This window comes from Bacillus sp. TSO22, assembly GCF_020223595.1.
GTDB lineage: Bacteria > Bacillota > Bacilli > Bacillales > Bacillaceae > Bacillus > Bacillus inaquosorum.
Window position 1 is genome coordinate 288,357 of record NZ_JAHAWO010000013.1, and the last position, 50,859, is coordinate 339,215.

Here is a 50,859-nt window from a genome sequence, read left to right on the forward strand (position 1 = left end):
TATCACCGATATCAACGATTCCGGCGCCTTCCCCCGGACCTTGCAGCACGCGCTCTCCGCTTGTCGGGAATTTACGCAGAATCGGCTTTGAGTTTTTGTAGCTGCAATGCTCTGACCACATGACAGAAAAAATCCCGATTTCTGTGTAGTTCGGCAATCTTCCAAGAATGGATTCAATCAATGCAAACTCATCATCACTGACACCCATTTGCTGATACAGTTTCTCTTCTTTTATTTGTTCTTTACTTGGTTCAAGCAGTAGTGACATGAGTTTCCCTCCAATTTTTCACGATAGACTGAAACAATTTAAGACCGTCGGCGCTTCCAAGCAGTTCATCGACCGCGCGCTCAGGGTGAGGCATCATGCCTAATACGTTGCCTTTCTCATTCACGACACCGGCAATGTCGCTGACGCTTCCGTTAATATTGGAGCCGTATGTGAAAGCAATTTGATTGTTTTCTTTCAATGAAGCAAGCGTTTCGTCATCACAGTAGAAATTTCCTTCACCATGGGCAACCGGGATGGTAATCGATTGTCCCTTTTCATAGGAAGATGTGAATAATGTTTTGTCGTTCTGCACAATTAATTCAACCGGACGGCAAATGAACTTCAAATCTTTGTTGCGTCTCATTGCGCCTGGCAGAAGGCCAAGCTCCTGTAAAATCTGGAATCCGTTGCAGACGCCAAGAACAGGTTTTCCTTCAGCCGCCGCCTGTTTGACAGCTGGCATAATATTCGCAAATCGGGCGATAGCGCCGCATCTCAAGTAGTCGCCGTAAGAAAATCCTCCCGGGATTAACACGCCGTCGAAGCCGTCAAGGCTTGTTTCCTCATGCCAGACGTATTCCACTTCATGGCCGAGCTCATCCTTTACAGCATGATACATATCGATATCACAGTTGGAGCCGGGTAACACAATCACCGCAAATTTCACTGTGCGACTACCTCCTCAACCTCGTATCTGTAATCTTCAATCACTGTATTCGCAAGAAGTTTTTCGCACATTTCTTTTACGAGCGCGTCAAGATCACGGTCTGATTTTTCAATGGTAAGCTCCATGTATTTCCCGATGCGCACATCTTGAACCTCGTTGTAAGTCATACTGTGCAAGGCATGCTGGACAGCGCTCCCTTGTGGATCTAGTACACTTTCTTTTAAGCTGACATAAATTTTTACTTTATACATGATGAATGCCTCCCAGTCTTTTGAAAATCTCTTCGTATGCGTCGGTTAAGCTTCCCAGATTGCGTCTGAATAAATCTTTGTCCAGCTTTTCGTTCGTGTCTTTATCCCACAAGCGGCATGTGTCAGGTGAAATTTCATCCGCCAAAAGCACTTTCCCGTCTGCATCTAAACCGAATTCAAGCTTGAAATCTATTAATCTGACATGACAATCGTCAAAAATGCTTTGAAGCTCTTCATTTACTGTTTTTGTAATGGACTTAATGGTTTCTACCTGTTCAGGAGTCGCCGCTTTTAAGAGCCAAATATGATCTTCTGTGATGAGCGGATCACCCAGCGCGTCATCCTTGTAGTAAAACTCGATAATCGGCTGTTCAAGCTCCGTGCCTTCTGGAATGCCGAGACGTTTGGACATGCTTCCTGCCACAACATTTCTGACGACGACTTCAAGCGGCACAATCGTTACCTTTTTAATGAGCTGCTCTGTTTCTGAAATGCGCTCGATAAAATGGTTGTTAATGCCTTTAGCATGAAGGTGTTTGAAAATTAAGCTTGAAATCTCGTTATTTAAGCGCCCTTTCCCGCTGATTTCTGCTTTTTTCTCGCCGTTAAAGGCAGTGGCGGAGTCTTTATACACGACATACAGCGTGTTTTCGTCATCGGTTTTGTAGATCTTTTTTGCTTTTCCTTCGTATAAAAGTTCTTTTTTCACAATATTCACGGAAGGCCTCCTAACCCGAATGTTGGGAATTTTCAAACTGCGGCGGCATAGAAGAAGCCGCCTAACAGCTTCTTCTATGCTAAACCTAAACGTTCAAAGATCAGATCAACATTTTTCAGATGGTAGTTGTAATCAAAGCAGTCAGCAATTTTTTCCGGAGAAAGACGGGAAGTGATTTTCTCTTCCGCTTCCACAAGCTCACGGAACGGCACTTGTTTTTCCCACGCTTCCATTGCCTTCGGCTGCACTGTATCATAGGCTTCTTCACGAGTCAGGCCTGTGTCAATCAAAGCAAGCAGCACGCGCTGAGAGTAGATAAGGCCGAGTGTGCGGTCCATGTTGCGTTTCATGTTTTCCGGGAAGACCGTTAAGTTCTTCACGATGTTAGAGAAGCGGTTCAGCATGTAGTTCAGCGCGATTGTCGCATCCGGAAGAATAATCCGTTCTGCTGAAGAATGAGAAATATCGCGTTCATGCCATAATGGAACATTTTCGTAAGCCGTCATCATGTAGCCACGAATGACGCGCGCCATGCCTGTCATGTTTTCAGAGCCGATCGGATTGCGTTTGTGCGGCATTGCAGATGAACCCTTTTGCCCTTTCGCGAAAAATTCCTCAACTTCGCGTGTCTCACTTTTTTGCAGTCCGCGAATTTCCACTGCGAATTTCTCGATGCTTGTCGCGATCAAAGCAAGTGTCGCCATATAGTCAGCATGGCGGTCACGCTGAAGGGTTTGAGTCGAAATCGGTGCTGCTTTCAATCCGAGCTTCTCACAGACATATTGCTCAACAAATGGATCAATGTTCGCATATGTGCCGACAGCGCCGGAAATCTTCCCAACCTCGATGCCTTCTTTCGCTTGTTTGAAACGCTCAAGATTACGTTTCATTTCTTCATGCCAAAGCGCAAGTTTTAAGCCGAATGTTGTAGGCTCAGCATGTACGCCGTGTGTGCGCCCCATCATGACTGTGTATTTATGTTCTTTCGCTTTTTCTTTTATAATGTCAACAAATCTCTCAAGGTCCTTGAGCAGAATATCGTTTGCCTGTTTTAATAAGTAAGAAAGAGCAGTATCAACAACGTCAGTTGACGTTAAGCCGTAGTGCACCCATTTTCTTTCCTCGCCCAGTGATTCGGAAACGGCGCGTGTAAAAGCGACAACGTCATGGCGCGTGTCCTGTTCGATTTCTAAAATGCGGTTAATGTCAAATGACGCGTTCTCGCGCATGAGCTTTACGTCTTCTTTCGGGATGACGCCAAGTTCCGCCCATGCTTCACAGGCAAGAATCTCCACCTCTAGCCACGCTTGAAATCTGTTTTCATCCGTCCAAATCGCGGACATTTCAGGTCTTGAATAACGTTCGATCATTCTGCTTGTCCTCCGTCTCTATTCATCCATTTATTTGTGATCTCCTGAATCCAGTGGTCTTCAGGTTGCTTCATAAATGTAATATGCCCCATTTTGCGGCCTTTTTTGATTTCGTGTTTTCCGTATATATATAGCTTTGCTTCTTTTAAAAGCTCCGGCTCCTCCTCAACAAGCTTCACTTCATCGCCGAGAAGATTCACCATCATGCCTGGCTTCAGCAAATCTGTTTTCCCAAGCGGAAGGCCGCATATCGCTCTGATATGCTGTTCAAACTGGCTCGTTTCGCAAAGGTCCAGCGTATAATGCCCTGAATTGTGCGGCCTTGGCGCCAGTTCATTGACCAAAAGCTCTCCGTCTTCTGTCAGGAACATTTCAACAGCAAGCGGTCCGACAAGGTTAAGCTCTTCTGCAAGCTTAACGGCCAGCTCAGCAGCCTTCTTCTGAATTCCTTCCTCCACCCGTGCAGGCACGATGCTTTGAAAAAGAATATTGTTGTGGTGAATGTTTTCAGCTGCCGGAAATGTTGAAATTTCGCCGTTTACCGATCTGATGACGATAACCGACAGTTCCATTTCAAAAGAAACCCAGCTTTCAAGAATGCAAGTTCCATGCTCTAAAAGAGCGGCAGCCTGCTCAATTTGCGCCTCTTCCTTGATGACAAATTGTCCTTTGCCGTCGTATCCGCCGCGGCATGTTTTGAGCACTGCGGGAAGCCCAAGCTCCTGTACAGCCTGTTTCAGTTCATCCTTTGTTTTGACGATGCTGTACGGCGCGACTTCACAGCCCGCGGCTTGTATTGCTTTTTTCTCTGTTTCACGGTTTTGGGTAATGAGCAGCAGCTCACTTCCTTGCGGGAGATACGCATGATCTTTTAGCCAATGCAGCGCATCATAGTCGATGTTTTCAAACTCATACGTGATGATGTCGCTGATTTCCGCCAATTTTCGAATCGCTTCACGGTCATTATAATGAGCGGTAATTTCGACATCCGCAACCTGCCCGCACGGCGAATCTTTCACCGGATCAACGACTGCGACTTTATACCCCATTTGTTTGGCGGACACAGCCATCATTTTTCCAAGCTGGCCGCCGCCGATAATGCCGATTACAGCTCCCGGATAGATGATTTGATTAGACAAGCTGATCACTGCTTTCTAACACCGTCTGTTTTGTATTTTCTCTTCTCTCATCCAGCTTACGGGCAAGATCTTCGTCAAAAGCTGACAAAATTTGCGCCGCTAACAGGCCTGCGTTCACAGCGCCCGCTTTGCCGATGGCTGTTGTCGCAACAGGCACGCCTCCAGGCATTTGGACGATGGAAAGAAGTGAATCCATTCCGTTTAGCGCCTTGGACTGAACCGGAACTCCGATGACCGGCAGTGTTGTTTTCGCAGCCGTCATCCCCGGCAGATGCGCTGCTCCTCCGGCACCAGCGATAATCACCTTGATGCCTCTCTCTCTGGCAGTTTCAGCGTATTCAAACATCAAATCAGGCGTCCGGTGAGCGGAAACGACCTTTTTTTCGTACGGAACATTGAGTTCGTCAAGAATATCGCATGCGTTTTTCATTGTCTCCCAATCGGAAGTGCTTCCCATGATGATTCCTACTAGCGGCTGCATTCTGTTCCCACCTTCTAATGCTTTAGTTTTCAGAAAATAAAAAATACCCGCTCTGCATTGCACTTATGAGGAAGCAATACAAACCGGGCATGGTACATGTATCGTCAGTCGTTCGCTTCTGCGATATATCCATGTCAGTTTTATCGATCACTTTCCTGCATAGTCCGGCAATTTACGGTTGCCGGGTAGAAACTTATGGGCCATATTCCCAAGATTATATGAGGTCGTGTTTTGATTTCATGTTTATCTTAACAACGGACATGGATAATGTCAACGATATTATCGAACGATACAAAAATTCATTCTACTAATGTTCGTGTTTAGATCAATTTCCCTTCAAATACGATTTTTTTCCCGCACGGAACGATCTGAATTGACCCATTTTCCTTTTTTTCCATAAAAATAGGCTCTTCCATTCGCCGTACAGGCAGATATCCTTCTTCTTTCATTTGCTGAAGCACCGCATCAATGGTTTGCTGCTCTGTCACTTCAAACTTCTTCTTCTTCGGCTTTGCCATTATTCTTTAATTCTCCTCTTCTTCACCGCTTTAACCCAGAAGCCGCCGTGAATTGTTTTGGGTTCATATGCAATAATAAATGCTTTTGAATCAAGTGTTTTAATCGTATCATACAGCTGGAGTTCATATCTTCTCGGTGTCAGAATCTGAAGAGCTGTGCGGTCGCCTTCAAGCCCGCCTGCCACCCAGTTCGTCACGCCGTAGCCTTTTTCACGAAGCTGCTTCGGAAGATCAAGATCAAGCTCCTTCGTAATCACGTTGACCATAATATAGCCAAGTGCCAATTTTTCTTCTATTTTCATGCCGGCAATCACGCCAAGACCGTAACCGAGCGCGTACGCGATTACATTTTGAATCTGGTCTAAGTTATCGAGCACCAGACTCAGTCCTGTCACATAAACCAGTATTTCAATCGTACTGATGCCGGCCGCTAAATACCGCTGGCCTTTCAGCGTTAAAATCATTCTTATCGTAAAAAATGACACATAGACAATATTAATAATGAGAATTATGAGAACCATGGCTATCCCATTTGATAAGATGGTTTGCATCATTTTATTTCATCCCCCTACTCTTCAGCTTGCATAAAGCATTCATATTCTACTAGAGAAACGAGTCATTTACAATCCGTTGCGGCCGTAAGCCTAAGGAAAATATTTCGACACACTTTATCAGGTTGAACAGTAGTAGTTTACCCTCTTTCTCACCTTTTCAAAATCAAAACAAAAAAGCCCGCTTTTCAGCAGACTCACCTCTTCTCATATATTGTCAGATCTCTTTTTTCATTTTCAGAAGGGACTTGTATTCTTTTTCAAGCTCACTCAGCGTATAATCAGCCAGCTGTTCCCCTCTTCCCTGATAAAATTCCGAGAGCAGTAATTTGGTTTTTAAAAATTGTTTCTTCCGATTAATCGCTCGGCGAAGTAAATCGGCCATGTCCATCATCCTCCTTAAACATAAAGGTTTGTGCGCTGGACGTTTACAGCATTTTCCCTATCATACATGGATTAATCCTACAAATCAACTGTGTTTTTTAGATATATTTGTAAAAAGTGTGACATAAAAAAACCGGCTATAAACAGCCGGTTTTTTTCATTAAAGCGGAATCAGCGACGCCGTGAAATACTCAGAAATCAACGGCCAAGTCACCGCCGTAAACAGCAGCGCTACCGCAACCACAGCAAGTACACAATAGATATAGTCAATCGGTGCATCGTGTGCCGCCTGATACAGACGCTGCACATACAGCGCCATCATAAAAAAGATCGAAAACAAGATAAGCACTGTAAACAGAACTGTCAGCATCGGGATATTCACGATCGCAAAGATCAGCCAAAGGATTGAAACAGCAATCACCGGTACAAGCAATGAACCCAAACCGGCAGCCGCTTCTCTGAACGTCACCTTCTGCTTCATCATATAGCGGGAGACGGCCCATACCGCTAAGACCATTACCGCGAAAAAGAGGAGCAAATACACAAGAACGACTAAAAATCCGTCATAGAAAGCGTGATGGCGTTCTCCAAACCCGAGCGGCCGATTCCAGCTCGCCTTTAACTGAAACCAGTTCCCGATTGAAAAGATCACACTGAATATAAGCATTGAAATCAGCCCATACTTATAATGAGAAAAACCATCCGCCACGACGGTTTTCGCCGGTGATTTTAAAATCGAGAACGCAAAACCGCAATATCTGTTGATGGCTGCCCATACAGACGCAAGCTTGTCTTTAGCAGTTGATTCACCGCGTTCCTGGTGCGGTTTCTGCTTTTGTTTTTGCTTCTGCTTGCTTTGTCGGCTCGCCTTTCTGGACATTCTCGATAGCGGTTCTTCATCTGCATCTATTCTTTCACTCTGGTTAACTTCTTCTTCAAACGTTTCTTTTCTTTCTTCCGTCATGTCAGCAACTCCTATCAAAAAAATACGGCGGAATACCATTCAGTAAGAAAATAAAACACTTATATAAGGTACCGAAGCCTTCCTGAACAGTCAAGTCATTTCCATTTAAGTAAAGCATGGCGGCACATCTACATGACGGTATATCGTATGAAATGGTTTTACCTTTTGCAACAAAAAAACCAGCTGCACCGGCAGCTGGTTTCCATTCCTTATTTTAAGAAGATAAAGTACAGGATAAATACGGCAAACAGTCCGTACATGATCGGATGAACCTCTTTGGCTTTTCCTTTGCACACCATCGTAATTGGGTAGAAAATAAATCCGATGGCAATCCCAGTCGCAATGCTGTACGTTAACGGCATCATGATCATGGTAAGGAAAGCAGGAACGGCCACTTCGAACTTATCCCAAGCGATTTTGCCAAGCGGCGCCACCATCAATGCACCGACAATAATCAGCGCCGGAGCTGTTACATTTGATGTAACGACTGACAGAAGCGGTGAGAAAAACGTAGCCAGTAAAAAGAGAATACCTGTTACAATAGCCGCAAATCCTGAACGGGCACCCGCAGCGACACCTGAGCTTGATTCAACGTAAGAAGTTGTAGTAGACGTACCAAGCACGGCACCGATTACAATGGAAGATGAATCAGCTAAAAGCGCACGGCCCGCACGCGGCAATTTGTTTTCCTTCATTAAACCAGCTTGAGTCGCCACAGCAACAAGTGTACCCGCTGTATCAAAAAAACCGACAAACAAGAAAGTTAAAATGACGATCAGCATTTGGACGGAGAAAATATCCGGCAGGTGAATCCATGCTTGTCCGAACGTCGGCGCAAGGCTCGGCACACTGCCGATGATTTGAGACGGAACCGGAACCAATCCGAAAATCATGCCGGCAACCGCTGTTAACAGCATCCCGATAAACACGCCTGCGTTAACGCGAAGCACCATTAAAATAACAGTTACAATCACACCGAAAATCGTTAACAGTACAGGACCGCTGTGAATGTTTCCGATGGTGACGAGTGTAGAAGGATTCGCTGTAATGATTCCTGAACCTTGTAATCCAACAAATGTAATAAACAGGCCGATCCCCGCGCCGACTGCCAATTTCAGCTCAGGCGGAATGGCGTTGATGATTTTTTCACGAAAACCTGTTAAAGAAAGAGCAACGAAAATAAGACCTGAAATAAAAACACCAGACAAAGCTGCCTGCCATGAAATGCCCATACCGAGGACGACAGAAAACGCAAAAAACGCGTTCAGCCCCATACCGGGCGCGATGGCAATCGGATATCTCGCTATCAATCCCATTAAGATACAGCCTGCTGCTGACGCCAGCGCTGTCGCTGTAAAGACCGCACCTTGGTCAATTCTCAGCGCCTCCGGAAAATCTTTCACGCTCTCCAAAGCAAGCGTAATCGGATTGACGAACAAAATATATGCCATAGATAAAAAAGTCGTTAATCCGCCAATGATTTCATTGCGATAGCTGGTGCCCAGCTCATCAAACTGAAAAAACTTTTTCAAGCTATTTGACTCCCTTCACTCTTTGCTATTTATCCTGCCCTGAAAACGCCAAATAAAAAACGCCCCAATACATTTTGGGACGCTTGACTACAGACGGGTTTCAGTTTGAATAAATAAACGTGTTTTATTTATATCAAACGAAAGAAATGTTTACGTAGTCAAGCCATTTACGGTAGCTTGGTAGAGACTTGCGAGCCATATCCCCGCGATTATACGAATTCATCTTATTTGATTTCTGTGTCTATTGTACCAACTTCATTTTGAATTGACAATATAAACAACGAACATTACTTATTAAAAAAATTGGTTTATTCGTCTATTGACTAAATTGGTAACAATGATAAAAACCGTATGTATGACTTCATACGGTTTTTCAACTAAAAATGATTTTATCTTGTAGGCTGACTCACCTGATGCACTGGTACAGTAAACGAGAATGGCTTTAGTTGAATCAGGTCATTTAAAACGCCTTTATCAATATACAGACCGTATTCATTAAACTCAAAATGCTTTAAAGACAGCTTATCAAGATATGCGTCATCCAGTTCAAAAGTAGATAGCATTTCGGCTGTGTCCATATTTTGCACTTCAGCTTTATTCCATTTCAAATAATAACCTTCTTCATAATAAGCCATTGGATCAGACCATGATTGCATTTTTTTCATATCACCAAGGCCAATCATTTCACCTATATTCACTAAGTCATCTTTTGACATACTTGAAGTATCAACTCCTGTGAAGCGGTAATGAACCAATACTTTCCTCCCTTCTTGTTTAATGTTCTTGATTTCAATCCCTATGTTTTGATGTTTTGTTTCAGAAAGACGATACGGCATCCCTGCATTTAGCGGGACTATTTCACTTCCCTCAGCCTCAGATCTAATATCTACTATTAATGTTAGCTTTTTCGCTTTTGGATTGATTGGTGATTTTAACTGTGTTTGGCCTTTTGCTCTTATCGTTCTCTCGTTGATTTTTTTGCGATCTCCAAGTTCGATGTTTGACGCTGACATCTCATATGTGTTTCCTAAATCATCTTTGACTTCGTTAATTTCAACCGTATCATGCTTTGCTATGCCTTGATAATCTATTGTAAATTGAAGGACAGATCCAAGTTTCCCGTTTTCCACTTGAATATTGGAAAATTGATAACGATTATGATAAGCCGATACAACTTTTGAGCTTTCTAAATAGTTCGCATTCTTTTTGGTAATAGGCAGTTTAAATCTCCAATTTCCCTGTATTTCATTGATATGAGTAATAACAAAAGGCACGGTATCCCCATTTTTTATTTCAGTACCATTTGTATAAATCCTTAATTGTCCTGCGTATTGTTTGTTATTTAATTTTTTGAGCATTAAGGAATCATAGTTGATTGAAACATTGTCGTTAAAATTCGCTTCGTCCACATTATAGCTGATCTCTTTTTCATCAGACTGGAAGTTATCAACAGTGAAATTATAGACAAGCTGTCCGGCATCGTAATAGGAGCTGTTTACAGACACAGTGATTCCCCTTGACTCAGCTTTTTGATTCAGAGCTGTGACCAAATTGCTTTTAAACAATGATAGGCCAACTTTATCTTGAAACTCCTTATAAATTTGGCCGACAATGGGTATGCTTCCCATCGCTTTGTTTACAGATGGCAGAAAAAGACCGGACGTTAAATACAGTATACATACCACAGCAGCAACAGCGATTCCATTTGTAATTGTTCGTGCCCATTTAAAACGGCGCCTTGTGTTATTTTCATTTTCAGCACGGACGACAGCTTGATGTATTGCTTTTTTTAGCTCTTTCTTTGGCACTTCTATGTCATCAAATATCTGCTTCACTTGGTGTTTGTCCATATGTTTTGATCCTCCTTTTCCAGCTCCTGTTTCAATGCTTTTCTCGCTCTATGTAAATGTGTTTTAATCGTGCCTTCTGCCATTCCTGTTTGTTCAGCTATCATTGAAATCGAATAATCTTGAAAATAATATAGCTGAATCGTGAGCTGAACATGTTCATCAAGTGAATCAATCGCATTTCGCAAATCTATGTATTCCTCAATATTTGCTTGATCGGTTCCAGTATCATGATGTTTCTCAAATGGGACCAATTCTCCTTTCTTTTTATTCATGGCAAAAATGGAATGAATCAGTATTCGAGTAAGCCACGTTAAAAAGTACTTTGGCTCTTTTAATTTTTCTATACTGATAAAAGCTTTATAAGCCGTTTCCTGTACAGCATCAAGTGCATCTTCTTTATTCCTTAAATAGAGATAGGCTGTTTTGTATAAAGTCTCCTGATGTGCCATCATAAGCTTTTCAAAGGCCCGAGCATTTCCTTTTCTCGCCTTTGTAATCAATCTTTCTTCCTTCACCTTATCCACCTCCTATGTTGTTAGATATGAAAACTGCCGAAACGGTTTCAAAAAGTTAACAAAAAAACGCCCCTTTTATAAAAGGGACGTTTTTCTATTAGCTATTTACTTATTCCCACTCAATCGTCGCAGGCGGCTTACTTGTAATATCATACACCACGCGGTTAATATGCTTCACTTCATTCACGATACGTGTAGAAATGACTTCAAGCACATCCCACGGGATACGTGCCCAGTCAGATGTCATGCCGTCAATTGAAGTAACGGCGCGGATTCCGATTGTGTAATCATATGTTCTCGCGTCACCCATAACACCAACGCTGCGGATGTCAGGAAGAACAGTGAAGTATTGCCAGATATCACGCTCTAACCCGTGATTTGCAACTTCTTCACGCAAAATCGCATCTGATTCACGAACGATTTCCAGTTTTTCTTCTGTTACTTCGCCGAGAACGCGGATTCCGAGTCCCGGTCCTGGGAAAGGCTGGCGCCATACGATTTCATCAGGAATGCCGAGCTCTGTGCCAAGCGCGCGCACTTCGTCTTTGAAGAGCGTGTTTAACGGCTCGATCAGTTCAAACTGCATGTCTTCAGGAAGCCCGCCGACATTGTGGTGAGATTTGATCGTTTGCGCCGTTGCAGTACCGCTCTCGATGATATCTGTGTAAAGCGTTCCTTGTGCAAGGTAGTCGATGCCTTTGAGCTTGTCCGCTTCATCATCGAACACGTAAATGAATTCATTACCGATGATTTTGCGTTTTTGCTCAGGATCAGAAACGCCTTTTAGTTTATTTAAGAACCTGTCTTTTGCGTCTACTTTAATCACGTTCATGTTAAAGCCTTCGCTGAATGTTTTCATAACACCTTCGGCCTCGCCTTTACGGAGAAGACCATGGTCTACAAAGATACAAGTCAGCTGGTCGCCGATCGCTTTATGAATCAAAACAGCAACAACAGAGGAATCAACGCCGCCGCTTAGCGCGCAAAGAACCTGCTTGTCTCCGACCGTTTCACGGATTTTTTGCATTTCAATTTCAATAAAGTTCTCCATTGACCATTTGCCTTCACAATCACAAACGCCGAATACAAAGTTTTTCAGAAGATCATTGCCGTATTCAGAGTGGCGCACTTCCGGGTGGAACTGAACGCCGTACCATTTTTTGTCCGCTTTGCTCATCGCTGAGTTCGGGCAGTGATGGCTTGTCGCGTCAACAGTGAAGCCTTCAGGAACTTCTACAACCAAATCGCCGTGGCTCATCCAAACCACTTGTTCGTTCGGAAGATCTTTGAACAAATCAGGTGTGCCTTCGATACGGATGTTTGCTTTTCCGTATTCACGCTGGCTTGCCGCTTCAACTTTACCGCCAAGGTAATGGGTCATCAGCTGCATGCCGTAGCAAATTCCTAAAACAGGAATATCAAGCTCGAAGATTTTCTCATCACAGCGGAAAGAGTTTTCATCATACACACTGTTTGGACCGCCGGATAAAATAATTCCTTTTGGATTCATTTCTTTAATTTCTTCAGCCGTCAATGTATGGGGATGCAGCTCGCTGTATACCCCGAATTCACGGATACGGCGTGTAATCAGCTGGTTATACTGACTGCCGAAATCAAGGACAAGAATCATTTCATTCACTAACTTTGTCATGGTTGTCACCTAATCTCCTCTAAGTTTTTTGACACAGAAAAAAACGAGGACAGATATGAAGCCGCTCCGCCCTCTTTGGCAAGGCCGTTTGCCGGAGTCCGGCAACTCGCTCCCAGACTCCGATAATATTCACTAATTCTAACAACACGTTGATAAGCGGTCAAGACCATCTTCTTTTAATTAAATTTTCCCATAACTCTCTGGATTCATTCCAAAGCTTCGCCGAATCTTCATTTCTGTATAGCGCCCGTTCATAGCTTGATGTCAGCTTTGACATGTCTTCTGAGCCATGTTTTCCATCGATTCGTTTCGCATAATCACGCAGCGTTTCACTGCCTTGTTTCGGCAGTCCTCTTCTCTTCATCTGTTTCAGGAGAGCGCCATATGCTTCAAAAAACACGTGCTGATCGCTGCGCCGCTTCAATTTTCTCACCACGAAAACAGGCATCCATAACGAACGGAAAACATACAGCAATACCGCTGCCAACAGGAGGACTGCAAGAAGTGCAAGCGCTACATACCATCCTGCACCGGCATTTGCATGTGAAGCGGACGACTTTTCAGAACCAACTGGCTCCCGTTTATCCTTTTGTTTTTCCTCTTTTTTCGGCTGTTTTTTCTCTTCTTTCTGCTCCTCTTTTGTTTTCTCCGTCGAGCTGCTGCTTTCGCTGCCGGAATCCTTTGTGTCAGTAGAAGTAAACTCAGCCGGATTTGTAAACCCTTTAGTCGGCTCAAATGTGACCCAGCCCTGTTCCGGGAAATACACCTCTACCCAGGAATGGGCGTTGTTATTTGTCACTTCGTAGATGCTGCCGTTTTTGTTTCCTGCTTCTTTATATTCGCCGGACGTATACCCCTTTACCCAGCGGGCCGGAATGCCGGCCGAACGCAGGAGCACCACCATAGCGGAAGAAAAGTTGTCACAGTAGCCCATCTTTGTTTCAAACAGAAATTGATCGACATAATCCTCATCATTCTTAGGGATGGTCACGTTTTCTGTTTCATATGTGAACTCATTTGATCCTAAGTATTCCTCAACCGCTTTCACCTTATCAAACATATTATTGTGATCCTGGGTCAGCTCGATCGCAAGGGTTCTCACCCGCTCAGGCAGTGAATCCGGCAGCTGCATATAGCGGTCGCTGAATGTGTATTCCTCACTGTTGTTTCTCACTTTTACCTTTCTCAGCTCATCCAGCTTGTAGACCGGAGAATTGTACGTTACTGTATAGCTTCCCATATTTCTGATCTCACCGGCTTGTTCACTGATCGGAGAAATTTGTTCAGTGTTCCCGTTCATTTCAAGTGAGACAGCCTGCTTTGGCTGAATGGTTACCGCACCGATCGGATACATCACATGGTTATACCCGTAGTGATCATCGACTTTTACTCGGACGGTGCTGCGCTCTGTCGAAACCTTGTGGTCGAACCACAGATTTTCAACTTTTCCTCCGCTTAGCTGATATGACATGCCTGTGTCTGTTTCAATCCAGCCTTTTCCTGTATACGTATCCTTCGTTTCCACGCGGAAATACGTTCGCTCTTTTCCTTGCCATGTAAAAACAGGGGTATCATCCTGCTGAAACGGGCCGCCGAGTGATTCATCATGGTTCCCGTATCCGATTTTGCTTTCTCCAGCCGACACACGGTCTTGATTGGTGATTTTTTTGAGAAAAGGCACCGGATCAGGCCAAGCCGGATCTGATTTCGGAGCGGAAAGTCCGAATCCCACCGCAGCCAAAATCAATACAGATAAAGGAAGAAACCATTTCAAGACAGATGTTTTTGACAGCTTGATTCTTTCCATCAGCTTGATGCGTTCTAAGTATAAAAGGCCCAGCATAAAGAAGCCGATCAGCACGATACGGATGACGGCAAAAGTAGCGTCATATGGTGTAAAGGTATCAAGAATCGTAATATACGCTACTGTCATCATAAAGAAAAACAAGATTCTTCTCTGGTAAATCACCCAATAATGAAGGAGATAGACCAGCAGCCACAGCAGCACAAAAAACAGCAGGGTCCGAAACGAAGGAATCATGTCATTCCATTGCCCTGATTGAATCAGCGTGATATTCAAATAGACATCCTTTAAAAAAGAGCTGACCCAGCTCAAGTCAAATATAGATCCTTGATAAAACAGGATGTGTATCGAGATCAACGTAAATATGACACAAAAAGGAACGGTGACAAACCACCTCATCCTGAAAAAGGTCAGCAGAAACGTCAAGCCGATAAACACAATAAAAAAGCCCGTATGTTTCGTATCTGTAAAACTGTCAAGCGGCCTGAGCCACTCCCACAGCAATAAAAACGCCAGAAAATAAAATAACAGCAAGCTCAAACGGCTTCCCTTCTGGTCATCGTGCGGCATGTGCACCCGTCACCTCTCTTTCTAAACAACACGCGAAACTTGTCCGCCCCTCATGACCTGAACTCTGATTTGACGTTTCATCATGCGTTCGATCATGACGTTTTCAGCTTGAGAAAGCTCAGCAGCTTTCTCTTTTGCCAGTATCACTGTCACCCGGCCGCCCCCGATTTCTGCTATGTTCAGCAAATCTTCCGTGAACTGTCCCGTGACGATCACTTTGTCAGCTTGGCGAACAGACTGCTTCCCCAGCTCCTCCCGTACATATCGGCTTACCGGGTCAGCCGCATCACAATGAGCGACGGCTAAATGACGAAGCATGTGCTTAAAATGCTGCTCCCCCTCCTGAATAGGAAAAATATTTTTTTCCTTTCCAACTGAGGCTAAGCCTGCCCCCGCGCCGTTTTTTAAAACAGAATGAAGAATCGAAGCTGTCACAGAAACGACCTCTTCGAATGCTTCCGAGGAAAATCGGTCCATCAGAAGAAACAGGTTTTTGCTTCGAGACGGTTCAAATTCCTTCGTCATCAGCTGGTTTCGCCGTGCAGAAGTCTTCCAATCTAGTGCAGCAAACCGGTCTCCCGGCTGATAATTCCGCACACTTGCTGCGACTGCGGAATGGTGCTGATGAATCGGAGAAGAACCGCTTACCCCGTCTTCCTGTTGCTTCTCATTCACCTGATAAGGAAGACGCTGAAAGGATGGATAAACAAACAAGGTGTCTTCCAGCTCATAAAAAGCTGTTTTTTCAATCAGACCGAGAACATCCCCGGTCCGCACCCTGACAGCATGAAAATGATGCTCCCCGCGCGGTACCCGAGCTAATTCATACGACATTGTCATACTCCGTTTAAACCAAGGAAAAACGAGCCGTTTGGCCGCGGCTTCGTCTCGGTTCAATGACTCGATTCCTTCTGGCAGGCAATCTTCAATCACCATATACATCAGGGGAAACGGCAGCTTTCTTCTCAGCGTAACCGACACGCCCAGCCTGTCCCCCGCATGCAATTGTGTTTTGGCCATTTGCCGTGAAGCCTGAAAAGAGCGGAGCGGGTGCAACGCCAGCAGCACGGCGTACACGACAAAAGGGAGAAATGCGTAAAACAAAAACCAGCTGACAAAGCCGCCCTGAAACATTGCGTAGGAAAAAACAGCACCCGTCAATAACGTTAATACAATCAGCTTCCACCCATATACCAGCCATTGCAATTTCTTCTTCATCAGCGGATCGACGACCTTTGAACCGGCACCTTCACAGTTGACATGATCTCCCGTACAATCGCTTCTGCCTGGATCCCTTCAAATTTCGCCTCTGGCTGCAGCAGCATCCGGTGCGGAAGCGTAAAAGGAGCCAAATATTGAATATCATCCGGAATGACATAGTCGCGATAATGCAGCAGCGCATATGCTTGGGCCGCTTTCATCAGAGCGATTGATCCGCGCGGACTGACGCCTAATTGAACAGAGACATGCTGTCTCGTTTTCTGCACAATTTCAACAATATATTCTTTTATGCTGTCATCAGCGCGGACATTTTGAACTTCCCGCTGCAAACGGATGAAGTCTTCTTTTGTAATAACCGGTTCAAGTGTCTCAATCGGATGGCTTTTTTCCTGAAGAGATAAGACGTCCAGCTCCTCATTAAAGGACGGATAACCCATGCGGAGTTTGAATAAAAAACGGTCAAGCTGGGCTTCCGGCAAAGGATAGGTCCCTTCATATTCGACCGGGTTTTGCGTTGCCATCACAAAAAACGGAGCGGCAAGCGGCATCGTATGGCCATCTACCGTTACACTTCCCTCTTCCATCGCTTCAAGCAAAGCAGACTGTGTCTTCGGAGAGGTACGGTTGATTTCATCGGCAAGCACAATATTTCCCATAATCGGGCCCGGACGGTATTCAAATTCCATCGTTTTCGCATTATAGATGGATACGCCTGTTACATCAGATGGCAGCAAATCTGGAGTAAATTGGATTCTTTTGAAATCGGCGCCGATTGACTTTGCCAGTGCGCGGACCATCATCGTTTTTCCGACTCCGGGCACATCCTCAAGCAGCACATGCCCTTTGGCAAGAATGGCTGCTAAACTGAGTATGGCGATGTCTCGTTTTCCAACCATTACTCTATTAATATGTTCAACTGCTTTCCCCAGCAAAGGGTGCAGGTCTTCTTGATATGCCATTCTTTTCCTCCTAGTCATCTACAAAATTCATCATATCGTAACCTAACTTTACCACAAAAAACAATCTGTATAAAAAAACGATTCTAGCAAATTGTTTCCAATAAAGCAGGCCAAAACACACAAAAAAGCTTCCTGTGACAGGAAGCTCAATTATTTGCGTTCTAAAGGCTCCATATGAACATGCGAATAATCAATTGCATGCTCCTCCTTCATTCTCCGCTCAATTTCATTGGCAATATCGTGGCTTTCCGTAATATTTAAATCTGCCGATACCTCAACTACCACATCTACGTAAACAGTACTGCCCAAGTATCTCGCTTTAATGTCTTTTAACCGGCTCACTCCGGAGACCTTTTCGATCGTCTGTTTATAAGCCGAAATGTCCTTTACGTCGAAGCCATCTGTCAATGAGTGAGATGATTCTTTAAAAATATCCCATGCCGTTTTGCAAATAAGAAGACCGATCACAAACGCCGTCACAGTATCAATCCAAGCAAGGTGAAATTGCGCTGCTATAATTCCGATAAACGTGCCGATACTGACAAACGCATCTGATTTATTATCAGCAGCCGCGGCAAGGAGCGCCTGGCTCTTCACCTTTTTGGCCAGCCTTTTATTGTACTGGTAGACCACAAGCATCAGGGCTGCCCCGCCCGCTGCCGTCCAAGCCGCAATCATATCCGGTGTCTCTTGTTTAGCAGAAAAAATAGATTCTCCGGCGCTGAATAGCACTTGCAGTCCGACAACCATCATAATAAACGATGCGATAAGTGATGCAATTGTTTCCGCACGGAAGTGGCCGTATGGATGATCTTCATCAGGAGGCTTTTGAGAGATACGCAGGCCGATCAGCACAGCAACAGAAGCAATAATGTCAGTTGTGTTATTTAACCCGTCTGCCGTAAGTGCTTCCGAGTGAAAAAGATACCCGATAATCAGCTTCATCGCGGACAGGACAAGATACGCGGCAATGCTGACCAGCGCCCCGGATTCTCCCTTTTTCAGTTCATCATATCTCTCCATACAAAACCTCCTCTCCGCACGTGTATTCCTATTATTATGATACAAAGCTGAACCGCAGTGGGTCTACAGAAACATGATTCACCAGCCACAGAAAAATAGTGACGATAGAACACTTTTTCTCTAAACCAATTTATTTTCTCATCTGAAAATCCCTTCAATTTCAATGATGCCAACGCTTCTGGCAACCTTCCATATTTTTAAAATTATACCAAACTGCAAAAATGAATAATTAACGGAACATTTTTTCTTTTATTCCAAGCATATCTGCTGAAAACATCGCCAACAAAACACTACAAATTTGAAATAAGCTGTTATATTTTCTTACACGAATTTTCGACAAACTGTATATTTATGATAGAGTTTCAATTATCATAATATTCAGTAATGACTTCATTCTTAAAGGAGGTAATTTATGAACCAGTCTCAATCAGGATTAAAAAAAGAATTAAAGACCCGCCATATGACAATGATTTCGATCGCCGGCGTGATCGGAGCCGGCCTATTTGTAGGCAGCGGTTCAGTGATTCACTCTACTGGGCCCGGTGCCATTATTTCTTACGCGTTAGCCGGATTATTGGTGATTTTTATCATGAGAATGCTCGGTGAGATGTCTGCCGTAAACCCGACAAGCGGATCGTTTTCTCAATACGCTCACGATGCCATCGGACCGTGGGCAGGATTTACAATCGGATGGCTGTATTGGTTTTTCTGGGTGATTGTGATCGCGATCGAAGCAATCGCCGGCGCAGGCATTATTCAATACTGGTACCAAGATATTCCGCTATGGCTGACAAGTTTGATCTTGACGATCTTGCTCACCCTGACAAATATCTACTCCGTTAAGTCATTCGGTGAGTTCGAATATTGGTTCTCCCTCATTAAAGTTGTTACCATCATCGCTTTTCTAATCGTTGGTTTTGCCTTTATTTTTGGCTTTGCGCCAGGCAGTGAACCAGTCGGTTTATCCAATATTACAGGCAAAGGCGGATTTTTCCCGGAAGGCATCAGCTCCGTATTACTCGGCATTGTTGTTGTCATCTTTTCCTTTATGGGAACAGAAATTGTTGCCATTGCAGCGGGAGAAACATCCAATCCGATCGAATCCGTGACAAAAGCGACCCGGTCCGTTGTATGGCGCATCATCGTCTTTTATGTTGGCTCTATCGCCGTTGTTGTGGCGCTTTTGCCTTGGAATTCAGCGAATATATTAGAAAGCCCTTTCGTCGCTGTACTTGAGCATATTGGAGTGCCGGCAGCCGCGCAGATTATGAACTTTATCGTCCTCACAGCCGTACTCTCTTGCCTGAATTCAGGTTTGTACACCACATCCAGAATGCTGTATTCACTCGCAGAAAGAAACGAAGCGCCGCGCCGTTTTATGAAATTGAGCAAAAAAGGCGTTCCCGTACAAGCCATTGTCGCCGGAACATTTTTCTCTTATATCGCGGTCGTAATGAACTACTTTTCACCGGACACAGTCTTTTTATTCTTAGTGAACTCATCAGGCGCCATTGCTTTGCTCGTCTATCTCGTCATCGCTGTTTCCCAGCTGAGAATGCGAAAAAAACTCGAAAAAACAAACCCGGAAGCATTGAAGATCAAAATGTGGCTCTTTCCTTTCCTAACCTACTTGACCATCATCGCCATCTGCGGAATTTTAGTATCTATGGCGTTTATTGATTCCATGAGAGACGAGCTGCTGCTGACAGGCGTCATCACGGGAATCGTTCTGATTTCTTATCTTGCGTTCAGAAAACGCAAGGTGAGCGAGAAAGCGGCAGCCAAGCCAGTCACACAACAGCAGCCCGACATCCTGCCTTAATGCTGATCAAATCCTAAACGGTCTGCCGTTTAGGATTTTGTTATTTTCTTCTTCGAGCAGGAGCGACACACAAATTTTTTTGTAACCATCACGTCCTTATTGTCATTAACTATAGTACCAATTTGGAAAATTTAGATAAGGACGATGAAAATGACACTTGAAAAATTTGCGGATGCTCTCCCAATCCCAGATACACTAAAGCCGGTGCAGCAAACAAAAGAAAAGACTTACTACGAAGTCACCATGGAGGAATGCACTCATCAGCTTCACCGCGATCTCCCCCCGACCCGCCTGTGGGGCTACAACGGCTTATTTCCCGGTCCTACCATTGAGGTTAAAAGAAACGAAAACGTTTATGTGAAATGGATGAACAACCTTCCGTCAGAGCATTTTCTTCCGATCGACCACACCATTCATCATAGTGACAGCCAGCATGAAGAGCCCGAGGTAAAGACTGTCGTTCATTTACACGGAGGCGTCACGCCTGATGATAGTGACGGGTATCCGGAGGCCTGGTTTTCCAAAGACTTTGAACAAACAGGCCCTTATTTTAAACGAGAGGTTTATCATTATCCGAATCAGCAACGCGGGGCTATATTGTGGTATCACGATCACGCCATGGCGCTGACCAGGCTAAATGTCTATGCCGGACTTGTCGGCGCTTATATTATTCACGATCCAAAGGAAAAACGCTTAAAGCTGCCTTCCGGCGAATACGACGTGCCGCTTCTTATCACGGACCGCACGATCAATGAGGACGGTTCTTTGTTTTATCCAAGCGGGCCTGAAAACCCTTCCCCGTCACTGCCTAACCCATCAATCGTTCCGGCTTTTTGCGGAGAAACCATACTCGTCAACGGGAAGGCATGGCCATACTTGGAGGTCGAACCGAGGAAATACCGCTTCCGCGTCATCAACGCCTCTAATACGAGAACCTATAACCTGTCACTCGATAATGGCGGAGAATTTATTCAGATCGGTTCAGACGGAGGGCTCCTGCCTCGTTCTGTTAAACTGAACTCTTTTAGTCTTGCGCCTGCTGAGCGTTATGATATCATCATTGACTTCACAGCCTATGAAGGACAATCGATCATTTTGGCAAACAGCGAAGGCTGCGGCGGTGACGTCAATCCCGAAACAGATGCGAATGTCATGCAATTCAGAGTCACAAAGCCATTGCAACAAAAAGACGAAAGCAGAAAGCCGAAGTACCTCGCCTCATACCCTTCAGTGCAGAATGAAAGAATACAAAACATCAGAACACTGAAACTGGCAGGCACTCAGGACGAATACGGCAGACCCGTCCTTCTTCTCAATAACAAACGCTGGCACGATCCTGTTACAGAAGCACCAAAAACCGGCACAACTGAGATATGGTCCATCATCAACCCGACACGCGGAACACATCCAATCCACCTGCATCTGGTCTCCTTCCGTGTATTAGACCGGCGTCCGTTTGATATCGCACGTTATCAAGAAAGAGGGGAATTGTCCTATACCGGCCCGGCTGTTCCGCCGCCTCCAAGTGAAAAGGGGTGGAAAGACACCATTCAAGCTCACGCCGGTGAAGTCCTGAGAATCGCCGTGACATTCGGGCCGTACAGCGGACGATACGTATGGCACTGCCATATTCTCGAGCATGAAGACTATGACATGATGAGACCGATGGATATAACAGATCCCCGTAAATAACCCGACAAACTTGCCTCTTGCAGGCAAGTTTTTTTCTTTATGAAACTTTTGGCCCCATTTATCGTATAACGTAAAAACAGCAAAAAGGAGCTGCTTTTTATGCTGACAAACGACCTAAATGAAAAAACAAAGCGATACATTTCCATTTATGCCGAATTAAAATCAAAATTAAAATGGAAAGTTTCACACGATCAGATATTAATGCTCATTTCTTCTGCATATATTGTGAATAAAAGAGAGTTTGATTTTCAGCGCTTTTATGATTTGAGCAGCTATATCAAATCAAACATCGGCAGCTTCTCAACACTCAATTCACACCACCGCTTTACTGTTGCTTCCATTCTGGACATTCATTTTCAGCAGGAAGCCAAACAAGCATTCCTTACTTTTATTGACAGATACAATGAGATGGTGAGGCTTGGATACAAACGGGACATTTTCACTTACCTTTCCGCCCTTATCATACTCACCGGCAAGTCCGAAGCGATCAATCAAAAAGAACAGATGAACATGGGGCTCTCTGTTTATCAGCAGATGAAAAAACATCACTATTTCCTCACGTCAACTCAAAATGTCCCGCTTGCTGTATTGCTGGCCGGGAACGGGAAAGGATTACAGGCGCTGAATAAAGCAGAAGCGAGCTATCAGCAGCTGGCAGCTGGCGGATTTCGCAAAGGCCAGCACTTACACCAAACCAGCCACATCCTAGCCCTGCACGCTGAAAAAGACGCTGAAACGCTTGTTTTGCAATGCAGAAAGCTGTTCCAAACCATCACTGAATCTCACAAAAAACCAAAGGATGTCCATTACCCTGATCTTGCCCTGCTCACATTTCTGGAAGAGCCTGATATCAAAACTGTTCTGGCCATCACAGACGAGCTGAACCAAGAAAAACGATTCAAATGGAAAAAGGAATTGAACTTCAAAATTGCTGTCAGCCTATATCTCAGTGAGCATATGGAGAAAAATCTGCTGATGGAATCAGGACTGTACACAGCCATCGAAACCGCCATTCAGGCACAGCAGGCAGCCGCGACAGCTGTCATCGTCAGTTCAACAGCAGCCAGTCATTCTCAAGACGGAAACTAGAGGAGGAGTAAAAATGCCCTACATCACATTAGAAGATCAGACACGACTGTACTATGAAACGCACGGGAGCGGTACACCGATCCTGTTTATACACGGAGTGCTGATGAGCGGACAATTTTTCCACAAACAGTTCTCAGCACTCTCTGCCAATTATCAGTGTATTCGTCTCGATCTTAGAGGACACGGCGAATCCGACAAAGTACTGCACGGACACACCATTTCCCAATATGCCCGTGACGTAAGGGAATTTCTAAAAGCAATGGAGCTCGACCGTGCCGTGCTTGCCGGCTGGTCAATGGGTGCTTTTGTCGTATGGGATTATCTCAATCAATTTGGGAATGATAACATACAAGCCGCTGTCATTATTGATCAATCAGCTTCCGACTACCAATGGGAGGGCTGGGAACACGGTCCGTTTGATTTTGACGGTCTAAAAACGGCGATGCACGCCATTCAGACTGAACCGCTGCCATTCTACGAAAGCTTCATCCATAATATGTTCGCAGAACCGCCTGCTGAGACAGAAACAGAATGGATGCTGGCAGAAATCCTCAAACAGCCGGCTGCGATTTCAAGCACGATTTTATTTAACCAAACGGCTGCTGATTACCGCGGCACCCTTCAAAACATCAATGTGCCGACATTGCTGTGCTTCGGGGAAGACCGCAAATTTTTCTCTACTGCTGCTGGAGAACACTTGCATGACCTCATTCCAAATTCGACGCTCGTCACCTTTTCAAAAAGCAGCCATTGCCCGTTTTTAGAAGAACCGGACGCTTTTAACAGCACACTCCTCTCCTTCTTAGATGGACTGATTGGAAAGTCATAAAGAAAAAGGAATTAGGAGATTAGGGAAAAGTATGAGACAATAAGAAATGTGCAGTAAAATACATGAGGGAAGAAGTGACTTTATGTCTTACTATAACAAACGTAATCAAGAACCGCTGCCTAAAGAAGATGTGAGTACTTGGGAATGCACAAAAGAAGACTGTAACGGCTGGACCCGAAAAAACTTCGCCAGCAGTGACACGCCATTGTGCCCTTTGTGCGGAAGTAAAATGGTCGATGGCATCCGTTCATTAGTGAATCTCCAAAACAACAGCCAAACGAAAACAAGCTAGCTCTTCCCTATAATAAATGCAGTCTCCTGCAAGCAAACAATCCCCGAACGGAGACGCAGATTCTATATCCAGAATGAAGGCCTATCATTGCAAAAGGCCGTAGCTTAGAAAGAAGCCCAAAACTGTAAATGTTTAGGGCTTTTTATTTTATTGTTATGGTATAATATGGATACCGAAGGAGTGATAACGTGATCACAAACCAGCAGCAAAAAGACTGAAAAAAAGGGCTACGTTCAAAAAGCTGAACCTTGCAATCAACTCATGCATGGAACTTCTGAATTGGACAATACCTTTGATCCGTTTCTTTAGATGGCTCGGATCATTAGCCCTGCACCTCGTCCATTAAAAAAACCACTCAGCCCATGCCGAGTGGTTTTTATTAGTTGATGACAGAAAAGCTGTTGATGATGCCGTTCGGATTTTCCCACACTTTTTTAAACGTCTTACTTTCAAGGTTATAGGAATAAATCGTCCGCACCTTGGCTTCACGCCCTGTTTCATCCTTCAGTTTTTTAGCCCCCTCGGCTTCGGCAAGAAAATAAATGTTCTTTCCATCCTTAGAGAACTGCGGCTGTGCGTCCATTAACAGCTTAAATGATTTTTGATTTGAAATGATGTTTTCATATTTTTTCGTGTCCGCATTCAGCATCTGAATAGAAGCGGTTTGCTCCGTGCCTTTTTGTGTATATGATGTAAACAATATACGTTTATCATCATCAGAAACAGCAATATCGCTGATAAACTGGTCAAGGCTCTTCAGCTCATCAAATTTGTTTTGATGGCCTGCAGCAAAATGAATCGTTGTCGGTTCAGGATCGATCCCCTTTTCGTTCGCTTCATCTGTTTTCTTGTAGTCTTCTTCTACAGAATAATGAAGCAATGCAAATGAATCTGTTTTTTTGTTATAAAAGAAGCTGCTGACGCTGTCATCCTGATCATTCGCGGCGGGATAAAGGTTTTTATACTTCTTTGTTTTCAGATCAAAGGATGCGATCCGGAAATTGCTTTCGTCCGCTTTTCCTAAACGGAAATAGATGGTTGAACGGTCCTTTGATAAAAACAGGCTGTCGGCACTCTCCGCACCTTTATAGAGCATCGTCTTTTTATTAGACTTTAGATCCAGCTTAAAAAGCCTCATTTCATTTTGATCATTATTGCCTGTATAATAGAGCACCTGCTGCTTTTGATCCAAGGCAAATGCCGGATAGCTAGTCAGCTTCTCCTCATGGATCACCTTATCATTTTCATAATACTTCGTCAGCAGATCGGTATTCGTAATCGAAACAAGCAGCTTATCACCGCTTTCCGTATTTACTGAAACATCAGCGCTCTCATGGCCTTTATCCTTTACAATATAAAACGCAAAACCCGCCACAGCGGCTGCTATCACGATAGTTAACAATAATATGATTCTTTTTTTCATCTTTTATCTCCACCAATAGAAAAAGCAAGAATATGACTTCTTGCTTTACAGATTATATATGTAGATTAATAGCTGTAATGTCCCGCTACTTTTCCTTTGCTTAATGGGTATCCAAGCGCTTTAAACGCTTTAGGGCTTACATCCAGGACTGCATTAGGCATTCTGCCAACATCATTTTTGTAAACCGTAATCACCTTTTTAGGTTTCGCTTTTGCATAAGCTCTGATTTTCGTCCCGTTTCTAGGAACATCAAATCCGATCTTGGTCGCACAATCCCAATGTCCAAGTTTTTTACCTGAAGAGCCTTTTTTCCCGACTCCATTATACCAAGTAATATTTCCGTTCACATGTTTCGCACTGGCATCTGATGAAAAACTCAAAGCTCCCAAAGTACTTCCTACTAAGATAAAAGCGGCTAAAATGACTTTCTTCAACATTTCGTCCCCCTGTTTGTTAACATCTAGGAAAATTATACACGATGAACCAGGGATTTTTTATTTCAATATCCTTACAGTAATGTTACAAAGTCTGAAAAGTAACCTCTGCTAAAATAAACCATGGAAGATTATCCTATTATAATTGCAGTGTTAGCGTTATAATTGTTGATAGAGTAGTTGTCGCATTCAATATGAACGAACCATTACCGTATTGTTCAAACCAAATTCATAGCTATGTAAACGATTCATACTCTCATATAAAGAAAAAAGAGTGTGCGAGACTCTTTTTTCTTCAAAATTTCTTTTTTCAAAAAAACGTAGATTATATTATATAAAAATTTCATTTCTTTTTTGGTTTTAAAAATGGCGATTTTGTGAACAGTTCATATTGACCGATGCGGAATTACTCATATCAAAAGATATAGGAGTGGTAATCCATGAAGGCAGCAAGATGGCATAACCAAAAGGATATCCGTATTGAAAATATCGAAGAGCCAAAAACAGAGCCGGGAAAAGTAAAGATCAAAGTCAAATGGTGCGGCATCTGCGGCAGTGATTTACATGAGTATCTGGGCGGCCCGATCTTTATTCCGGTTGACAAACCGCATCCATTAACGAATGAAACAGCACCTGTCACCATGGGCCATGAATTCTCCGGTGAAGTTGTTGAAGTTGGAAAAGGCGTTGAAAACTATAAAGCAGGAGACCGCGTCGTAGTCGAACCGATTTTTGCGACACACGGCCACCAGGGTGCTTACAACCTTGATGAACAAATGGGATTCCTCGGCTTAGCCGGCGGAGGCGGCGGTTTCTCTGAATACGTCTCTGTAGATGAAGAGCTGTTGTTCAAGCTTCCTGATGAATTATCATATGAACAAGGTGCGCTCGTTGAGCCTTCTGCGGTCGCTTTATATGCTGTCCGCTCAAGCAAAATCAAAGCCGGCGACAAAGCGGCTGTATTCGGCTGCGGTCCGATCGGACTTCTTGTGATTGAAGCGCTGAAGGCTGCTGGTGCGACTGATATTTACGCTGTTGAGCTTTCACCTGAACGCCAGCAAAAAGCTGAGGAGCTTGGAGCCATCATCGTTGATCCGTCCAAAACAGACGATGTAGTCGCTGAGATTGCAGAGCGTACCGGCGGCGGTGTTGACGTATCATTCGAAGTTACAGGCGTTCCAGTTGTATTACGACAAGCGATCCAATCCACTACAATTGCCGGTGAAACAGTCATCGTCAGCATTTGGGAAAAAGGCGCTGAAATCCATCCGAACGATATCGTAATCAAAGAACGTACAGTAAAAGGAATTATCGGATACCGCGACATCTTCCCGGCTGTATTGTCATTAATGAAAGAAGGCTATTTCTCAGCTGACAAACTCGTAACGAAAAAAATCGTGTTAGACGATTTGATCGAGGAAGGCTTCGGGGCTCTTATTAAAGAGAAAAACCAAGTCAAAATCCTTGTCAGACCTAACTAATTTGAAACTAAAAAGAATCCGCGCCCGTATGCGGATTCTTTTTTTATCTTATCCAATCACTTCAGCGCCAGACTCTTTCTTCACCTCGCCGCGATCATAAGCGCGGAAGTTATCCTCCAGCTGCTCAAGCGAAAGCCCTTTCGTCTCCGGTAAAAACTTCTTCACAAACAGGACAGAGCAAATGCCTAATCCAACGAAGATAAAGAACGTTGTGGACAGGCCAATGGCGGCCAGCAATATCGGGAAAGTGAAACTGACTGCAAAATTCACCATCCACAGACAGAATACCGTGACGCCCATTCCCAGACCGCGAAGGCGAAGCGGGAAAATCTCAGAAAGCATCAGCCACGTCACTGGTGAAATTGCCCCCTGCTGGAAAGCAAGGAATGTAACCGTTAATGACAGGACCACATATGGAAGTGCCGGTGATCCTTCGAGTATAAGTGAGAATATCCCGATCAGCAATAATGCCGTTGTCGTACCGATCAAGCCTGTCATCAGCATCGGCCGGCGGCCTACTCTCCCTAACAGCCAGATTCCAACGAATGTTGCCAATACCGAGATCACGCCATTCGCGATATTTCCGATTAAAGCGGCCTCCGTTTGAAAACCAGAATCTCTTAAAATTTCAGTCCCATAATACATAATCGAGTTTACACCTGTAATTTGCTGTACAATCGCAATCCCGATTCCAATGAACACAATCCGGCGCACCCATGGGACTGAAAGATCTTTAAACGTCGCTTTTTCAAGCTTATCTTCTTTTTTGAAAGCGAATTCAATTTCTTGCAGCTCAGATGCAGCCCGCTTTTCATCCCTGATTTTTTTCAATACCCGCAAAGCATCTTCTTTTCTCCCTTTAGAAACGAGCCAGCGAGGACTCTCAGGCATTCTGATCATTCCGAAAAACAGGAATACGGCTGGAAGCGACGCAATGACCAGCATAAATCTCCACACATGGGAGTTCTCTCCCATTGTTGTTCCAAGGATTGCATTAAAAACAAAGGCCAAAAGCTGTCCTGATACAATCATCAATTCATTCTGCGTCACCATCCGCCCCCTGCTTTCCACAGGAGACATCTCCGCTAAATAGGCAGGAACCGTAACTGATGCACCCCCGACTGCAATGCCAAGCACAAAACGGGAAATAATCATGACCGTTACATTTGGAGCAAACGTACACCCGATCGTTGAAATGAAAAATATAACAGCGAGGAACAAAATATTTTTGCGGCGGCCATTAAAATCAGACATCCTGCCGCCAAACACAGCACCGAGCGCGGCTCCAAAAAGAAGTGAACTGGTGACAAGCCCCTCTGTGAAGGCATTGAGGTTAAGCTGGTCTGGCTCTCCCATATACGGCAAAGCTCCATTGAGCACGCCGGTATCATAACCGAAGAGGAGACCGCCGAAAGTCGAGACTAAAATAATTGTACGTAAAAATGACATTTGATTGCCTTGTTTATTCATACTGTTTCCCCCAGTCTTTTTCAAAATCGGTCAATGCGTATTTCAAAAACTTATTCTAGGGCTGCTGCCTTCCTCACATGTCGTAAGCAGGCTGCAGAAAAAAGTTCATCATGTTTTTCTCCAATGGCCTCATAACCTTCCCTTCTTCTTAGCATGGCAGTTCTCTTGGAAGCGATTTCATTTTCCACTAAAAGAACAGTGGGTATTTCTTTGCACATATACTTCATAACTTGTTATTTTATAGTCACTTCATAGTTCTATTGTAGTGATATCATAGTGACATTTTTGTTACATCTGATATTATCATAATTATAAAAACGCTTTCAGTCAATATAAATTTCTGAAAATTTTTTACTCAATAAAAGCAAAATGACCAATTCAAGGGGAAAATGAACTTTTTTCTTCATAAAAATGTGGAAATCAAGTCAAAATTCCTGTGAGTTTCTGTTCATCTGCTCATATCGACAAAATGAGTAAGTTTTGAGTAACTTCTCCTATCTTTTCTGCAATGACTTTCTTATCAAACATCCGAACAATTGTTTCAGAATCGAGACAAAAGGAAATAGAAAAGGAAAATAAATGATGGCTGGCTTAGGGGAGGCAACAAAATTGAATGAGGTATATGTCATTGCAGGCCTTATATTGTTGACAGCGGGAATGATTGATTTTTTATGGACTACATTATGGTTAGAGAGCGGTGCAGGCCCCATCACAAGATGTCTGTCTGCATGGCTGTGGAAAGGCTGCCGCAAAATCAGCGGAGACCATGCAAAGGTTCTCAGCACGGCAGGTCCTCTGCTGTTATGCCTAACGTTAGTGATATGGATCAGTTTATTTTGGAGCGGGTGGGTTTTGATTTTCTCGAGTGACCCTCATTCACTCGTCGGAACTCAATCGAAAGAACCGGCATCCTGGCCAGATCGAATTTATTTTACCGGCTATGTCATGTTTACATTAGGAAATGGCGACCTCGCTCCGAACGGAGACCTCTGGAAGCTTGTCACTGTCCTTGAAACAGCTCAAGGCCTTCTTACCATCACATTTTCTGTCACGTATTTAATTTCCGTCTTGAGTGCGGTGAATCAAAAGCGGTCATTTGCCCAAAGTGTATTAAGTCTTGGGCATGACGGAACAGAAATTGTCCAGACTGCATGGAACGGCAAGGATTTTCACGACATTGATTTCCTTCTTATCACATTCTCATCAGAGCTGGGTAAGCTGACCGCTCAGCATAACGCCTTCCCTATCCTTCATTTTTACCATAGCACGCAGCGTGAGGAATCATCCGTTATAGCTGTCACCGTATTGGATGAAGCATTAACCATTTTGAAATACGGCATTCCTGATCAATATCAGCCGAACCAGCTTCACATCAAAGAAACGCGGTCAAGTATCAAAAACTACTTGGATACCGTCCATACAGCCTATATCCATCCGGCTGAACAAGCACCGCCGGAACCAGATATCACAAAGCTTCAAGAATCAGGCATACCAACTTTATCAAAGCAAACATTCCAAACTGCCATCAATTATTTAAAGGAACGGCGTCAATTACTGCTGGGAATTATCCAAGCCGGTGCCCGAAAATGGCCTGAACGAGAGTAGGCAAACAAAAAAAGGATGCTTCCCAAAAGTCCAAAGACTTTCAAGAAACATCCCCGATGTTTTATAGAGTAACTTCAATTTCTTTCATGCTGGGCAGTGCATCAATCGCTCCAATTTTAGTGCACACAAGAGCTCCCACCTTATTGGCAAATGACACAATCTCACGGAGCTTCGCAAAATCAGCATCTACAGATTGAATCTGATCCGTGTTTGCCAATTGAAATAAAGCCGCGCCGACGAAAGCATCTCCCGCCCCTGTTGAGTCGATTGATGTCACTGGAATGCTTGGAATGATTTCACGATCTTTTCCATTCGAAAGAAGAGTCCCGCTTTTCCCAAGTGTCACAGCGACAATTTTAGCTCCGATCTCATGAAGGATCGCAACGCCCTCTTCATGATCCTTCGCACCACTGATAATCTCAAGCTCCTCGTCACTGACTTTCACAAAATCACTTAAAGCAATCGCTCTTTTTGCGACACTTACAAACTCTGAAACCCTTCCCTTCCATAAATCCTCACGATAGTTAGGGTCAAACGAAATAAACTGCCCATTGTCTTTTGCAATCGAGATAAGACGTAAATAGGCTGAGCAAAACGGATCTGATAGCAGTGCCGTCGCTGAGCCAAAATGAAGGATTTTCGCTTCGTTTAGTTTTTCCTGGTCAATGTCCTCCAGCGTAAACAAAGCGTCCGCGCCTCTATTAAAAACAAAGTCTCGCTCTCCATTTTCCTTTAATGACACAAAAGCAAGCGTTGTAGGCGCTTTCTCATCCATGACAAGCATAGAGGTATCCACCTGTACAGCGTCCAATGTTTGCTTGAGAAAATACCCAAACGGATCCTTGCCTACTTTTCCGCTGAAAGCAGCATCTCCGCCCAGCTTGGCAATGGCTGCTGACACATTCGCCGGTGCACCGCCGGCACTTTTTAAGAAATTGCGTCCTTCCATTAAATCAACATCAATATCGGTACAAAAGAAGTCGATCAACAATTCTCCAATACAAACAACAGAATGACTACGCATATTATCACACTCATTTATAAAGTCTAGATTACAGTCTCAGTATATTACTTTCTCCTATAAATACAACCGTTTACATCGAATATTAAAAATTTTACATATATTTATCTCGCAGACCTCTGCTCCAGCTCTGAAATGATTTGCTTATATCTTTTTTCAGTTAAAGGATAGAAGGCAATGAGAATAATAGAAAGCAAAATAAATAATCCCGGGATTAAAGCATTCATATTTTTAATCGCATTCAATGACGTGACTGTCTGGTCTGCATTCGCGACATACCCGGCAATCCCTAAATAAATGGCCGAAAATGACCCGGCTAACGCAACACCCAGCTTATTAATAAAGCTCATGCTGGAAATGACCACACCATCCGCGCGAACTCCGGTTTTCCATTCCGCATAATCGACACAATCCGCAACCATACCCCAAGCAAGCGTATTTAAAGGCGTTGTGAAAAATCCGGAAACAAAAAGCCAAATAAAAATGAGTGTAATAGAAGAATACGGCGTAAAATGCAGGCCGGCATAAGAAACAAGCGATAGAGCCGCCGTGATGATCATGACTTGTTTTCTGCCCCACTTCTCAGAAAAGAAAGGGATAAACAAATTGCTGATCAGCGCTGCTCCGAAAAATAAAACGGTTCCCAAAAATACAAATTCTTTATGGTTTACGTTATACGTAAAATAGTACACCATCGTGCTGAGCTTAATATTAAACCCGATCGCAAAAGCCAAAAATGATGAAATTAATATAAGCAAAGGTTTGTTTCGGAATAAAACGGATAACGTCTTTTTGATCCCTTGTTTTTTTCTCTTTTTAGGCTGAATCCGCTCCCGCACAGTAAAGAAACTGAATAGATTCAAAACGATGCTGACCGCCGCATAGATGAGCGCCGTCATTTGAAACCCAAACGCCTGATTTTCCCCTCCGATAGCAGTTGCAAGCGGTGTCGCACAGGAAATAGATAAAAGAATGCCGATATACACCAAAATCATCCGGGTTGTTGTTAGAACCGTTCGTTCCTCCACAGAATTCGTCATCCGCCCCGTTAAGCTGTTCACCGGAATCGTTTGCATACTAAAGGACATCCCAAGCAGAATATAGGTGATGTACGCATATACCATATTCCCCGTCTCACCGAAATGAGGCGTCGTGAAACATAAAAAGGTAAAAAGCGCAAAAGGGAATGCCACCCACAACAGATACGGCCTTGCCTTTCCCCACCTTGTGTTCGTTTTGTCTAAAATCAATCCCATAATCGGGTCAAAAATAGCATCCAGCACCCGCACAACAAGAAACAAAGTTGCGATCACCGCAGGCTGAATGCCGCCGACGTCTGTATAATAGAATAATAAGTATGCGTTTACAAACTGAAAGACAATATTATACGACATATCACCGAAACCATATCCGATTCGTTCAAACCAGGACAGACCGTGATGCTTCGCCTTCAATGTCGTTGCTTTTTCTGTTTCAATCATCATTTCCCACCCCAAGAATCCGTTTTCATTTCCAGTAAACAAGAGGGAGAATACGAAGATCCTCCCTGTTCACTCAGCGATTTGGATACACCATCACTTTTAAACATTCATTCTTAAATTGAAGCGCCCGCTCCATCGCATCTTGCGTCTGCTCCAGCGAATATTGGTCCGTTACTAGATGCTTCGTGTCCACAATGCCTGAAGCAAGAAATTCGATTCCCTTTGGATACGTATTGGCATAACGGAAGATCCCGTAAATATCAATCTCATTATCCGCAATAAACGGCACGTTGAGCGGAATCTCGTTCTGAGAAGGCAAACCGACAATCGCCAGTTTCCCGCCCCGACGCACAGAAGCCAGTGCGGATTGCAATGCCGCAGGATTTCCCGCTGTCTCCCAAGCAACATCAACGCCTCTATCATTTGTGATCGTTTTAATCTCTTCAAGCGCGTCCTGTTCACGGATATTGATAATATGAGTCGCTCCCATTTTTTTCGCAGCTTCTAACCGCAGCGGCTCTAAGTCGGTCACGATAATTGTGCCTGCCCCAAATGCTTTAGCTGCCGCAACAGCCATTAACCCCACAGGGCCCATTCCCATAATCGCAATTGTTGATCCCGGCTGAAGCTTCGTTCTCGCCGCTGCATGAATGCCGACAGAAAACGGTTCAATCAAAGCCGCATCTTCATAGGAAAGTGAGTCTGGGATCAAAAAAACAAAGTCCTGACGCATTTTAATATATTGAACAAACGCGCCATCTACCGGCGGTGTAGCCAAAAACTGTACATCCGGACAAAGGTTATAGCGTCCTTCCTTGCACGCCTCACAGCGTCCGCACGTGACACCCGGTTCAACAGCGACACGGTCTCCCACCTTAAATTGATTGACAGACGATCCGACAGCGGCAATTTCTCCCGCGCATTCATGGCCAAGGATAAATGGTTTTTCCACTACATAGTTGCCTATTCTGCCATTTGTATAGTAATGCAGATCTGATCCGCAAATCCCGACAGCCATCACCTTAATCAACACTTCATCATGATTGATGTCAGGCACAGGCAATGTTTCGATTTTGATCTCTCTTGTGTTGTGCATAACAGCCGCTTTCATGCTTTGAGGTACTGTGTGAGTCATTTGGCAAATTCCTTTCTTTAAAAAACAAAAATGTAAGTGCATACATTTTTGTTTTCTCTGTTACTGCCCTCATTTTATCTGCTTTTCAGCACGTTCAACAGCCTTTTCTGCTGTATAAAAGGACAGCCGCACTGTACTTTACTATTTTCTCATATACAAAAAACGCTGGATTGATAAAATAGTACTAATAGGAGGTGCAGGCTTATGGCTGAACTTGAAAACCGGAAACAATTTGCACAACTGCTGGCACCTGGCGTCAAATCACTAAAACTTCATCCTGATTATAAAGTCAGAAGGAAAAAGAATGAAAAAACAGGACATTCTTATATAGATAAAATCGCACTCCAGCTGGGGGTCTCCTCTAACACGATCAAAAGCTGGATCGGACAGATGGGTGCAAACTATATTCCCGGAAGAATTGACGACGGAAAACTGTTCGGAATGATCTGGATCATTCTCGAAAAGACCGACTTGGATATCGAGTGGCTGACCGGCCTGCTGGAAACCACCACCATCCCTGTTATCAAACCCGCATTGCCTGTATGGGCAGCGTCTTGTTTGAAAAAAGCTAAAACGCTGCGAAAAGACGGGTCATTCGGAGCTCCAAGTGATAACGATATTGAACTAGCAGTAAAGCGGCTGTTTCATGACAGAACCAGCCAAGAAACGAATACGCTTTCAGAACAGCCTATCATGCATAACTTACCATCACGCTGGTCCGGAAACTTTATCGGACGCAGCTTTGATATGGAAGCAATACGACAATGGATGCTTTCTCCGTCACCAGTCTGTTTAATCACAGGCTGGGCCGGCATGGGTAAAACCACAATCGCTCTTGAAGCTGCCTATTCCTGTGTCGGCAATTCTTCAGATTGGCCGGCATTCAACAGCATCATCTGGGTCAGCGCCGATTGGAAAGGTTTAAGCTTTAGCGATTTTTTAAATACGATCGCCTATCAGCTCGGACGCTCTGAACAAATCGATAAATCAATCAATGAAAAACGATTCGTCGTCCGCAATGCGTTAGCCAATTACACAAAAGAAAAACCAGTACTGCTGATCGTTGACAGCATCGATACCGCAGAACGTGACATTCACGAATTTATCACCAGCCTTCCGCAAGGCGTAAAAGTTCTCCTTACAGCACGGGAAAACGTAAAGCAAACCTATCGAGAAAGCTTCGGAGAAATGGCGGCCATCCAGCTGAGCGGCCTTGACCAAACAGATGCCCTTGAATTTTTTCAGCAAGAAGTGCACCGCTGCTTACAAACATGCAACCTTCCACATAAACGGGAAAAGCTGGAGCAGCTGTTCCATCTATCGTCTGAACTGAAGAACGAATTCATTTCAGCAACTGCCGGAAACCCGAAAGCCATGGCACTCAGCATCGCCTATATGTCAGACGATGACATTCCCGCTCAGCAGCTGATTCATGAACTTGGAAAAGCGGGCTACTCACTGCTGGAATTGTTTGAGTTCCTCTTTGGCCGCACTTGGGAAAGATGCAACGAAGATACGCGAAAGCTATGGCAGGCACTTTGCTTTTTCAGCAAGCCGCCGGATGATAAAAGTCTGGCGGCAGCGGCCGGATTAGACGCCCGCCGTTTTCATTACGCTATGGAACAAATGCGGTCATATGCCCTGATTCAGCCGGAACGAAGCGAGGGAAGGACACAATACTTAGCGCATCAAACCGTTGTCGCTTACGGAGAACAGCACTTGTCCGAACAGCATGAATATGAAAAAGAAGCCCGCAGCCGCTGGGCTCACTATTATATTGATTATGCCGAAACCCATTTAAAACGGGAACAGCCCAACTCTATCTATTGGAGCTACCTTCTGGGACGGAATTTAGATCAAATGAAAAAAGAATGGCCAAACATCTTAAAGGTCATCCAATGGACAAGTGAAACCGGACAAAAAGAAACCCTAATCGAACTCATCACCCGCATCAGCCATTTTCTAAGCAGAATCAACCTGCCCCTGCGAATCGAATACGGACGCAAAGCCGCCGATGCCGCCCATCAATTAGGCCAACACACACGAGAAGCGTTCTTCCGAATCGACACAGCAGGCTGGGCACTGATGGAAGTCAATGATTTAGATGGGGCGCTTCAGCAAATTGAAGCCGGACTGAAGATTCTGGAACAATCAGACGCAGAAGATCTCGATGCCCACGATTTAAACGTATGGGGACACGCACTGCAAGCAAGGCTGTTTTTAAAAGCCGGGCAACAGGAAAAAGCAAAAGTAATTTTAAACGAAATCGAAGATCAACCGATTTCACCTACAATTCAACACAGGGTTCTACTGGTTCGCGGGGACTTAAGCTTTGTGAGAAGTCATGATGAAAAAGCCATTCAATTATACGAAGCGGCAAATGAGATAAGCTCCACGTACGGCGGCGAAAAAACGATAGAAGCCTATTTCAATCTAGGTGTGGCTTACGTGAAGTGTGACCAGTTTGAGAAAGCGGAAGAAGCCTTTGAGCAGATGCTCTATGACAAACACAACGCGAATCAGGTTGAGTTGATCTATTATTATTATGGGATGGCACAGCTGTTGTACCGTAAAGGAGAGAAAACGAAAGCGGTGGAAGCTAATCAAAAGGCGATTCGTTTGATTGATTCGTGGGAGCCTGCGATTGGGATACGGGGAGAGGTGGAACAATTGGCAAGGGTGACTAATGAAAACGACTAGTACGCATAGTAGTTCTGTCAGCAATCTCACTCAGTTTCTTTATTATAAATAGGAAATGCCAACTGAAGTCGCAGTTGCATTTCCTTTCTTATTAAGATCTACAAATGTACTGAACCAGTTTTTCCCGTATGTATTCTTTCTCGTATAAAGGAAAGCGTATCATTTGCCAGTTTTTTGCGACAAAGAACAATACCAGAATGACCACAATTGTAAACATATCTTGTGGGTTTCCCCCAACTTTCCCATAAATAATCTGCATCTTTTAAGTCAATATACTGATCATGTTTAGCAGAAATCAGCAGAATGTTATCTTTATTAACTTTAGGCAAGACTTGACTAGGATCTGTGATATTCCAATATTTTATTAAATCTTCATAGGTCACACCATTTTGTTCTAATTCCTCTCTTATGTATTTACCTGGGATCGTGTTCCATATCGAATAAGAAAGGCGATTGGCATAAAAGATTGATACCATTACATCAATTTGAGATTCTAGGGTAGCAATTAGATTAGTAACCCATCCCCCTAAGCTTACTCCCACTATGATAACAGGGCCTTTTTTATTTGCTTTTATCCAATGAATTAACGCTCGTAAATCTACTACGGCCTGTCTTGACGACTCAATTGTACGATCAATATTTGCACTAATCATCAACTCGCCACTATACAGTGAATTTTCCGGTTCTCTTTCAAAATGGTATGGAAGAGAATAATAATACATGTTCCAGCCTAAATCGTTCATTATACGATTATGAAATATTTTTTTGATCCTATTGTACGAATCCATGCGCCAACCGTGTACAAAGATGACATTGGGTTGATCTATATCATTTTTATTTAAAAAAACCTCCCCTTTTAAAGTATCATTAACAAGATTCCCAGTTTGAATTAAGGATTCATAACTAAATGTTCCAACCCTATAACTTTTTTTAGATTTATTCAAATTAATTGAAACATCAGCTATATTTGCACTGTAAAATTCCTCTCTATCATCTATATCGACTGTAAAAGCAGCAGAAAAATGTTTATCTTTGCTTCTTTTTCTGTGTAAATCATATAAAGCAAAGCGATCTATCATTTTTGAGAAATGCACTATTAAGTCCTCCTTGATAATCATAAAAAATAATATCAGAAGTTGATAATTGGGTTGTCTGTCTCCATAGAGTTGGGACGGATTTCATCAAGAATCTAACTCCATCAACAGTGAATTTTTGGGGATCGGAAATCATTATTCTGTTGCTTTAACATAAAAGACTAGTTTCTAATTGCAAGGAAAACATTATCTTTTAGTAGCTAAAAAAAAGCAGCACAAATAGACATTTTAACAGGATTTCTCTTTGACAGTACTTTCCTAGGGGAGACCGTCTAAGAGTGTTGGTGGCACTATTATTTAGATAACTGGGTCTTTTTTGTCGTATGAGAGTATACCAATATGGTCTCCTGTCTGCAATAGAGAGAGAAGTAACAAAGGTTTGGACGAATAATTTTTAAACCCTATTTACGGAGTTATTAGATAAGCTCTACAAAGAGTAATGAACGGATAAAGTAAACTAAGAATAAATAAAAAGGAAAGACTGATTTATCATGGGATATTCATTTAAATTTAAAAGAGACCCTTTAGGATACTTAAGAATAGTTCTTCCAACAGAACTAGAATACTTTTCCGATTTCATTGAAAATATTGTTTCAGTAGAGGAAGCTGATGAATATTTAAATATTGTTCAAGAAGTATTGGATCGTTCTTCTCAAGAATATGAGATTCAATTAAACACCATCATTGCATATATAAAAAAAGATAAAACTGTCGTAGAACACCTTTATACAGAAAGTGAAAACGATAAAAATTCCTTGGAAACAGTAAAATTTAAAGAACTTATGCTTATCTGGAGAGACAAGATCCTACAAAGGTATAAGAGTGATGATTGAAACCTTTGTAGGTCCCTTGAATTTCAAGGGACCTTTTTATTACTTCAATATCGCTTCAATTTTTGCTTTTGTTTTCGGTCCATAAATGCCATGTAAGCCCGCACATACTACACAGGTTTATTTACACATCAAAAAAAGACAGAAAAAAAAGAAGCCTCTCACAAGTTCGGTGAACTCATGAGAAGCCTCGAAAATTTATAAATGGCATCAAAAGGGCATCAAAAATGACGTCCGTTGCCGACAAACCCTTGGAAATCAAGGGTTTTTTGTCGGTTTTACATCATGCCGCCCATACCGCCCATGCCGCCCATATCAGGCATTCCTGCGCCGCCAGCGTTTTCTTCTGGCTTGTCAGCGACAACGGCTTCTGTTGTTAAGAACATTGCAGCTACAGACGCAGCGTTTTGAAGAGCTGAGCGAGTTACTTTTGTTGGGTCAACGATACCTTTTTCGATCATGTTTACCCATTCGCCAGTTGCAGCGTTGAAGCCTACGCCGATTTCTTCGTTTTTGAGGCGTTCAACGATGACAGATCCTTCAAGACCAGCGTTGTGTGCGATTTGACGGATTGGCTCTTCAAGTGCGCGAAGCACGATGTTGATACCTGTTTGAGCATCACCTTCAGCTTCAACTGAAGCCACTTTGTTATATACATTTACAAGTGCTGTACCACCACCGGATACGATGCCCTCTTCAACAGCTGCGCGAGTTGAGTTCAGGGCGTCTTCGATGCGAAGTTTACGCTCTTTCAGCTCAGTTTCAGTCGCAGCGCCGACTTTGATGACAGCTACGCCGCCAGCAAGTTTAGCAAGACGCTCTTGTAATTTTTCTCTGTCGAATTCAGAAGTTGTTTCTTCCACTTGAGCGCGGATTTGAGTTACGCGGGCAGAAATTTTGTCTGTTTCGCCAGCGCCTTCAACGATTGTTGTGTTTTCTTTTGTAACGACAACTTTAGAAGCGCGTCCCAATTGAGCGATTTGAGTAGATTTCAGGTCAAGGCCAAGATCTTCTGTGATGACTTCTCCGCCAGTAAGGACAGCGATGTCTTCAAGCATTGCTTTACGGCGGTCACCGAAGCCAGGAGCTTTAACAGCAACTGCATTGAATGTACCGCGAAGTTTGTTCACAACAAGTGTTGCAAGTGCTTCGCCTTCAACATCCTCAGCGATCAGAAGCAATGGTTTGCCTTGCTGAACAACCTGCTCAAGCACAGGAAGGATTTCTTGAATGTTTGTGATTTTTTTGTCTGTGATTAAGATGTAAGGATTGTCAAGAACCGCTTCCATCTTATCAGAGTCAGTTACCATGTAAGGAGATGCATATCCGCGGTCGAATTGCATACCTTCAACAACTTCAAGCTCAGTTGTGAAGCCTTTAGACTCTTCGATTGTGATAACGCCGTCGTTTCCTACGCGCTCCATTGCTTCAGCGATAAGGCTTCCGACTTCCTCATCAGCAGCAGAGATCGCAGCAACCTGAGCGATAGACTCTTTGCCTTCGATCGGCTTAGAAATTTCTTTTAAGTTTTCAATCGCAACCGCTACAGCTTTTTCCATACCTTTACGCACGCCTACAGGGTTAGCGCCTGCTGTTACGTTTTTAAGGCCTTCACGGATCATAGCTTGCGCAAGAACTGTCGCAGTTGTTGTACCGTCACCGGCAACGTCGTTTGTTTTGCTGGCTACTTCAGCAACAAGCTTAGCACCCATGTTTTCAAACGCGTCTTCAAGCTCGATTTCTTTTGCGATTGTTACACCGTCATTTGTGATTAACGGAGAACCGAATTTTTTCTCTAGAACCACGTTGCGTCCTTTTGGTCCTAAAGTTACTTTTACAGCATCAGCAAGTGCATCGACACCGCGAAGCATTGCGCGGCGAGCTTCTTCACTAAACTTAATTTCTTTTGCCATGTTTACAAGACCTCCTCAAATGTTTTAAGTATTGTTTATTTAAGAATTAGCCGATAACAGCTAAAATGTCGCTTTCACGTAAGATTAAGTATTCAGTACCTTCGTATTTCACTTCAGTACCTGCGTATTTTGAGAAGATAATGCGGTCGCCCTCTTTTACTTCTAAAGCAACGCGCTCTCCGCTTTCTAACACGCGACCTGAACCAGCTGCCACGATTTTGCCTTCTTGCGGTTTTTCTTTTGCAGAATCCGGCAACACAATTCCGCTGGCAGTTTTTTCTTCAGATTCTACGAGTTCAATGACAACGCGATCACCTAATGGCTTTAACAATGTAATAACCTCCTCAATAGTATGAATATGTAATTTTAGCACTCAACACTAAAGAGTGCTAACACAATTCTTATAATAAAGAATCTCCCTTCCAATTTCAAGTGATAAGATAAAAATTTTTTCACGCTTACATGATTCTTTTCAGCTCCCTTTTCCCTTAGCTTTTTCACCCCCGTTCCGATTATGTTACAATAGCTGTAGATGAACGAAACCCATTTAACAAAGGAGTACATACCATTTGAGAAAACAGTATTGGTTTATTATTTTGACATATATCATCATGCAGTTTTCCGCATTAATCGGGATTCCCTTGTTATTTAAATTCGGTTATGCCGGAGGACAGCCTACAAAGGAGAATATGCTGCACGCACAAGGATTATGGTCCGTTATCAGCTTTATCGCCTGTCTCGTTGTCGTTCTGCTCATTCTGAGAACTGTTCCGAAAACAACGCTGCGAAACGGCCGGAAAGACTCCGTCGGACTTTCTATCCTTTGGGCGATAGCCGGTTTTTTCATTGCCCTCTTCTCGCAAGGATTAGCAGGCTCTATTGAATATTATGTATTTGGCATCGGAAGAGAATCAGAAAATACACAAGCTATTCTGGATGTCATTCAGGCAGTCCCGCTCATGATTATGGTTTCTTCTGTCGTCGGACCTATATTAGAAGAAATCATCTTCAGAAAAATCATTTTCGGCACACTGTACGAAAAAACGAATTTCTTCTTTGCCGGACTGATCAGCTCGGTTATTTTCGGTATTGTTCACGCTGATTTGAAGCACCTCCTTCTCTATACAGCAATGGGCTTTACCTTTGCCTTCTTGTATGCAAGAACAAAACGGATATGGGTGCCGATTTTCGCCCACGTAATGATGAATACATTCGTCGTCATCATGCAGCTTGAGCCTGTTCAGAAGTACCTTGAACAGCAGAGTACACAAATGCAATTGATTATTGGAGGATTATTTTTATGAGAAACCCGGTAGTTTGGGGAATGATCTATTTTGCCGTAGGGTGCATCTTTACTTATCTTGCCGCAAGCTCGCCAGGCAGCATGTGGTCATTTTACTCCATCCTGCTGATGGTGTTCGCCGCTTACAACATCAGCATTTCTTTTAAGATGTTCGCCTTTTCTTTTAAAATCAAAAAGAACCAGAAATAAAGAAAATCCATTTCTCAATGAGAAATGGATTTTTTATTATTGCCCGGGAGACACGTCCTGATCGGCAGCACTGCTTTTCTGCGCTTTCCGATAAGCGGCCTTCGATATAAGAATACTGATTTCATATAAAATCAAAAGCGGGACAGTGACCATCATATGAGACAAAAGCTCAGGCGGAGTAATCAGGGCAGCGATCACCAGCAGCGTAAAATACGCATACTTTCTGATTTTCGCTAAAAACATTGGTGTCACAATTCCAAGCCTGGTCAAAAACATGAGGATGACTGGCATTTGGAACAACAGTCCAAACGGAATCGTCAGCTGCAGGAGAAAATGAAAATACTCATTAATTCCAATCACCTGATTGACATTCAAGTCCTGAGAAATCCGCTTCATAAAATCAACAACAAAAGGAAATAAAATATAATATGAAAAAGATAAGCCCGCTAAAAACAGCAAAATAGAGATCGGAATGTAGCTGAGCGTTACTTTGCGCTCTTTCTCATAGAGGCCTGGGCTCACAAAAGCCCAAAGCTGATAAAGAATAACCGGCGAGGTCAGGACAATGCCGATGATAAACGCAAACTGCATAAACACATACAGCGGGTCTGTCAGATTAAACGCGTTAAGCGTAAGCTGCTTCGCTTCATCTGTTTCTTGCAGATATACAATAATCGGCTTCGCTAAAAAAAATCCCGCGATAAAGAAAACGACAAACGCCAGCGCCACAATCAGCAACCGTTTTCGAAGCTCAGCAATATGCTCCAGCAGCGACATTTGATTCACTTTCATTCGTGTCATCCTAACTTACTGATCTTCTTTCTTTTTTTCCTCGTCATCACTCGTTAATCCTTTAGTTGCGTTTTTGAATTCACGAAGTGTGTCTCCCGCAGCTTTCCCCAACTCAGGCAGCTTTTTGGGACCGAAGATAATCAGAGCAACGATTGCGATAACAGCAAGGCTTCCAGGACCGATCGGCATATTTGGGCTCCTCCTTTCCCTCTATTCGATTTCCTCTAAAACTGAATAATGCTTCAAGAAATAAACCAGTGACTGAAGCTCTACAGCTAAATCTATATGATGAATTCGAATGTGTTCCGGCACATTCAAACGGGCCGGCGTAAAATTAAGAATTCCCTTGATTCCTAACGCGACCAATCTGTCTGTAATGGATTGAGCGGCAACTGCTGGCACTGTAAGAATGGCAACTGATTCATTTTTTACGTGTTGTTCAAGGTCATTAAGGTTATAGACAGGCACGCCGCCTACCTCAGTTCCTATTTTACTCTCATTTATATCAAAAGCCATAGAAATTTTTGTGTTATTATTTTTTGTGAAATTATAGTGAAGAAATGCCGTTCCCAAGTTCCCGACACCAATCAAGATAACGTCTGTCATCTCATCCTGATCAAGCGTTTTTCGGAAAAATGACAGCAAATAATCCACATTATATCCATATCCTTTTTTGCCAAGAGCTCCAAAATAGGAAAAATCCCTGCGAATCGTGGCAGAATCAACCTTTACGGCATCACTGAGTTCAGCGGATGATACACGCTGCTTTCCTGATGCATGCAGATTCTTTAAAAAGCGATAGTAAAGCGGCAGCCGTTTTGCCGTCGCCTGCGGAATTTTTGATTGATCCTTATTCATTTTTGGTCCTCCAAATTATACTCGGATAGTTCTCTTTTAAAGTCACCGTTTTTCCCGCCTGTCTTCTCCAGCAAGAAAGTAGGGCCGATGACCATTCCCTTATCAAGGGCCTTGCACATATCGTAAACGGTAAGAGCGCACACCGATGCAGAAGTGAGCGCTTCCATTTCCACACCTGTACTCCCTTTCGTTTTGACCTGTGCTTTTATATGAAGTATAACTTCTGCTTCTTTTATTTTCCAGTCAAACGATATATCTACCCCGCTCAGTGAAAGCGGATGGCACATCGGAATGATATTGGACGTTTGCTTTGCGGCCATAATGCCTGCCACCTGCGCAACAGCCAGTACATCTCCTTTGCCGATATCATGACTTTGTATTTTTTCGTACACTTCATTCTTCATGTGTACGCTTGAAACAGCTGCCGCAGTACGGACAGTCGAAGATTTTTCGCTGATGTCCACCATCTGGGCTCTGCCCTGTTCATTAAAATGAGAAAATCCATTCATATTAAAACTCTCCTTAAACAGATCATACACTATTTTCTTCTCTATGTCTTATTCGGCCAATGTATTGTTTGCTGACTTCTGATTCATAAGCTACACTTAACTTATTATAGCAGAGGTGAAATAATATGATGATCTTACAAGTTAATCAGCTGTCCAAATCGTTTGGCGCTGATACTATTTTAAACAATATAAAGCTGGAAGTCAGAAATCGTGATCGCATTGCCATTGTAGGAAGAAATGGCGCGGGAAAATCTACGCTGCTTAAAATTATCGCAGGCCAGCTTTCGTATGAAAAGGGCGAAATCATTAAACCAAAAGATATTACAATGGGATATCTTGCCCAGCATACGGGCTTGGATTCTAAGCTTACCATAAAAGAAGAGCTGCTGACTGTTTTTGACCACTTAAAAGCAATGGAAAAGGAAATGCGGGTTATCGAAGAAAAAATGGCGGCAGCTGATCCCGGTGAATTGGAAAGCATCATGAAAACCTATGACCGGCTTCAGCAGGAATTCAGAGATAAAGGCGGCTATCAATATGAAGCAGATGTCAGATCTGTGCTGCATGGTCTCGGCTTCAGCCATTTTGACGATTCAACACAGGTGCAAAGCCTCAGCGGAGGTCAGAAAACAAGGCTGGCCCTTGGTAAGCTTCTGTTAACACAGCCTGATTTGCTCATTCTCGATGAGCCGACAAACCATCTCGATATTGATACGCTAACCTGGCTTGAACATTATTTGCAAGGCTATTCAGGCGCCATTCTGATCGTTTCGCATGACCGCTACTTTTTGGACAAAGTGGTAAACCAAGTTTACGAGGTATCAAGAGCTGAAAGCAAAAAGTATCACGGCAACTACAGCGCTTATCTCGACCAAAAAGCCGCGCAGTATGAAAAAGATATTAAAATGTATGAAAAGCAGCAGGATGAAATCGCAAAGCTTCAGGACTTCGTAGACCGAAATCTGGCGAGAGCTTCTACCACAAAAAGAGCACAAAGCCGCCGAAAGCAGCTGGAGCGAATGGAAGTCATGTCAAAACCGCTCGGCGATGAAAAATCCGCAAACTTTCATTTTGATATTACAAAACAGAGCGGAAACGAAGTCCTGCGCGTTCAAGATCTCACAATCAGCTATGAAAACCAGCCGCCGCTTTTAACAGAAGTGTCGTTCATGCTCACAAGAGGAGAAAGCGCCGCGCTTGTCGGCCCTAACGGAATCGGTAAATCGACATTGCTGAAAACATTAATGGACACCCTAAAGCCAGATCATGGAATAATCTCATACGGCTCGAATGTCAGTGTCGGCTACTATGATCAGGAGCAGGCTGAACTGACTTCCTCTAAACGCGTCCTTGATGAGCTGTGGGATGAGTACCCTGGTCTTCCGGAGAAAGAAATCCGAACTTGTCTCGGCAATTTCTTATTCTCCGGAGATGATGTGCTGAAACCCGTCCATTCACTGAGCGGAGGCGAAAAAGCAAGATTGGCCCTTGCTAAGCTGATGCTGCAAAAAGCCAATTTTCTCATCCTTGATGAACCGACGAACCACCTGGACTTAGACAGCAAAGAAGTTCTCGAAAACGCGCTGATTGATTATCCAGGCACACTGTTATTTGTCTCACATGACAGGTATTTTATTAACAGAATTGCCACAAGAGTATTTGAGCTTTCTCCAAACCATATAGAGGAGTATCTGGGAGATTACGATTATTATACCGAGAAAAAAACAGAGCAGCTTGAACTGGAGAAAATGAATCAGCAAGAGGAAACCGATAAAACTCCTGCTGCGATAAAGTCCGACTCAAAACGTTCATATGAAGAAGAAAAAGAATGGAAAAAGAAAGAGCGCCAACGGCTCCGTCGGATCGAAGAAATTGAAACCGCTGTTCAAGCCATTGAAGAAAACATAAGTCACAATGATGAATTGCTTTGTGATCCTGAAGTCTATCAAGACCATGAAAAGGTACAAGCGATCCATGCAGACAACGAAAAGCTCAATCAGGAGCTGGAAACTCTTTTGTCTGAATGGGAAGAACTATCCACAGAAGAAGCTTAAAAAAAGTCAAGCACCTCTTTTTAGAGGTGCTTTTTATCCACAGAAAATAACCTTACAAGCAAACGAAGTAAGCGCTTTATACACATTATCCACAAAATATTCTGAATTTATCCACTTTATTAACAGTGTCTTCAGCCCTTTATCCATCGATATCTTCATAATTACTAACAGATATGTGGATAAATTGAGAATTATCTGTTAATAACAGATAAAAAGTCTCACGCCATTATGTCGTGAGACTTTGATAAGAAGTCAATTCAAGGCCAGGCTGGCCATTCATATCATATGCACCGCGAATGCCCTTCTCAAAAGCAATTGTACCAGCCGCAGCAATCATTGCAGCATTATCCGTACATAACGCTAACGGAGGAATGACGAGCTTAATCCCTTCATGCTGGGCAAATTCCTTTTCTAATGCGGCTCTGAGGCCTCTGTTTGCAGCTACCCCTCCGGCTAAAAGGACCTGTTTGACACCATATTCCTTTGCCGCACGTGCCGTTTTTGTCACCAAGACATCTATCACGCTATTTTGGAAACTGGCAGACAAATCTTCCGGAGCAATCTCTTGTCCTTTTTGAGACGCATTATGAAGCGTATTGATCACCGCAGACTTCAACCCGCTGAAGCTGAAATTGTAAGAGCCTTCTTCGAGCCATGCGCGAGGAAGCGGAATATTGTCATTCCCTTTTTCAGCAAGCTTGTCAATTTGCGGTCCTCCCGGATACGGCAGTCCCATCGTTCGCGCCACTTTGTCGTAAGCTTCTCCTGCTGCATCATCGAGAGTTTCCCCAATAACTTCAAATGATCCGTGTTCCTTCATATAAACCAATTCCGTATGGCCCCCTGAAACGACCAATGCCAGTGCCGGGAACACAATCTCTTCTACAAGACGGTTCGCGTATATATGACCGGCTATATGATGGACGCCAACTAACGGAATGTTATGCGCAAAGCTCAATGCTTTAGCAGCGTTCACTCCGATAAGAAGCGCTCCCACCAGTCCCGGACCTTCAGTTACTGCAATCGCATCAATATCACTATACGTCATGCCGGCTTTACGAAAAGCTTCTTCTATGACCAAAGTGATTTGCTCAACATGATGTCTTGAAGCAATTTCCGGAACAACGCCTCCGAAGCGCTTATGGCTTTCAATTTGTGAGGCCACTACGTTCGACATGACTTCTTTTCCGTTTTTTACGATAGCTGCCGCTGTCTCATCACAGCTTGTTTCAATTCCCAATACGTAAATCTCTTTTTGCTCACTCATTTATCGTCACCCACATAATTAACGCATCTTCCCCGTTATCAGTATAATAGTTCTTTCTTATTCCGCCGGGCTGCATCCCGAACTTCTTATATAAGCCTTGAGCAGGATGATTAGAAACCCTCACTTCAAGCGAAAGCCGTCTTGCGTCTTTTTCTTTGCACAGTTCAATCGCTGAGCGAAAAAGCGTTTCTCCTAAAGACTGGCCGCGATACTCCGGTTTTATCGCTATATTTGTAATTTGGGCGTCGTCCATCACGATCCAAATCCCGCAATACCCAGCAACATGGCCGTCCTTTTCAATCACAAGATAATGAGCATACGGATTTTCCATCAGCTCATGATAAAACGAATCCTTCGTCCAAGGAGACGTAAAAGAGGATGTTTCGATTTCGTATACATGATCAATATCATCAAGCTCCATGTTTCTGACCGCTGCTTTTGTTTTCATCCTATCACCCTACTTTTGACTTTCAATCCATTTCGCTTCAGCTTCTGCCAGCCGCAAGTACTCCGGGACAAGCCCGTGAACATCAGCTGCTTCTTTTTCCGCCCCTAAAAAAGCCAATTCTGATGGACGCGGGTTATGCTGAGCAGCAGCTCCAATGATTCCTTTTGTCTCAAGCACATCCTCTATCAACTGCTTGTGAATAGAAGTATCATGACCTAAAAACAAAACTGGGCGATCCTTTTCTTTTAGCATCTCCAGCCACTCGGCTAACATCACATTTTGATCAGCAACAACTTGCTCCAAAAGCCCGTTTTTGTATTCATACAGACCTGTATACACCTGTCCCCGTCTTGCATCAAAGATAGGACTGATCAGACCGTCAAAATGCCGTCCATTTGCCGCTAGCGCCTCAAGGCTTGATACAGCAGCAATCGGAATATGTAAAGACCAGGCAAGTGTTTTGGCAAGCGTCACACCTATTCTTACTCCTGTGTATGAACCAGGGCCTTTGGCAACGACAATTTTAGAAAGATCCTGCGGTGTCATATCACAATCATTCAGCAATGAATGAACAGCAGGCATCGCTCTTACAGAGTGGTTCTTTTTCAAATATGTAATGTGTTCTGCTATGACGGTGTCTCCTCGAAGCAGCGCAATGCCCAACGTATAATTTGATGTGTCAATCGCTAATATTGTCATGTCTACTTATCTCCTCACAAAGCATTTCATACCGATTCCCGACAGCAGTAAAGGTCATTTCCCGCTCATCATCACCAGCTCTTTTAATGACAATTTGCAGTCGCTCCTGCGGCAGCTGTTCTTCAATTAAATGGGCCCATTCAACAAGACAGACACCTTGTCCGTGAAAATATTCATCAAGCCCCAAATCTTCACTTTCGTCTTCCATTCTATACACATCCATATGATAAAGAGGAAGTATACCATCATTATATTCTTTTATAATTGTAAAAGTCGGACTGTTTACAACACGTGTAATTCCAAGTCCTTCCGCAAAACCTTTCGTAAAAGTCGTTTTTCCGGCTCCTAAATCGCCCTCTAATGTCAGGACGTCTCCCGGTTTAGCAAACGCTGCAGTCAGCTTAGCAATCGCCTTTGTTTCTTCAGGATTTACAGTTCTCCACTTTAATTGCTTCACACGAGTCACCTGTCTTATTTAAAATGATTATATCCTTTTTTCTCTAAGGTCATTGTTGTTTTATATGTTTTTAGGATCACATTGGATTCTGTTTTTTCTCTGACATGGCCAATCTTTGCAATGGGCAGTTGACATGTTTCGCACTTCTGCTTCAACACTTCCCATTCCTCTTTTGAAACCGTCCCTGTCAGCTCAAAATCCTCACCGCCAAACAAAGCCCATTCTTTCCAGTTAGGATGAAGCTTAGGCAAATCTGAATGGACTGGAAGCATGCTTTCATCAATTTCAATTGAAACACAGCTGGCTTCTGCAAGTTCATTCAGTTCACTAGCTAATCCGTCACTGATATCATTCAAAGCTATCCGCTTAAAACTCGAGCATAATCTGCCGACGCTTACTCTTGGCTGAGGCCTTTTATGCCTGTTGATAAAGTAAGCCGTGTCTATAGCTGAGTTTTGAGGATTAGTCTCATCTAATAATAAAGAAAGTCCTGCTGCAGATGAACCGATTTCACCGGTTACAAACACAATATCATTCGGTCTTGCCAAGCTGCGCAAACAGGCCCGTCCCTTTTCAACTTCACCGATTACAGTGACTGTAACGACTAATTTGTCAGAGGTAGAGACTGTATCACCGCCAATCAGATCCATATGATATAGTTTCGCCAGTTCATTCATTCCTTCATACATCGCCTTGATTTCAGATTCCGTCCATTTTGAAGGTACCGCAAGTGATACCAAATAAAATTTTGGAATACCTCCCATCGCGGCAATATCACTTATATTAACAGCTAACGCCTTATACCCGATATCTTCAGGTGAGGAATAGTGTAATTTAAAATGCACATCTTCTACCATAGTATCGACACAAACAATTTCCTGAACACCGTGTTTCGCAGTGTAGAGCGCTGCATCATCACCAATTCCTACATCAACGGAAGAATGGTGAATGGTCCGCGGAGTAATGCTATGTATCAAATCAAATTCATCCATGAACCAACGCCCCCTTTCAACCTGCTTATGCCTATATGTGCTCTTCCTAGTGTATCGAATTTTGCTGGAATATCCAAGATTTTGTCCATATAAAGAAAGCTTGGCTATGACACCAAGCAGAAGATACAGTAAAAGAAAACACAAAAAAAACGAAAACATGATCGTTTCGTTTACAATAATGGCGGTCCGGACGGGACTCGAACCCGCGACCTCCTGCGTGACAGGCAGGCATTCTAACCAACTGAACTACCGGACCATATTTGTATAAAATGATTTTGGGTGCACCCTTCGGGCACTCCTTATTTCATTTATATATTTTGGTTGCGGGGGCAGGATTTGAACCTGCGACCTTCGGGTTATGAGCCCGACGAGCTACCGAACTGCTCCACCCCGCGATGATAATAATTTATGATAAAAGCTTGGCGGCGTCCTACTCTCACAGGGGGAAACCCCCGACTACCATCGGCGCTGAAGAGCTTAACTTCCGTGTTCGGTATGGGAACGGGTGTGACCTCTTCGCTATCGCCACCAAACAAATTGAGAG

Annotated in this window: 49 protein-coding genes, 2 tRNA genes, 1 rRNA gene, 1 pseudogene and 2 riboswitches (1 of these 55 cut by a window edge); of the genes and pseudogenes, 13 read left to right on the top strand and 40 right to left on the bottom strand. The window is 43.5% G+C overall.

Annotated elements, in window-relative coordinates; translation table 11 throughout:
* From purL to mneS, 19 genes are all read right to left on the bottom strand, one after another.
* A protein-coding gene (gene purL, locus KHQ79_RS16970) for a phosphoribosylformylglycinamidine synthase subunit PurL (RefSeq protein WP_225516213.1) crosses the window boundary here: on the bottom strand, positions 1-268 show its 5' portion. It extends 1,961 nt beyond the left edge of the window; the window shows 268 of its 2,229 coding nt (coding positions 1-268); its start codon is at positions 266-268; its stop codon lies beyond the left edge, outside the window.
* The gene (gene purQ / locus KHQ79_RS16975; protein WP_004397716.1) at positions 252-935 is read right to left on the bottom strand and encodes a phosphoribosylformylglycinamidine synthase subunit PurQ; all 684 of its coding nucleotides are present in this window, start codon (positions 933-935) and stop codon (positions 252-254) included. The genes purL and purQ overlap by 17 nt, the downstream gene beginning before the upstream one ends.
* The gene (purS, locus tag KHQ79_RS16980) at positions 932-1,186 is read right to left on the bottom strand and encodes a phosphoribosylformylglycinamidine synthase subunit PurS (RefSeq protein ID WP_004397717.1); all 255 of its coding nucleotides are present in this window, start codon (positions 1,184-1,186) and stop codon (positions 932-934) included. Before purS ends, purQ begins: the two co-directional genes overlap by 4 nt.
* Entirely contained in the window at positions 1,179-1,904 is a 726-nt protein-coding gene (gene purC, locus KHQ79_RS16985) for a phosphoribosylaminoimidazolesuccinocarboxamide synthase (protein ID WP_225516215.1), read from the bottom strand. Before purC ends, purS begins: the two co-directional genes overlap by 8 nt.
* 74 nt (positions 1,905-1,978) lie before the next feature.
* Entirely contained in the window at positions 1,979-3,274 is a 1,296-nt protein-coding gene (gene purB / locus KHQ79_RS16990; protein ID WP_019257664.1) for an adenylosuccinate lyase, read from the bottom strand.
* Entirely contained in the window at positions 3,271-4,413 is a 1,143-nt protein-coding gene (gene purK / locus KHQ79_RS16995) for a 5-(carboxyamino)imidazole ribonucleotide synthase (protein WP_225516217.1), read from the bottom strand. Before purK ends, purB begins: the two co-directional genes overlap by 4 nt.
* Positions 4,406-4,894, bottom strand: a complete 489-nt coding sequence (gene purE / locus KHQ79_RS17000) for a 5-(carboxyamino)imidazole ribonucleotide mutase (RefSeq protein ID WP_004397721.1) — start codon at positions 4,892-4,894, stop codon at positions 4,406-4,408. The genes purK and purE overlap by 8 nt, the downstream gene beginning before the upstream one ends.
* Positions 4,895-5,034: 140 nt before the next feature.
* A riboswitch (purine riboswitch) is annotated at positions 5,035-5,136 on the bottom strand.
* 78 nt (positions 5,137-5,214) lie between these two features.
* Positions 5,215-5,412, bottom strand: a complete 198-nt coding sequence (locus KHQ79_RS17005; protein ID WP_003219403.1) for an NETI motif-containing protein — start codon at positions 5,410-5,412, stop codon at positions 5,215-5,217.
* Positions 5,412-5,966, bottom strand: coding sequence for a DUF2179 domain-containing protein (locus tag KHQ79_RS17010; RefSeq protein WP_004397724.1), 555 nt, complete (start codon positions 5,964-5,966; stop codon positions 5,412-5,414). Before KHQ79_RS17010 ends, KHQ79_RS17005 begins: the two co-directional genes overlap by 1 nt.
* A 214-nt stretch (positions 5,967-6,180) precedes the next feature.
* On the bottom strand, positions 6,181-6,348 hold the full coding sequence (locus KHQ79_RS17015; protein ID WP_004397726.1) for a Fur-regulated basic protein FbpA: 168 nt from the start codon (positions 6,346-6,348) through the stop codon (positions 6,181-6,183).
* A gap of 159 nt (positions 6,349-6,507) precedes the next feature.
* Positions 6,508-7,311: a hypothetical protein gene (locus tag KHQ79_RS17020; protein ID WP_225516219.1), complete on the bottom strand. Its 804-nt coding sequence runs from the start codon at positions 7,309-7,311 to the stop codon at positions 6,508-6,510.
* Between the two features lie 209 nt (positions 7,312-7,520).
* Positions 7,521-8,843, bottom strand: a complete 1,323-nt coding sequence (pbuG, locus tag KHQ79_RS17025) for a hypoxanthine/guanine permease PbuG (RefSeq protein WP_060398064.1) — start codon at positions 8,841-8,843, stop codon at positions 7,521-7,523.
* Positions 8,844-8,978: 135 nt separating this feature from the next.
* Positions 8,979-9,080: riboswitch (purine riboswitch) on the bottom strand.
* Positions 9,081-9,232: 152 nt separating this feature from the next.
* Entirely contained in the window at positions 9,233-10,693 is a 1,461-nt protein-coding gene (locus KHQ79_RS17030) for a DUF4179 domain-containing protein (RefSeq protein WP_225516221.1), read from the bottom strand.
* Positions 10,675-11,208: a sigma-70 family RNA polymerase sigma factor gene (locus KHQ79_RS17035; protein ID WP_004397732.1), complete on the bottom strand. Its 534-nt coding sequence runs from the start codon at positions 11,206-11,208 to the stop codon at positions 10,675-10,677. The genes KHQ79_RS17030 and KHQ79_RS17035 overlap by 19 nt, the downstream gene beginning before the upstream one ends.
* Before the next feature lie 109 nt (positions 11,209-11,317).
* Positions 11,318-12,859, bottom strand: a complete 1,542-nt coding sequence (gene guaA, locus KHQ79_RS17040) for a glutamine-hydrolyzing GMP synthase (RefSeq protein ID WP_019257661.1) — start codon at positions 12,857-12,859, stop codon at positions 11,318-11,320.
* A 160-nt stretch (positions 12,860-13,019) separates the two neighbouring features.
* Positions 13,020-15,233, bottom strand: a complete 2,214-nt coding sequence (locus KHQ79_RS17045) for a transglutaminase TgpA family protein (RefSeq protein WP_225516223.1) — start codon at positions 15,231-15,233, stop codon at positions 13,020-13,022.
* A gap of 21 nt (positions 15,234-15,254) precedes the next feature.
* Positions 15,255-16,451 (bottom strand): DUF58 domain-containing protein, encoded by a 1,197-nt coding sequence (locus KHQ79_RS17050; RefSeq protein ID WP_225516225.1) that lies wholly within the window; start codon positions 16,449-16,451, stop codon positions 15,255-15,257.
* On the bottom strand, positions 16,451-17,413 hold the full coding sequence (locus tag KHQ79_RS17055; RefSeq protein WP_225516227.1) for an AAA family ATPase: 963 nt from the start codon (positions 17,411-17,413) through the stop codon (positions 16,451-16,453). Before KHQ79_RS17055 ends, KHQ79_RS17050 begins: the two co-directional genes overlap by 1 nt.
* 150 nt (positions 17,414-17,563) lie before the next feature.
* Positions 17,564-18,436: a manganese transporter MneS gene (mneS, locus tag KHQ79_RS17060; protein WP_133488799.1), complete on the bottom strand. Its 873-nt coding sequence runs from the start codon at positions 18,434-18,436 to the stop codon at positions 17,564-17,566.
* 412 nt (positions 18,437-18,848) lie between these two features.
* On the opposite strand from mneS, the gene gabP reads away from it, so the two are divergent.
* The 6 genes and pseudogenes from gabP to KHQ79_RS17090 all read left to right on the top strand — a co-directional run bounded on the left by gabP (position 18,849) and on the right by KHQ79_RS17090 (position 24,506).
* Positions 18,849-20,258, top strand: coding sequence for a GABA permease (gene gabP / locus KHQ79_RS17065; protein WP_004397738.1), 1,410 nt, complete (start codon positions 18,849-18,851; stop codon positions 20,256-20,258).
* 150 nt (positions 20,259-20,408) lie between these two features.
* On the top strand, positions 20,409-21,950 hold the full coding sequence (gene cotA / locus KHQ79_RS17070) for an outer spore coat copper-dependent laccase CotA (protein ID WP_225516229.1): 1,542 nt from the start codon (positions 20,409-20,411) through the stop codon (positions 21,948-21,950).
* Between the two features lie 99 nt (positions 21,951-22,049).
* Positions 22,050-23,039: a DUF4003 family protein gene (locus KHQ79_RS17075; protein WP_225516231.1), complete on the top strand. Its 990-nt coding sequence runs from the start codon at positions 22,050-22,052 to the stop codon at positions 23,037-23,039.
* 13 nt (positions 23,040-23,052) lie between these two features.
* Positions 23,053-23,868 carry an alpha/beta fold hydrolase gene (locus tag KHQ79_RS17080; RefSeq protein ID WP_225516233.1) on the top strand — a complete coding sequence of 272 codons (816 nt, stop codon included), beginning with the start codon at positions 23,053-23,055 and terminating at the stop codon, positions 23,866-23,868.
* 82 nt (positions 23,869-23,950) lie between these two features.
* Positions 23,951-24,160: a cold-shock protein gene (locus KHQ79_RS17085; protein WP_003234008.1), complete on the top strand. Its 210-nt coding sequence runs from the start codon at positions 23,951-23,953 to the stop codon at positions 24,158-24,160.
* Between the two features lie 188 nt (positions 24,161-24,348).
* Positions 24,349-24,506: pseudogene (locus tag KHQ79_RS17090) on the top strand (hypothetical protein).
* A gap of 33 nt (positions 24,507-24,539) precedes the next feature.
* On the opposite strand, the gene KHQ79_RS17095 reads toward KHQ79_RS17090, so the two are convergent.
* Together KHQ79_RS17095 and walM are read right to left on the bottom strand one after the other, a co-directional pair.
* Positions 24,540-25,583, bottom strand: a complete 1,044-nt coding sequence (locus tag KHQ79_RS17095; RefSeq protein WP_225516235.1) for a type IV pilin N-terminal domain-containing protein — start codon at positions 25,581-25,583, stop codon at positions 24,540-24,542.
* A 65-nt stretch (positions 25,584-25,648) separates the two neighbouring features.
* Complete coding sequence (gene walM, locus KHQ79_RS17100) at positions 25,649-26,020, bottom strand: cell wall metabolism protein WalM (RefSeq protein ID WP_004397746.1); 372 nt, start codon at positions 26,018-26,020, stop codon at positions 25,649-25,651.
* 437 nt (positions 26,021-26,457) lie between these two features.
* Between walM and bdhA the strand changes: the two genes are divergently transcribed.
* The gene (gene bdhA, locus KHQ79_RS17105; protein WP_225516237.1) at positions 26,458-27,498 is read left to right on the top strand and encodes a (R,R)-butanediol dehydrogenase; all 1,041 of its coding nucleotides are present in this window, start codon (positions 26,458-26,460) and stop codon (positions 27,496-27,498) included.
* A gap of 48 nt (positions 27,499-27,546) precedes the next feature.
* Here bdhA and iolT read toward each other — a convergent pair whose 3' ends face one another.
* On the bottom strand, positions 27,547-28,968 hold the full coding sequence (gene iolT / locus KHQ79_RS17110; RefSeq protein ID WP_225516239.1) for a myo-inositol transporter IolT: 1,422 nt from the start codon (positions 28,966-28,968) through the stop codon (positions 27,547-27,549).
* Positions 28,969-29,577: 609 nt separating this feature from the next.
* On the opposite strand from iolT, the gene KHQ79_RS17115 reads away from it, so the two are divergent.
* A complete protein-coding gene (locus KHQ79_RS17115) occupies positions 29,578-30,573 on the top strand; it encodes a potassium channel family protein (protein WP_225516241.1) in 996 nt (331 codons plus the stop codon).
* A 61-nt stretch (positions 30,574-30,634) separates the two neighbouring features.
* On the opposite strand, the gene KHQ79_RS17120 is transcribed toward KHQ79_RS17115, so the two are convergent.
* The 3 genes from KHQ79_RS17120 to gutB form a co-directional block, all read right to left on the bottom strand.
* Positions 30,635-31,597: a carbohydrate kinase family protein gene (locus tag KHQ79_RS17120; protein ID WP_225516243.1), complete on the bottom strand. Its 963-nt coding sequence runs from the start codon at positions 31,595-31,597 to the stop codon at positions 30,635-30,637.
* Between the two features lie 101 nt (positions 31,598-31,698).
* The gene (locus KHQ79_RS17125) at positions 31,699-33,075 is read right to left on the bottom strand and encodes an MFS transporter (protein ID WP_225516245.1); all 1,377 of its coding nucleotides are present in this window, start codon (positions 33,073-33,075) and stop codon (positions 31,699-31,701) included.
* A gap of 73 nt (positions 33,076-33,148) precedes the next feature.
* Positions 33,149-34,210: a sorbitol dehydrogenase gene (gene gutB, locus KHQ79_RS17130; RefSeq protein ID WP_225516247.1), complete on the bottom strand. Its 1,062-nt coding sequence runs from the start codon at positions 34,208-34,210 to the stop codon at positions 33,149-33,151.
* Between the two features lie 204 nt (positions 34,211-34,414).
* Here gutB and KHQ79_RS17135 point away from each other — a divergent pair, with 204 nt between their 5' ends.
* Positions 34,415-36,910, top strand: a complete 2,496-nt coding sequence (locus tag KHQ79_RS17135) for a tetratricopeptide repeat protein (RefSeq protein ID WP_225516249.1) — start codon at positions 34,415-34,417, stop codon at positions 36,908-36,910.
* Between the two features lie 98 nt (positions 36,911-37,008).
* Here the strand turns inward: KHQ79_RS17135 and KHQ79_RS17140 are convergent, their stop codons facing one another.
* Positions 37,009-38,004 carry an alpha/beta hydrolase gene (locus tag KHQ79_RS17140; protein ID WP_375294393.1) on the bottom strand — a complete coding sequence of 332 codons (996 nt, stop codon included), beginning with the start codon at positions 38,002-38,004 and terminating at the stop codon, positions 37,009-37,011.
* A 491-nt stretch (positions 38,005-38,495) separates the two neighbouring features.
* On the opposite strand from KHQ79_RS17140, the gene KHQ79_RS17150 reads away from it, so the two are divergent.
* The gene (locus KHQ79_RS17150; protein ID WP_225516251.1) at positions 38,496-38,837 is read left to right on the top strand and encodes a tRNA-Val4; all 342 of its coding nucleotides are present in this window, start codon (positions 38,496-38,498) and stop codon (positions 38,835-38,837) included.
* 275 nt (positions 38,838-39,112) lie between these two features.
* Here the strand turns inward: KHQ79_RS17150 and groL are convergent, their stop codons facing one another.
* Both groL and groES read right to left on the bottom strand, forming a co-directional pair.
* Complete coding sequence (gene groL, locus KHQ79_RS17155; protein ID WP_225516253.1) at positions 39,113-40,747, bottom strand: chaperonin GroEL; 1,635 nt, start codon at positions 40,745-40,747, stop codon at positions 39,113-39,115.
* Positions 40,748-40,793: 46 nt separating this feature from the next.
* Entirely contained in the window at positions 40,794-41,078 is a 285-nt protein-coding gene (gene groES / locus KHQ79_RS17160) for a co-chaperone GroES (RefSeq protein ID WP_003155970.1), read from the bottom strand.
* A gap of 238 nt (positions 41,079-41,316) precedes the next feature.
* Between groES and KHQ79_RS17165 the strand changes: the two genes are divergently transcribed.
* Both KHQ79_RS17165 and KHQ79_RS17170 read left to right on the top strand, forming a co-directional pair.
* The gene (locus KHQ79_RS17165) at positions 41,317-42,051 is read left to right on the top strand and encodes a CPBP family intramembrane glutamic endopeptidase (RefSeq protein WP_225516255.1); all 735 of its coding nucleotides are present in this window, start codon (positions 41,317-41,319) and stop codon (positions 42,049-42,051) included.
* Entirely contained in the window at positions 42,048-42,239 is a 192-nt protein-coding gene (locus KHQ79_RS17170; protein WP_003225680.1) for a YdiK family protein, read from the top strand. The genes KHQ79_RS17165 and KHQ79_RS17170 overlap by 4 nt, the downstream gene beginning before the upstream one ends.
* Positions 42,240-42,275: 36 nt before the next feature.
* On the opposite strand, the gene tatC is transcribed toward KHQ79_RS17170, so the two are convergent.
* Genes tatC through moaC form a run of 4 tightly spaced genes read right to left on the bottom strand, consistent with a single transcriptional unit; the run spans position 42,276 to position 44,398 of the window.
* On the bottom strand, positions 42,276-43,040 hold the full coding sequence (tatC, locus tag KHQ79_RS17175) for a twin-arginine translocase subunit TatC (RefSeq protein WP_225516257.1): 765 nt from the start codon (positions 43,038-43,040) through the stop codon (positions 42,276-42,278).
* A gap of 6 nt (positions 43,041-43,046) precedes the next feature.
* Positions 43,047-43,220: a sec-independent protein translocase protein TatAY gene (gene tatAY / locus KHQ79_RS17180; protein WP_003225684.1), complete on the bottom strand. Its 174-nt coding sequence runs from the start codon at positions 43,218-43,220 to the stop codon at positions 43,047-43,049.
* A gap of 21 nt (positions 43,221-43,241) precedes the next feature.
* Complete coding sequence (locus KHQ79_RS17185) at positions 43,242-43,889, bottom strand: redox-sensing transcriptional repressor Rex (RefSeq protein ID WP_044426873.1); 648 nt, start codon at positions 43,887-43,889, stop codon at positions 43,242-43,244.
* Positions 43,886-44,398 carry a cyclic pyranopterin monophosphate synthase MoaC gene (gene moaC / locus KHQ79_RS17190; protein ID WP_003243499.1) on the bottom strand — a complete coding sequence of 171 codons (513 nt, stop codon included), beginning with the start codon at positions 44,396-44,398 and terminating at the stop codon, positions 43,886-43,888. The genes KHQ79_RS17185 and moaC overlap by 4 nt, the downstream gene beginning before the upstream one ends.
* Before the next feature lie 125 nt (positions 44,399-44,523).
* On the opposite strand from moaC, the gene KHQ79_RS17195 reads away from it, so the two are divergent.
* Entirely contained in the window at positions 44,524-46,452 is a 1,929-nt protein-coding gene (locus tag KHQ79_RS17195; protein ID WP_225516259.1) for an ABC-F family ATP-binding cassette domain-containing protein, read from the top strand.
* Positions 46,453-46,678: 226 nt separating this feature from the next.
* Here the strand turns inward: KHQ79_RS17195 and tsaD are convergent, their stop codons facing one another.
* From tsaD to rrf, 8 genes are all read right to left on the bottom strand, one after another.
* A complete protein-coding gene (gene tsaD, locus KHQ79_RS17200; protein WP_225516261.1) occupies positions 46,679-47,719 on the bottom strand; it encodes a tRNA (adenosine(37)-N6)-threonylcarbamoyltransferase complex transferase subunit TsaD in 1,041 nt (346 codons plus the stop codon).
* A complete protein-coding gene (rimI, locus tag KHQ79_RS17205) occupies positions 47,712-48,167 on the bottom strand; it encodes a ribosomal protein S18-alanine N-acetyltransferase (protein WP_225516263.1) in 456 nt (151 codons plus the stop codon). Before rimI ends, tsaD begins: the two co-directional genes overlap by 8 nt.
* Positions 48,168-48,176: 9 nt before the next feature.
* Positions 48,177-48,866: a tRNA (adenosine(37)-N6)-threonylcarbamoyltransferase complex dimerization subunit type 1 TsaB gene (gene tsaB / locus KHQ79_RS17210; protein ID WP_225516265.1), complete on the bottom strand. Its 690-nt coding sequence runs from the start codon at positions 48,864-48,866 to the stop codon at positions 48,177-48,179.
* Positions 48,847-49,323, bottom strand: coding sequence for a tRNA (adenosine(37)-N6)-threonylcarbamoyltransferase complex ATPase subunit type 1 TsaE (tsaE, locus tag KHQ79_RS17215; RefSeq protein WP_225516267.1), 477 nt, complete (start codon positions 49,321-49,323; stop codon positions 48,847-48,849). The genes tsaB and tsaE overlap by 20 nt, the downstream gene beginning before the upstream one ends.
* Positions 49,324-49,337: 14 nt before the next feature.
* Positions 49,338-50,315, bottom strand: a complete 978-nt coding sequence (thiL, locus tag KHQ79_RS17220; RefSeq protein WP_225516269.1) for a thiamine-phosphate kinase — start codon at positions 50,313-50,315, stop codon at positions 49,338-49,340.
* Positions 50,316-50,494: 179 nt separating this feature from the next.
* A tRNA-Asp gene (locus tag KHQ79_RS17225) sits at positions 50,495-50,571 on the bottom strand.
* Between the two features lie 62 nt (positions 50,572-50,633).
* Positions 50,634-50,710: transfer RNA gene (locus KHQ79_RS17230), tRNA-Met, on the bottom strand.
* Between the two features lie 22 nt (positions 50,711-50,732).
* A 5S ribosomal RNA gene (rrf, locus tag KHQ79_RS17235) occupies positions 50,733-50,848 on the bottom strand.
* Positions 50,849-50,859 lie beyond the last annotated feature (11 nt).

Excerpts from the sequence above, each read along its gene's own strand:
- KHQ79_RS17080 (WP_225516233.1), top strand. The coding sequence starts at position 23,053 with ATGCCCTACATCACATTAGAAGATCAGACACGACTGTACTATGAAACG.
- purB (WP_019257664.1), bottom strand. The coding sequence starts at position 3,274 with ATGATCGAACGTTATTCAAGACCTGAAATGTCCGCGATTTGGACGGAT.
- KHQ79_RS17075 (WP_225516231.1), top strand. The coding sequence starts at position 22,050 with ATGCTGACAAACGACCTAAATGAAAAAACAAAGCGATACATTTCCATT.
- KHQ79_RS17020 (WP_225516219.1), bottom strand. The coding sequence starts at position 7,311 with ATGACGGAAGAAAGAAAAGAAACGTTTGAAGAAGAAGTTAACCAGAGT.
- KHQ79_RS17195 (WP_225516259.1), top strand. The coding sequence starts at position 44,524 with ATGATGATCTTACAAGTTAATCAGCTGTCCAAATCGTTTGGCGCTGAT.
- gutB (WP_225516247.1), bottom strand. The coding sequence starts at position 34,210 with ATGACTCACACAGTACCTCAAAGCATGAAAGCGGCTGTTATGCACAAC.
- KHQ79_RS17120 (WP_225516243.1), bottom strand. The coding sequence starts at position 31,597 with ATGCGTAGTCATTCTGTTGTTTGTATTGGAGAATTGTTGATCGACTTC.
- KHQ79_RS17185 (WP_044426873.1), bottom strand. The coding sequence starts at position 43,889 with ATGAATAAGGATCAATCAAAAATTCCGCAGGCGACGGCAAAACGGCTG.
- KHQ79_RS17030 (WP_225516221.1), bottom strand. The coding sequence starts at position 10,693 with ATGGACAAACACCAAGTGAAGCAGATATTTGATGACATAGAAGTGCCA.
- guaA (WP_019257661.1), bottom strand. The coding sequence starts at position 12,859 with ATGACAAAGTTAGTGAATGAAATGATTCTTGTCCTTGATTTCGGCAGT.
- KHQ79_RS17015 (WP_004397726.1), bottom strand. The coding sequence starts at position 6,348 with ATGGCCGATTTACTTCGCCGAGCGATTAATCGGAAGAAACAATTTTTA.
- thiL (WP_225516269.1), bottom strand. The coding sequence starts at position 50,315 with ATGGATGAATTTGATTTGATACATAGCATTACTCCGCGGACCATTCAC.
- walM (WP_004397746.1), bottom strand. The coding sequence starts at position 26,020 with ATGTTGAAGAAAGTCATTTTAGCCGCTTTTATCTTAGTAGGAAGTACT.
- rimI (WP_225516263.1), bottom strand. The coding sequence starts at position 48,167 with ATGAAAACAAAAGCAGCGGTCAGAAACATGGAGCTTGATGATATTGAT.
- tsaB (WP_225516265.1), bottom strand. The coding sequence starts at position 48,866 with ATGACAATATTAGCGATTGACACATCAAATTATACGTTGGGCATTGCG.
- tatAY (WP_003225684.1), bottom strand. The coding sequence starts at position 43,220 with ATGCCGATCGGTCCTGGAAGCCTTGCTGTTATCGCAATCGTTGCTCTG.
- KHQ79_RS17010 (WP_004397724.1), bottom strand. The coding sequence starts at position 5,966 with ATGATGCAAACCATCTTATCAAATGGGATAGCCATGGTTCTCATAATT.
- KHQ79_RS17095 (WP_225516235.1), bottom strand. The coding sequence starts at position 25,583 with ATGAAAAAAAGAATCATATTATTGTTAACTATCGTGATAGCAGCCGCT.
- KHQ79_RS17150 (WP_225516251.1), top strand. The coding sequence starts at position 38,496 with ATGGGATATTCATTTAAATTTAAAAGAGACCCTTTAGGATACTTAAGA.
- KHQ79_RS17085 (WP_003234008.1), top strand. The coding sequence starts at position 23,951 with ATGTCTTACTATAACAAACGTAATCAAGAACCGCTGCCTAAAGAAGAT.
- KHQ79_RS17170 (WP_003225680.1), top strand. The coding sequence starts at position 42,048 with ATGAGAAACCCGGTAGTTTGGGGAATGATCTATTTTGCCGTAGGGTGC.
- KHQ79_RS17055 (WP_225516227.1), bottom strand. The coding sequence starts at position 17,413 with ATGGCATATCAAGAAGACCTGCACCCTTTGCTGGGGAAAGCAGTTGAA.
- KHQ79_RS17135 (WP_225516249.1), top strand. The coding sequence starts at position 34,415 with ATGGCTGAACTTGAAAACCGGAAACAATTTGCACAACTGCTGGCACCT.
- tsaD (WP_225516261.1), bottom strand. The coding sequence starts at position 47,719 with ATGAGTGAGCAAAAAGAGATTTACGTATTGGGAATTGAAACAAGCTGT.
- purS (WP_004397717.1), bottom strand. The coding sequence starts at position 1,186 with ATGTATAAAGTAAAAATTTATGTCAGCTTAAAAGAAAGTGTACTAGAT.
- KHQ79_RS17125 (WP_225516245.1), bottom strand. The coding sequence starts at position 33,075 with ATGATTGAAACAGAAAAAGCAACGACATTGAAGGCGAAGCATCACGGT.
- bdhA (WP_225516237.1), top strand. The coding sequence starts at position 26,458 with ATGAAGGCAGCAAGATGGCATAACCAAAAGGATATCCGTATTGAAAAT.
- purE (WP_004397721.1), bottom strand. The coding sequence starts at position 4,894 with ATGCAGCCGCTAGTAGGAATCATCATGGGAAGCACTTCCGATTGGGAG.
- KHQ79_RS17045 (WP_225516223.1), bottom strand. The coding sequence starts at position 15,233 with ATGCCGCACGATGACCAGAAGGGAAGCCGTTTGAGCTTGCTGTTATTT.
- tatC (WP_225516257.1), bottom strand. The coding sequence starts at position 43,040 with ATGACACGAATGAAAGTGAATCAAATGTCGCTGCTGGAGCATATTGCT.
- KHQ79_RS17005 (WP_003219403.1), bottom strand. The coding sequence starts at position 5,412 with ATGGCAAAGCCGAAGAAGAAGAAGTTTGAAGTGACAGAGCAGCAAACC.
- mneS (WP_133488799.1), bottom strand. The coding sequence starts at position 18,436 with ATGGAGAGATATGATGAACTGAAAAAGGGAGAATCCGGGGCGCTGGTC.
- gabP (WP_004397738.1), top strand. The coding sequence starts at position 18,849 with ATGAACCAGTCTCAATCAGGATTAAAAAAAGAATTAAAGACCCGCCAT.
- cotA (WP_225516229.1), top strand. The coding sequence starts at position 20,409 with ATGACACTTGAAAAATTTGCGGATGCTCTCCCAATCCCAGATACACTA.
- KHQ79_RS17050 (WP_225516225.1), bottom strand. The coding sequence starts at position 16,451 with ATGAAGAAGAAATTGCAATGGCTGGTATATGGGTGGAAGCTGATTGTA.
- iolT (WP_225516239.1), bottom strand. The coding sequence starts at position 28,968 with ATGAATAAACAAGGCAATCAAATGTCATTTTTACGTACAATTATTTTA.
- moaC (WP_003243499.1), bottom strand. The coding sequence starts at position 44,398 with ATGAATGGATTTTCTCATTTTAATGAACAGGGCAGAGCCCAGATGGTG.
- groL (WP_225516253.1), bottom strand. The coding sequence starts at position 40,747 with ATGGCAAAAGAAATTAAGTTTAGTGAAGAAGCTCGCCGCGCAATGCTT.